A 56,324-nucleotide genomic window follows, 5' to 3' on the forward strand; every position below is an offset into this window, starting at 1 on the left:
ATGCCATCGCCTACGCCCACAACGGCTACAAGATTCCGCTCGGCCAGCAGGCCATCGTGCGCAATCTTTCCGACCTGACCGCCGCCTGATCGCTTGCGAGGAGAATCGAACATGAGCGACAAACAGCAAAGCATCATCGGTGCGGGTGTGCCGCGTATCGACGGCCCGGACAAGCTCTCCGGCCGCGCCAACTATGCAGCCGACAACCTGCCGCCCAATCTGGCCTACGGCTACGGCGTCTTCAGCACCATCGCCAGTGGCAAGGTTTCGCAGTTGAGCGTCGACGAAGCCCGCAAGATGCCCGGCGTCGTCGATATCTTCCACCACAGCCACTTCCCGACGCTGTACCACACGCCATCGAGCTTCGCCCAGGGCAACAAGGTCGAGGAGACCCGGCTGCCGTTCGAGGACGAACGCGTCTACTACGAAGGGCAGTTCGTGGCACTGGTGATCGCAGACACCTTCGAGAATGCGCGAGCGGCGGCGCGGCGGGTCAAGGTGACTTACTCGACCGACCAGGCCGTGGCCAATCTCGACCAGGGCGTCGAGGCCAACGGCACCCAGGCCGGCAGCGGCAATCATGATCGCGGAGACGCGGCCTCGGCGTTCGATAGCGCGGCGGCCACCATCGATGTGACCTACCGCACGCCGGTGGAGACCCACAATCCGATGGAGATGCACGCTTCCACCGCCTGGTGGGACGACGAGCATCTGACGATCTTCGATGCCTCCCAGGGCGTGGTGGTGGCGCGCAACGCGCTCTCCAAGATCTTCGCCATGCCGCCGGAGCGGATCACCGTGCACGCGCCCTACATCGGCTCCGGTTTCGGCAGCAAGCTGTGGACCTGGCCGCACGCCATCGCCACGGCGGCGGTGTCCCGGGAACTCGGGCGTCCGGTACAGCTCGTCGTGCCGCGTCAGCAAATGTTCACCACCACCGGGCATCGGCCGGAAACGCGTCAGCGCCTGCGCCTGGCGACGGACGGGAACGGCAAGCTGGTGTCGCTGCGTCATGAAGCGATCAACACCACGTCCTATACCGATCAGTACGTCGAGACCTGCGGCAGCGTGACCAAGAGTCTCTACCGCTGTCCTAACCTTACGGTCAGCCACGAAACCACCCAGGTGAATCGCGGCACGCCGACCTCGATGCGCGCACCGGGCGCCGCGCCGGGGCTGTTCGCACTGGAATCGGCGATCGACGAGATGGCTGACGCTGCCGGTGTCGACCCGGTGCAGTTCCGGCTCGACAACTACGCCGAGCGCGACGAGAGCCAGGATCTGGATTTCTCCAGCAACCATATCGTCGAAGCGACGAACCGGGCGGCGGAGAAGTTTGGCTGGGCCGACCGCAATCCCGAGATCGGCAGCATGCGCAAGGGGCGTGAGATCGTCGGCTACGGCATGGCCGCGTGCAACTGGGAAGCGCTGAAGCGTCCATGCGACGCGCGGGTCTCGATCCGTGCCGACGGTACGGCGTTTGCCTCCTGCGCCACCCAGGATATCGGCACCGGCACTTACACCATCGTCGCCCAGGCGGTCAGCGACGTGACCGGCATCCCCATCGATCGCATCACCGTCAAGCTGGGGGACTCCTCCTATCCGGACGGGCCGGTTTCCGGCGGCTCCTGGGCGACGGCGACCACGCTGCCGGCCATCGCCGGGGCGGCGCGCAAGGCGCTCGACGAGATCAAGCGCTATGCCACCGGCAGCAATGGCGTCTTCGCCGGGGCGTCCGGCGACGATCTGGAAGTCGCGGACGGCGGCCTGCGCAGCGCCGACGGCAAGCTGGTGAGCTTTGCCGACATTCTGGAAGCCGGTCGCTACGGCAGCGCCGATGGGGAAGCGCATACCGAGGCGGCCGATTCGAAATACTCCTACCGCTCCTTCGGCGCCCACTTCGTCGAGGTGCGCTGGGATCCGGGTATCTCGCATCTGCGGGTGGCGCGGGTGGTCAGCGCCATCGACGTGGGCCGCGTGATCAACGAAACCACCGCGCGCAATCAGGTCGAAGGCGCCGTGGTGATGGGCATCGGCATGGGCCTGTTCGAAGCGACCGAATATGACCAGCGCAACGCCCGCCCGGTCAACAACGACTACGCCGAATACGTGGTGCCGGTGCACGCCGACCAGCCGGAAATCGACGTGATCCTGCTCGATCACCCGGATCTGGCGTTCAATGAGTACGGCGCCCGCGGCATCGGCGAGATCGGCGTCACCGGCTTGGCGGCCGCCATCGCCAACGCGGTCCATCACGCCACCGGCAAGCGTATCCGCGAACTGCCGATCACCCTCGACAAGCTGATGGACGACGTGCCCCAGGCACGAAGTGCTTAGTAGATGGAGGCGCGTAATAGATGGATCCGGAGTGCGTAATGAATAAAAAGTTGCGAAGCGTGTAGTAGTAGACAGACAGATAGACCGACGCGAAGCGCTTGGTGTCCAGCGGCAAACGAAAGCCGCCGCCCTTTGAACATGACAACCGGAGGGCGGCGGCTTTTTCAGTCGCGCTGCGACTTCGGGTGCGACACTACTGCTGCAATGTCGCTTCGACGAGCTTCCGCATCTCCTGCTGCAACGGTTTGACCGCCGGGCAGTCGGCGGCGCCATGGCGTTCGGCGATCCAGGCGGGGTCGTTGTAGCCGAGCCAGGTCTGGTTGTCGTCGTCCTGCCAGATCAGCGCTTTCATCGGCAGGTCGATGCCGGCACTCGGCGCGCACTGGATCAGCGGTGTACCGCTCTTGGGATCGCCGAAGATGATGACCTCGTTGGGCAGCAGCGCCATGCTGCGAGACATCGCGCTCTGACGATGATCGACACGGGCGAACACGGTCATGCCGCTGGTGCGCACCTGTTCGGCGAACCGGGTGGCGGTGTCGTGAACGCTGGCGTCGCTCCTGGCGACGATCAGCCCCGGCACCGAGGGCGCTGTGTCTCCCGAAGCTGTCGACTCGGGCGCTTGGGCCGATGCGGAATTGGCCAACCCCAATAGCGCGGCGGCGAACAACGCGGCACGTGCCGAGTGGGCGAGGAATCGAGGCATGCGAAGTCTCCAGGTATTGATATCTGTCGGCGTGTTGAAGGTATCGGTCAGTGATGCGATCAGTGATGTGCCGCGCCCTGGTCGCCGGTCAGCGCGGCCTCGGCGAGATCGACCTCGCGGACCAGTTTACGCAGGACGTTGTCGTTGATGCGATCGCGCTGTCGCAGCTTGTAGTACTGGCGGCGTTCGGCGCGCAATGCTTCCAGACGGGTGTCGCGCTCCAGCTGGCGTGAGGTGGCGAGCTGAGGCGTTGCCGTATCGGCCGAGTGCAGCGTCAGGCGTTCGCGATAGTAGTTCATCAACTGAGAGCTGATCTCGTTGAAGGCGAGGATCGTCTCGTCGTTGGTCTGGCTGCGCGCAAACTCGCCCGTGCGATCGTGATGGTAGCGTTCGATGCGATAGATCGCCGCCTCGGCCCCGGCGATGCGCGCCTTGCGCTCTTCCTCGAACTCATGGGTGTCATTGGGGATCTTCAGATTCCGCAGCACCAGCGGCAGCCCGATACTGCCGGTGATCAGCGTGAACAGGATCACCCCGGTGGCCAGGAAAATCATCAGCTCGCGGGCTGGGAAGTCGCTGCCGTCGTTCATCAGATGCGGCAGCGACAAGGCCGCGGCCAGGGTGATCGTGCCGCGGATGCCGGCGAGTGTCGCCGCCAGCATCAGCTTCAGCGGAACGTGCCCGGTCCGATCCGGCGAGGGCAGACGCGGCTGGCGCTTGAGGATGGCCATCAATCGCGACAGCTCTCTACCCGTGGCGCTGGCGAGCCAGATCCAGACGAAGCGGGAGGCGAGCAGGGCGATCGAGATCGCCGCCACGTAACCCAGTAGGCGCAGAAACTCGTAGTCACCGATATCGTGCAGCGAATGATCCAGCGCGCCGCTGATGATCGCCGGCAGTTGGAAACCCAGCAGCAGAAAGACCAGTGCGTTGAGCACGAACTCGAGCATCTCCCACACCGCCTGGGTCTGCATGCGGGTATGCAGCTGGCCGACGCGCTTGATGTCGGCGCGGTTCATCACCATGCCGGCGGCCACGGCGGAGAGAATGCCGGACATGCCCAGGTGCTCCGCCAGCAGGTAGGCCGCGAAGGGAAGCAGCAGCACCAGCAGAATGACCTGCACCGTGGTGGCCTCGCCGAGATGTCGCTCGATCAGCCGCGTGCGCAGAACGTTGAAACCGAAAGCCAGCAGCCCGCCCACGACCAGGCCGCCGATCGAGATCAGCAGGAAGCTCCCGGCGGCATCGGTCAGCGAGAAGGTGCCGGTCAGTGCCGCCGCGACGGCGAACTTGAACGCTACCAGGCCGGAGGCGTCGTTCATCAACGACTCGCCCTCGAGAATTCTCATCAGTCGCGGCGGCACCGGCAGGCGTCCGGAGATCGACGATACCGCTACGGCATCGGTGGGCGAAAGAATCGCTGCCAATGCGAAGCAGATCGCCAGCGACAGCGTCGGAAACAGGACATGAATGAAAAAGCCGACGCCGACCACCGTGAACAGCACCAGCCCCAGGGCCAGGGCCAGGATCGGCCCGCGCAGAATCATGAATTCTCGTTGAGGGAATCGCCTGGCATCGGAGAACAGCAGCGGGGCAATGAACAGCAACAGGAAGATTTCCGGCTCGAGCTCGACATGCAGCCCCGAGGCCGGCCAGGCCAGTACCGCGCCGAGGGCGATCTGGATCAGCGGTGTGGGCAGGGCGGGGACAAAGCGTGTAATGACCCCGGTCGCCGAGGCGACCAACAGCAAAATCAGAACCAGCAGCAGCGTATTCATCGACCCGTTCAACCGGTAGACATTCGTTGGCCGACGAGCTTAACGGAAGTCGAACGCGCTGGGGCACGGTGCGACAAAATTTCTCGGCGCCGGGCCGGGCGAGATCCGGGCGGGGTGTCTATGCTGTTGTCGATGGATCGCCCCGGTGTCCTGACAACACCGGCTATCCGATGATTCTCGAGATGAACAACCGATCCGTCGGCCAGGCCTGCGGACTGTCATCGAACATCGTCACCCAGGATCTGAACAAAAGATCTGAGCAAAAGAACTGAGCTCGAGACGGTATCCAAGGATCTGAGCCAAAGACCGTAACCCGAGATCGTCGCCCCGCGTATCGCTGTCGATAACCCCATTGACGACAACGGTGCTGGATAACGACGCCTGACAACGAACCGTGGCATGGCGCAGTGACGCGCCTCGCTGCCGCGGTTTTCGATTCCTGATGAGGAGCCGGCATGATGGATGATTCCGTGCATTCCCGGACCGCGTTTTCCGAGACGCTGTCACTCAATCTGACGCTCAACGGCGAGCCGCTGACCCTGCAGGTCGCCCCCAACGCCGTGTTGCTGGACGTGTTGCGCGAACAGCTCGGGCTAGGTGGTACCAAGAAAGGCTGTGATCATGGCCAGTGCGGCGCCTGCACCGTGCAGGTCGATGGTCAGGCAATGAATTCCTGCCTGCGGCTGGCGGTGATGTGCGAAGGACAGCATGTCACCACCGTCGAAGGGCTGGCGCGAGACGGTGAGCTGCATCCGGTGCAGCAGAGCTTCCTCGAGTGCGACGCCTTCCAGTGCGGTTATTGCACGCCGGGTCAGATGATGTCGGCCTCGGCGCTGCTCGAGGATGATCGCATCGGCACAGACGATGCATCGGTCAAGGAAGCCATGAGCGGCAATATCTGCCGTTGCGGCGCCTACAAGAACATTCTCGAAGCGATCCAGCAGGCCCGAGTGCAGTTGGCTCACGATGCGACCGCTCCCCGCAAGGAGGGCGTCGCATGAGAACTTTTGCCTATTCCCGTGCCGACAGCGTCGAACACGCCGCGCATCAGACGACGCCCACCGCGGCTTTCGTGGCAGGCGGCACCACGCTGCTGGATCTGGTCAAGCTCGATGTCATGCGCCCCAGCGAACTGGTCGATATCAATACGCTGCCGCTCAAGAACGTCGAATGGCTCGATGATGGCCGCCTCCAGATCGGCGCGTTGGTGACCAACACCGATCTGGCCCACCATCCCGAGGTCAAGCAGCACTATCCGGTGCTGTCGCAGGCGCTGCTGGCCGGCGCCTCGACCCAGTTGCGCAACATGGCGACCACGGCCGGCAACGTGATGCAGCGGACCCGTTGCCCTTACTATCGCGATCCCGCCGCGGCCTGCAATCGGCGTGAACCGGGCAGCGGTTGCGATGCCCGGCACGGTCTCAATCGGTTGAACGCCGTGCTGGGCGGCAGCGACGCATGCGTCGCGGTGCACCCTTCCGACATGTGTGTCGCGATGGCCGCCATCGGTGCGACGCTGACCCTGAGCGGGCCACAGGGTGAGCGCGAAGTGGCGTTCCAGGATTTCCATCGTTTGCCCGGCGATACCCCGCACATCGAACATGATCTGGCCGATGGCGAGCTGATCACCGCCATCACGCTGGATCCGCCGCTGGCGCCGGCAGGGTCGTACTACCTCAAGCTTCGGGATCGGGCGTCGTACGAGTTCGCCCTGGCCTCGACGGCGGCGCAGCTGTCGCTGGATGGCGAGATGATCGGCGAGGCCCGGGTGGCGCTCGGCGGCGTCGGGACCAAGCCGTGGCGCTGCCCCGAGGCCGAAGCGGCGCTGGTCGGCCAACCCGCCGAGATGGCGACTTTCGAGCGTGCGGCGGACATTGCCCTGGGTGGGGCCACGCCGCTCGAGCACAACGCGTTCAAGATTCCGCTGGCGCGACAATCCATCATTCGTGCGCTGCGCGAGGCGACGCGTCTCGCCCGTCAGGGCGGAAAACAGGAGGGCCTGGCATGAACGATTTGACCCAATCCGCATTTGCCAAGCCGCGCGTGGTCGGCCAGCGAACGCCGCGGATCGACGGCGAATACAAACTGACCGGCCGGGCCGGCTACACCGGCGAACTGCTGGCCGAGGGCATGCGCTACGGCTATCCGGTGCCGGCGACGATCGCCAACGGTGTGCTCGAATCGCTCGAACTCGATGACGCCCTGGCAATGCCGGGCGTGGTCGATATCCTCCACCACGGCCATTTCGAAAGCTTGCACCGTTCGCCCAACTCCATGGCCCACGGCGACATGGTCAGCGAGGTGCGCCTGCCGTTCGAGGACGAGCGCATCTATTATCACGGCCAGTACGTGGCGCTCGTCGTGGCGGAAACCTTCGAACAGGCGCGGGCCGCCGCCCAGCGCGTCGTCGCTCGCTACCGGGAAGACGATGGGGCCGTGGTCGGGCTTCTGCACACCGACACCCAGGGTGAACTGCAGGAGAGCGCGGGCACGTCCCGAGGAGACCCCGAGGCGGCGTTCGGGGGTGCCGAGGTGAAAATCGACTCGACCTACCAGATCGCGGCCGAAAGTCATCTGCAGATGGAGATGCACGCGACGCTTGCCGAGTGGCGCGACGACGGCAAGCGCCTGGTGGTGCACGAATCGACCCAGGGCGTCTTCTTCCAGCGCAATGCGATGGCGCGCATCTTCGGTATCGCCCAGGAAAACCTCGAGGTCATCTCGCACTACATCGGTTCGGGCTTCGGCAACAAACTGTTCATGTGGCCCCATGCCGTAGCGACCGCCGTGGCGGCGCGTATGGTCGGCCGGCCGGTCAAGGTGGTGCTGCCACGCCAGCAGGACATGACCGGCGGCGGCAATCGCCCGGCTTCGCGTCAGCGCGTTCGCCTGGGCGCCGATCGCAGCGGCAAACTGACCTCGGTGATACACGACAGCACCACCGAGACATCATGGGTGCACCAATACGTCGATGCCTGCGGCAGCGCCACCCCGAGCTTCTATGCCTGCGACAACGTCTCGACCAGCCAGCGCGTGCTCGAAGTGAATCACGGCACGCCTTGCCCGATGCGCGCACCCGGTGAAGTCTCGGGTATCTTCGCGCTGGAAACGGCGATGGACGAACTGGCGGTCGAGCTGGGCATGGACCCGGTCGCGCTGCGCCAGAAGAACAACGCCGAGCAGGACCCGGCCAGCGGTCTGCCGTGGTCGAGCAAGCATCTCGACGAGTGCCTTACCAGTGCGGCCCGCCGGTTCGGCTGGGACAAGCGCGACCCGGCCATCGGCTCGATGCGCGACGGTGACGAGATCATCGGCTACGGCATGGCATCGTGCACCTGGTCCGCCGGGCGCCAGCCCTGCGAGGCGCGGGTCGAACTGCGCGCCGATGGCTCGCTGTTCGCCGCCTGCGGCACCCAGGATATCGGCACCGGCACCTACACCATCGTGGCGCAGGCCGTCGCCGAGCTGACCGGTACGGATCTTTCGCGTATCGAGGTCAAGCTGGGCGAGACCAGCCTGCCGGCCGGGCCGCTCTCGGGCGGCTCCATGGCGACAGCCACGGTGCTACCGGCCGTGGCCGCCGCGGTGCGCGACGCGCTGGATGCGATCAAGGAAGTGGCGGTTGGCAGCGGCGGCGCGTTCGAAGGCAGCGATGCCGACTCGCTTTCTGCCGAAGCGGGCGGCCTGACCGATGGCAAGCGTCGGGTGAGCTTCGCGGAGATTCTCGAGACCAGCAAGCTCTCGAGCGTCAATGGCAAGGGGAGCGCCGCGCCGGGCGACGAGCGAAGCGAGTACAGTTTCCGCTCGTTCGGCGCGCACTTCGTCGAGATCCGTATCGATCCCGAGATATCGCGCGTACGCGTGGCCCGGGTGGTGTCCACGATCGACATCGGCCGGGCGATCAATCCACCGACGGCGCGCAATCAGGTCGAAGGCGGCATCGTCATGGGGCTCGGCATGGGGCTTCTCGAAAAGCTCGACTACGACCCGCGTGACGCGCGGCTGATCAATGCCAACGTGGCCGACTACATCGTGCCGACGCATGCCGATGCGCCGGAGATCGACGTCGAACTGCTCGACTATCCGGACTTCAAGCACAATGAATTCGGGGGCCGTGGCGTCGGCGAGATCGGTCTCACCGGGGTGGCGCCAGCGATCGCCAACGCGATCTATCACGCCACCGGCAAGCGCTATCGGGACCTGCCGATCACGATAGAAGCGCTACTGGCTTCGTCCTGACGAAAGGTCTTCAGTGCCGTGCAGGAACAGCGTGACGCAGCGCGCAACACGCGCTTCAATCGCCGCCCGAGAGGGCGGCGATTCCAGTTGCAGCACGCGAATGAGGTGCCACTCGCCGAGCAGCATGCCGAGAAAGATCCCGGCGAGTTCGACGCTGCCGCCTGTCGGCATCAGCCGCCGCCTTGCCCGGCGATCGAAATAATCCGCCAGTGCGCGACGGACACGCCCCGGGCCACCATCGAAGAACAGCCGGGCCAACTGGGGCTGGCGTGGGCTCTCGGCCACGACTTCGCGGTAGATGCCCAGGGTTTCCTCGTCCATGACCTTGATCAGCAGATCGATCCCGAGCCGTTGAAGAGCGGCTTCGATGGGCAGTTCATCGACGCCTTCTGCGGTCAGCGTGTCGTAGATATGATGAGACCGACGTTCGATCATGGCCTGAAACAGACCTTCCTTGTTGCCGAAGTGGCGATAAAGGGTCGACAACGAGCCGCCGGCCTGGGCGACGATATCGTTGACGCTGACCTGGCCGTAGCCGCGCTCGAGAAATAGCCGCTGTGCCGCATCGAGCAGCGCATCCCGGCGCTGTCGGCCGCGCTCGGTCGTTGGCGGTGAATCCTTGGGAGAGATCGGTGGCATGGCGTTTCCTCGTGCCGACATGGCGCGATTCTTGTTGCGCGAGATGGCGTTTTTCAAAAGATAGTGTAGTCTACACTACACATTGAGTGGGCGTACGTCCCTGACTCGAAAAAGGCTCGGCATGAAGATCAAGAAAAAACTCTATTCGGCGGCAGTCGTTCTGGTAGTGCTGGCAGTCGCGCTGGTCCTCGTGTGGCGCTGGTGGCACACCGGGCGTTACTTCGTCGAGACGGACAACGCCTACGTGCATACCGACAGCGTCGCCGTACGCGCCGAGCTCAGCGCGCGAGTCATCGACGTGGCGGTGGACGACAATCAGCGCGTCAAGCAGGGCGACCTGCTGGTGCAGCTCGACGATCGGGATACTCGCAGCCAGTTGGCCCAGTCCCGAGCGCAACTGGCTGTCAGCACCGCCAACGTGATCCAGGCAGAGCGGCAGGTCGATCTCGACCAGGCCAGCATCGACGAAGCGCAGGCGCAGGTGACGGCGGCACAGTCGGACGTATCCCAGGCGCGCCAGCATCTCGAACGGTCCCAGTCGCTGGCCGCGAACAACTACGCCTCGCGCCAGCAGCTGCAGGACGATCAGGCCACGCTTCGCGTTGCCCAGGCGACGTTGGCGGCGCGCCAGGCCAGCGTCGAATCGGCCAAGCGGCGGCTGTCGGCCGATCGGGCCTCGATCGATAGCGCCAAGGCAAACCGCGATGCGGCCCAGGCCGATATCGATTATGCCCAGAGCCAGCTCGCCAAGACCCGTATCGTCGCCAGGCGCGATGGCGTGATCGGAAACCTGAGCGTCGAACCGGGCGATCTGGCCCAGCCGTCGCTCACCCTGATGCAGCTGGTGCCGGTCTCGAGCGCTTACGTGGTCGGCAACTACAAGGAGACCCAGATCGAACGGATGCGAGTTGGCCAGCCGGTGTCGCTGGAGGTGGATGCCTATCCCGATATCGAGTTCACCGGCAAGATCGACAGCGTGGCGCCTGCCACCGGCACCCAGTTCAGCCTGCTGCCGCAGGATAACGCCACCGGCAACTTCAACAAGATCGTGCAGCGCGTGCCGGTCAAGATTCGTGTCACCGGTCCCGAGGATCAATTGTGGCGGCTGCAGGCCGGCCTCTCGGTCGTGCCTTCGGTCGACACTCGGGAAGTCGATGGTCAGGCGATCTACTTCGATCCAGGCCCGCATCTGGAAGACGGCCCCGGCTCATGATGACAGACGGAGAGTCATCGGCACGCCGTGAGCCTCGATCATGAGTGAGGTGGCAGCGCCCACGGGGGCCGGCCCGCAGGAGATGCCCTCGTGGCATTACCGCTTCGGCTTCATCGCGGCGGTGTTCGGCATGTTCATGGCGATTCTGGACATCCAGATCGTCGCCAGCTCGCTGAACGAGATCCAGGCCGGGGTGGCGGCGAGCAGCGACGAGATCTCCTGGATCCAGACCTCCTATCTGGTTGCGGAGATCATCATGATCCCGCTTTCCGGCGTGTTGATGCGCTGGCTCTCCACCCGTGTCGCGTTCGTCATCTCGTGTGCCGGTTTCACCCTGGCGAGCCTGGGATGTGCGCTTGCCACCAGCATCGAACAGCTGATCGTGCTGCGTGCCATTCAGGGCTTCATGGGTGGCGCGATGATCCCGATCACCCAGGCGATCAGTTTTTCGCTGTTTCCGCGTCGCGCCATGGGCGCGGTGCAGGGCGTGATCGGCATGGTGGTGACCATGGCGCCATCGATCGGCCCCACCGTGGGCGGCTATGTCACCGAAATTTTCAGCTGGCACTGGCTGTTTCTGGCCAACGTGATTCCCGGGATCCTCGTCACGCTGGCGGCCTGGCGCTTCCTCGATATCGACGAGGGCGATGCCAGCGTCGCCAAGCGCCTCGATTTCCGCGGCCTGATCCTGATCGCGCTGTTCCTCGGCAGCCTCGAGTTCGTGCTCGAGGAGGGCCCCGGCGACGACTGGTTCGCGAGCGGGTTGATCGTGGGGATGACACTGCTGTGTGCCGTCTCCTGCATCGGATTCTTCTGGCGCGTGTTCACCTACCACTCGCCGATCGTCGACCTGCACGCTTTCCGCAATCTCAACTTTTCGATCGGCACCGGGCTGGTGTTCGTGGTCGGGATCGCGATGTACGGTCTGGTCTATCTGATGCCGCTGTTTCTGGGCGGGGTGAGAGGCTACTCGAGTCTGCAGATCGGCGAGGTGATGTTCGTCACCGGGGTGGCGATGTTCTTCACCGCGCCGATCGTGGGGCGGCTGACCAACTCGGTCGATCTGCGCGTGCTGCTGTTCTTCGGCCTGATGCTGATCGGCATCGGCACGCTGATGAACAACAATCTGACCAGCGAATCCGGCTTCTGGCAGTTCTTCTGGCCGCAGATCGTGCGCGGTATCGGCATGATCATGTGTATCATCCCGGCATCGCGAATTGCGCTGGGCACGCTGCCGCCCCAGGAGCTGGGCAACGCCGCCGGACTTTTCAGCGTGATGAGAAATCTGGGCGGCGCGGTCGGCCTGGCGATGCTCGACACCGTGCGCGACTGGCGGGTGGATTATCACTGGAATCAGCTGATCCCGGCGCTCGATCAAGGGCGTGTCGTGGTGCAGCAGCAGATCGCCAACTATCAGTCGATGCTGATCGGGCACGTCGCCGACCCCTACCACAGCGCGGTGGCCCTGCTCGGGCAGCGCTTCGGCGTTCAGGCCCAGGTGCTGGCCTATAACGATATCTTCCTGTGGCTTGGCTACATCTATCTGCTGAGCGTGCCGCTGGTGTTCCTGCTCAAGAAGATCGAACACTAGGCAAACACGTGATGAATGTCCGCGCTGCAAGGCGCGGCGTCGTTCGCCTTGAGCATCGCCTCGCTCGCCGATCCCTTCTGTGCTTACCCTCGAGATCCCTCGGCTGGCAAGGCCCGGGCGCCAATGATTCAATAGCGCCAATCTCTCGACCGACGACTGGCAGGATTCTCACCATGACTTCACCGCAACGACCCAAACCCGGCGCCGACGAACCGACTCGCACCGTGCTGCGTCTGATCGGCAGCTTTGCCGCGCCGGTGGTGGTCTATCTGGTCGGGTGGGAACTGGTGGCGCAGCTGATTCTACCGGGTGTGGCGGCCGGCGGGCGCGAATTCGTGATCAATCTGTTCAGCGTGCTGATCCCTTTCGTCGGCGTGCTGTTGAGCGTCTATCTGGCAGGGATCAAGGCCGGGCGCCTGATGGGCGGCGGCGTGATGGCGATATTCTTTCTCTATCTGTATACGTCGTCCGGTGTCGTTTTCAGCTGGCTGCCGGTGGCGTTGACGCTGGGCGGCATTGCGCTGGCGGTTCTCGCCGCGCGCTACTGTCCGACCCTGAAACCCGATCTCGGCGGTGCGTTCGGCTAGGGCCTGCCCATGACCACGCCCGACACGGATCCTTCACTTTCCGCCTGGCTGACCGAGCAAGGCGATGTCCTCCGGCGGCGGCGCTGGCGTGGTGTGCTGTGGATTGCCGACGACGCCTCGAACGCGATCCGGAAAGCGCGAACCTGGATCGCCGCGGGGCACTGGCAGTCGCCGCTGTGGATCGGCCCCGAGCTGTCGTCCCCCGACGGTGCTGTGACCTGGCCGTCCGGGGTGAAACGCCTGAGCGCATCCCGCGTCCGCAGTCGGTTAGGTAGCGAGCACGATCTGGTAGTGTTCGACGCGGTCTCCGCCGGGGCCGGCTTCGATCCGGATGCCTTCGGTGCCATCAGCGGTACGGTGCTGGCCGGTGGCTGGCTCGTGCTGCTGACGCCGGAGCACTGGCGAGAGCCGGCCAGCCCGGACTGGCGTGCGGATGCCGATTATCGGCGCCTCGCGCATTGGCCCCACGCGGTGGAAACCCTGTCGACGCGCTACCTGCGCCGCCTCGCCACCCAACTGCGCCGCGGCAACGAACTGGCCGCGTGGCCGGCAGACGCTGCGCTGCCGATCGCGCCCGCCTGGGCGGATGCCGGCGCGCCCACGCCATCCGATGCAAACCGCACCGAGTCCGAAGCCGCTGGTGAGACAGAAGCCGAAGCCGCCGGTGATTGTCTCACTTCGGATCAGGCCGTGGCGGTATCGCGACTGACCCGGATGCGGCGCCGACGCCCCGTGGTGCTGGTGGCCGATCGCGGGCGTGGCAAGAGTGCCGCGATGGGCATTGCCGCGGCGCGGCGTCTGCGGCAGGGTGAGCAGCGGCTCTGGATCACGGCGTCGAGTCTGGTCGCGGTCGACGCCGTGTTCGATCGCCTCGAGCAGCTGCTGCCCGGCGGTCGGCGCGAGGCCAATCGCTTCGAGGTCGTCGTGGACGGCCGCGATTGCCGGTGCGAGTGGTTGACCCCGGAGCAGGTGGTGCCGGCGCTGGCGGCGACCGGCATCGACGCTCGATCGCCGCCGACGCTGTTCGTTGACGAGGCGGCATCGATTCCCGCGGCGCGGTTGATGAGCTGGCTACGGCACTTTCCGCGCATTGCCTTCGCCACCACCGTGCACGGCTACGAAGGCACCGGGCGCGGGTTCGAAGTGCGCCTGCGTGACGCGTTGGACCGATTGACGCCGGACTGGCGGCGGCTGCAGCTCGAAACACCGATTCGCTGGGGCACCGAAGACCCGCTGGAGTCGCTGACACGAGATCTCCTGTGTCTGGATGCCGATATCGCCGCTCCCGAGTTGATTGCCGAATCGGTCTTCGGAGCAGCCTGCGAAGTGCCGGTCAGGTATGTCTGGCTGGATCGGGAGGCACTCGCCCGGGACGATGCCCTGCTGAGATCGATTTTCGGTCTGCTGGTACAGGCCCACTATCGCACCTCGCCGAGCGATCTGCGCCAGCTGCTGGATGGCCCCGATCTTCACCTGCTGGCGGCTTTCGTCGGCGACGCCGTGGGCAAGCCGCAAGCGATCGGCATCTGCGTGGTGCAGCAGGAGGGCGGCTTCGACGCCACGCTGGCCAACGCCATCTACCGCGGGCAGCGGCGCCCGCGTGGCCATCTGCTGGCACAGTCTCTGGCGACCCACGGCGGCTTTGAGGCGGCCGCGCTGGCTCGCTGGTGGCGGGTCACGCGGATTGCCGTTCATCCGGCGGCCCGGTGTCGGGGCGTGGGCGCGTCGATGATCGAACGGGTCGCGGCGGCGGCGCTGGCTCGCGGCCTGGACCGCCTGGGGGTGAGCTTCGGTGCCGAACCGTCGTTGATTCGATTCTGGCGGCGGCTGGGGTTCTGCTCGCTGCGTGTCGGGCTGACGCGGGAGGCCTCCAGCGGCGAGCCGGCGCAGATGATGGGGCGCGGGTTGACGCCGGAGGCCGGGCAGGCGCTGGCTCGCATGAACGACGATTTCGTCCGTTATCTGCCGGACCTGCTGGCAAGCGAGCTCAAGGACATCGAGCCGTGCGTCGTGGTGGGCTGGCTGCAAGAGGGTGCGCCGCCGCAGATTCCCGCCGATCTATGCGAGCGGCTTGGCTGGTTTGCCGCGGGCGGCGGGGAACTGGCGCTGATTCGGCCCTGGCTGCGCACGGCCTGGCTCGCCTGGTGGCGACGACAACCATCGGCCACCGTTGTGCCGGCACTCGATTCCGGTTGGGCAGAAGACGCGCCGGAGGCGGGGATGTCGGAAGCGGCTAGGGAGAACCTCGACCTGACGGCGGCGTCTCATGTCGCCGCTGTCGTGGCGGCGCTGTTCCAGTATCGGGATGAGGCGCTCTCGACACTGGGGCGGCGAGAAGGGCTGGCGGTGGCGCGAAGACTGGCATCGGCGTTGCTGGCCTGGCACCAAAACCATCGCGACCCGCGCACTCCTTGAGCTCCCGCCGCGCCTCATCGCATATGGTCAAGCTGGGATCAGGCGAGTAAGGTATTGGCACCTCAGGGGAAACGCTGCATACATGTCTGCGCAGGCGAATCGCTTCGTGGCGCGGGGCTGGAGCGCCAGCCCGGTCGGAATCCTCACCTATGACCCATGGGTTCCGGTTCCTGCGCTCCGGGCGCCTTGCCCTTCATCCTGCTCGCCGATTTATGCAGCGTTTTCCGAAACGGGCCGCGGCGCGCTGCCGGCCCAGACTGCATTCATCACTCTTTCTTTCGACACCCGTGGCGGTGGCACGCTCGCCGCACGACGAGGCTGGAATCGACCATGAACGATCATCTGCTGCAACTCTCCCCCGAGCCCGTGTGGCGTCATTTTCGTACGCTCTGCAATACGCCGCGCTCCTCTGGCCACGAAGCGAAGCTGATCGACATTCTCGAGCGCTGGGCCGACGACAACGGTCTGGCCCACGATCGTGACAGCTACGGCAACCTGCGGATCCGCCGGGCGGCGAGCCCGGGCTGCGAGACCGTGCCCGGCGTGATCCTGCAGGGGCATCTCGACATGGTCACCCAGGCCAACAGCGATCATCCCCACGATTTCCTTACCGATCCGCTCGATACCTACGTCGAGAATGGCTGGCTCCACGCCCGCGGCACCACCCTCGGTGCCGACAATGGCCTCGGCGTCGCGGCGGCGCTGGCGATTCTGGAAGCGGACGATATCGATCACGGCCCGATCGAGGCGCTGTTCACGCTGGAGGAGGAGACATCGCTGCAGGGCGCGCTGTCGCTTGACGAAGGCTGGCTGGAAGGCCGTTATCTGCTCAATCTCGACTCCGAGGACCGGGGCGAGGTCTATATCGGCTGCGCCGGCGGTGCCGACGTCGTCGTCGACGCCGACCTGCCGATGCGCGGTTGTGACGAAGAGGAGGTGATGCGGCGAGTCTCCCTGACCGGTCTGGTCGGTGGGCACTCGGGTGCCGATATTCACAAGGAGCTCGGCAACGCCAACCAGTTGTTGGTCAGGGCGCTGCGTAGGCTGGGCGAGTTCGAGATTCGGCTGGTGGACTATCAGGGCGGTACGCTGCGCAATGCGCTGCCGCGCGAAGCGTTCGCGACGATCGTGGTCGATGAACATCATCTGCCTGCGGTGGAAGACGCGCTTGCCGGCTTGCAGAGGCTCTATCGCGAAGAGCTGGCGGGTGTCGACGACGACGTGACGTTGACGCTGTCACCGGCGGCGGTCTCCTGCGAGGACGTGGAAGCGCTGACCGATACCGCCACCGAGCTGCTGGTATCCGCGCTCCACGCCGCCCCCTACGGCGTCGAGCGCATGAGCGTCGAAGTCCCGGGCGTGGTCGAGACTTCCAACAACCTCGGCGTGGTCTCGCTGGAGAACGGGCGTTTTCATCTCTGCGCGCTGGTGCGTTCGCTGCGCGATAGCGCGACACGCAATCTGGCGGACCGCTTCACTGCGCTGTTCGGCCTGATCGGCGCCCAGACGCGGGTCGAGAACGTCTACCCGGGCTGGACTCCGAGCGCGGACAGCACGCTGCTGACCCGTTTTCGCCGCCTTCACCGAGAACAGCTGGGCGAAGATCCAGCGGTCAAGGTGATCCACGCCGGGCTTGAGTGCGGCATCATCGGCGGCAAGTACCCGCAGCTGGAAATGATCTCGTTCGGCCCGGTGATTCGCGGTGCGCATTCACCGACCGAGCGCACCGAGCTTTCATCCGTCGAAGAGTTCTGGCGCGTGCTCAAGGCGCTGGTCGCCGATATCGCCTCCGGCAGGGCCGCCTGAAACCGACCTGAAGCTGAACATGGCGAGCGGTTCTCTCGAATCGATGCTCGCCATGTAACGACCAGTTGGGTTTCGATACTTGTTATCTACAGAATTGTCGGGTCCGACAAAAACCGTCAGCACTCGAATCCTGCATGACGCGCCGAATCACTCTGAGTCTGACCTGAAATCAATGGGTTAAGTGAGAAATGGCGCGCTGGATAAGTTATTGAACGTGCGTGCTCGTTCAAGTGGGAAAACGAGCGCGCTATCTAATACTTGTCATGCAGGTCGTGTAGTGACCCTTGCGCGCCTTCAATTTCGCTGAGCTAATCGGAGTTAGATAGCGGCTACTGGACCCCTCCAGCGAAGGATGCGATGGTGATATGACTGACGGTAACAGGGGCAAAGAATGGTTTGCCCCTGTTACCTGGCATTACGCGTCAGCGCCGCCTAGTACCTTGTCTAGTTGCATTTCTTTCAACACACGGTCCTGGATGGGTTGTTTGGCAGCGTTGATTTCATCGACCCCCCAAACCATGCCGACAGCTGTACGTGTAGGGCGTTTGCCAGCAGGCATATCGGCTAACGCCAAGTAGGCATCTACAACCATCTGTGGATCAGGCGCTTGATCACTCTGCATGAATTTTCCGAATTCCTCGAACATGGCGGCGGGAATCCTTGCCAGTTCACCGTAGCTGACCAGTATGTCTGTGCGTCTAGGTTGTTGCCCTGCTGCAGTAAGGCCTGTCGGGAACGGGCCTGGCTGCACGATGGCAATATCAATACCGAAGGGTGCCACTTCGTAGCGTAAGCCTTGAAGGTAGCCTTCCAAAGCATGTTTGGTGGCGGCGTAGGTAGAGAAATACGGTGCTGAAATCTGACCAACCATGGATGAGGTATTGATGATCAGTCCGGACTCGGCCTCACGCATAGCCGGTAAAACAGCCTGTATAGTGCGCATGGCACCATAGTAGTTGGTTTCCATCTGTTCTCTGGCTTGGGCAATGCTAAAAGCTTCCGTAATGCCGAGATACATCACGCCTGCATTGTTAAGCAAAATATCAATCTTATCCACTTTAGCCAGCACACCTGCAATGGCCGTCTCGACGGATTCGTCACTCGTGACATCCATATCAACGACATGGATGGAATCGCTATACGCTTCCAGCTCGGCCTTCACTGCAGCATTCTTGCCTTCTGGGCCACGCATGGTAGCGAACACCCGATAGCCTTTATCTGCAAAGTCTTTTACTGACTTCTGGCCGAACCCACTACTGCTTCCCGTGATAACTATGTTTGCTTTTGTGTCGCTCATTTTTCATGCCTGCCAGGTTGCCAATTAAATACCAGGTGGTACAATAATGCCGCAGGCACCACATGTCAAATTAAAATACCGAGCGGTATAAAAATGAGTTCAGACCCAACGAAGCTTTCAAGGGGGCGACCCAAGACCCTGGATCGAGACCACGTTTTGGATGTGGCAATGGAAGCCTATTGGAAAGGGGACATCGGCAGCTTATCCCTGAATGAGATTTGCAGGAGATCCGGTGTCTCGAAGCCAGGGCTTTATCGTGAATTTTCGAATGAAGATGGCTTGATGAAAGCCGTCATTGTCAGGTATCAGGAACAAGTACTAAACCCTGTGCAGCAGATGTTGCAAAGTGAAAATTCGTTTCGAGAGACCCTTGATAGCCTGGTATCATTTGCCACTTCAACGGGTTGTCAACATGATTCCCCAATGGGGTGCCTTTTTACTAAAATGCGTGAATCACGTACGCAGTTGGGTGAAGCAACGCGAGCACAAGTTTATCTCCTTGAAGAGCAAGCGTTGGCTGCTTTCAGGCAATGGGTGGAGCGTTCAAAGGCCAAAGGCGAGTTTGCTGCAGACATGTCATCAGAGTTTGCAGCAACCTATATCGATGCACAGATCAGCTCTGCTTCGTCACAGCTTGCTCGTGGCGAGGACCCGAAAATTGTGAAGAAGATACTGTCAGTCGCTTTTTCTATGCTGGGATGAAAATGCCGTTCAGTTCGGTATTTTTGCAACAAGCACGCCTTCGCTCATTTCAGGTGAAAGAAAGCTTTTTCAATTTTGTTTGATAGGCACAGCGCAATGCAAAGCAAACCACGACAAACTGAAATCCTACTCGCTTCGTTCGCACAATTCCGGTGAGTGGGGCGTGGCCCACGTCAAGCCATTTCCATTGATCTGAACGCCCAAGGTTGGTGCCTCTCTCATGCCAGCGGCGACAATGCACGAAGCAAAAGGGCGGTAAACAACGGCTTACTGCCGCTGCTGCTCGTGCGTATCCTCGCGTACCGCTTGGCAACTTTCCTCGGAAATATACCCTTTCGACAGCGCGTGCTCCGCCATGCTGACGCTGTCGTGGGCGAGAATCAGTTCGCAGCCGGCAAGGCGAACCTCGTTGGCCAAGGCTTCGATCGCGACGTCTCGCTCCGGGTCGTTATCCACCTTGCGGATGTAGATGGCGCGAACGCGATCCGGATGCGCCTTGACGATCTCGGTGTAGACCTCGGGGTCGCGCTGGCCGCTGTCGCCGATGAGAATGAACGGTAGCGAGTCGTAGAGCGACAGCATGTTGTTGATGACATCGGACTTGTGATCCTCGGCCTTGCGTGGCCAGGGGCGTTTTATGGTCATGCCCCATTCGCGCAGGAACAGGATCGGCCCAACCGGAATATGGTTGAGGTTGAAGAACGCCTCGAGCACCTCGTAGATGCTCCAAGGGCCTCGCGAGACGTAAAGCATGGGGCGCTGACGATTGCCTTCCGCGCCGCCGTAGAGAGCGCGATACAGCGCGGCGACGCCCGGAAAGGCGGTGCGTCGATCGGCTTTCTCCATGAAAAGCCGGTAGAGCATCTTCAACTTGTTGGCGACACCGGTGTACATCACCGTGTCGTCGATATCGCTGATCACGATCAGATCGGTACTCGCCGGCGGAATGTAAATTTCGGTTTCAGTGCTGATGGCGTCGTCTTCCGAGACGACCTGTAGCTTGACCGAATGCCAGATCGCCTCGGCGGGCAGGGTGTGGGTAATGTCGATATGTGCGTGGAAGTAGCCGTCGCGATCGGTGGTGACGGTCGCGTGGGTCGCGCCCAGCCGGATATCCACCCGGGCATCTCTGACCCCGTGCCTCACCACGCGGCGGGCGACATCGACCAGGTCACTGGCGACGCCACCTTGCTTCCAGCCCGCCAATCGGCCGGGCTGGCGAAACACGCGCCCCATGATGAAGGCTTCCGAATGCGAGCCGTAGCCGCGATACGGATGAACGATGACCCCGCCTTCGCCCCGGTCTCCGCGCATCGGGCGGGTGAAGATCCGGACCAGTTTCTTGGTAAAATGAATGAGCTTGGTCACGAACAGCCGAGGTAGAGAACCCGAAGCGGAAGTGTCGGCATGGGTATCGCGAAAGTGGGGCACGGTGGCAGGCAATCCTAGGTTTGGTTAACAGTGAGTATGGGAACTCGCGGACCATCGTGCAAAGTCTGGACGGATAAAGTCTGGACGGGCTTAGACCGGCCTGACACAAAAACGCCCACCGATCGGTGGGCGTTCGTTTCGACGTCGAGAACGACGATCAGGCGTGCTGATGGCTATGACGGCCTTCCGCCACTTCTTCCAGCAGCTTGCTGTTGAAGTCGTCGAGATCCTTCGGCGTGCGGCTGGTGACCAGGCCGGCATCGACCACGACCGATTCGTCGAACCACTTGGCACCTGCGTTCTTCAGATCCTGGGCGACGGACGGGACGGATGTCATCTTGCGCCCTTCGACGACACCAGCGTTGATCAGGATCCAGGGGGCGTGGCAGATCGCAGCGACCGGCTTGCCCGCTTCGAAGAAGTGTCTGACGAACGTCAGTGCGTCCTCGTTGAGGCGCAGTGTGTCCGGGTTGAACAGACCGCCGGGCAGGAGCAGCGCGTGATAGTCGGCGGCGCTGGCGTCGCTGAGACTCTTGTCCGCTTCGTAGGTGTCGCCCCAATCCGTTTCGGCCCAGGCGCGAATGCCCTTGCCGTCCGGCGTGATGACATGCGTTTCGACGCCCTGGCCTTGCAGCGCAGCGCGGGGAGACGCCAGTTCGGACTCCTCGAAGCCATCGGCGGCGAGGATTGCGACACGTTTGCCGTTGAGTTGCTGAGCCATCTTGACCTCCCAGTCTTGATAAATCGGCTTGATAAATCGGCTTGATGTTTCGATGAATGGCAAGCCCATGGGCCTTCCCGGTCCATGTCTCGGCTTACCCAAGGAGTTTGGGATAGGCTGGGCAAAGTTCAAGGGAAACCGGTACTTTCGGTGCCTCGGCTTTGCGCTGAGTCAATAACCCATGGGTGGTAGCCTCTCGATGGCAGCGAGGTCACAAGGAAGCAGACGATGGATGGGGTATCAGCGGGATGGCTGCAGTCGGGTACCGGCCTTGCCGCAGCCATGGCGATCGGATTGGTGGCGGTGGTGCTGTGTCTGGCGCTGCTGTGGCAGCGCCGGCACGACTCGCGCCAGCGGGAAGTCCTTGAGTCACGACTGCAGGCCAGCGAGACACGCTGCCTGCGGCTGGAGCAGGAACTGGCGCAGAGCGACGCTCAGCAGGACGACCTGCGCGAGCGTCAGGCACAACTGGAGCAGCAGCTCGGCACCCGCGAACAGCAGATTGAGGCGCTCAACGAGCGCCTGGCGACACTACGCGAGCAGTATGGCCGGTTGGAGACCCGCCACGAGCAGCAGCAGAATCAGCATGCGGAACAGCTCCAGCTGCTGGAGCAGGCGAAGACGCGGATGGGACACGAATTCGAGTCCCTCGCCGGGCGCATTTTCGACGAGCGCCAGCGCGCCTACAGCGCACAGAGCCGGGACAGTCTGGAAGCGCTGCTGAAACCGTTTCGCGAACAGGTCAGCGGTTTTCGTCAGCGTCTCGAGGAGATCCACGGTCAGGAAGTGCGCGAGCGCACCACGCTCAAGGTGCAGATCGATCAACTGGCCCTGCTCAATCGCCAGATCACCGAGGAGGCCGCCAGTCTCACCCGTGCGCTCAAGGGCGACAAGAAGATGCAGGGCAACTGGGGCGAGATGATGCTCGAGTCGGTGCTGGAGCGCTCCGGTCTGCGTCGGGATATCGAGTATCGCCGCGAAGTCTCGATCGACGGCGAGCACGGGCGTCAGCGTCCGGATGCGATCATCTATCTGCCCGACGACAAGCACCTGATCGTCGATGCCAAGGTCTCGCTCAACGCCTACGTGCGCTACGTCAACGCGGAGGAGGATAGCGAGCGCGAACAGGCGTTGCGCGCCCACGTGCAGGCGGTGAGAAGCCATATCGATGCGCTGTCCGGGCGCGACTATCCGCACTTGCCCGGGCTACGCTCGCCGGATTTCGTGTTCCTGTTCATGCCGGTGGAGCCGGCGTTCGCCGTTGCCTTCCAGCACGACGAGACGCTGTTTCAGGATGCCTTCTCGCGCGACATCATCGTGGTGACGCCAACCACGCTGCTGGCCAGCCTGCGCACGGTGGCGAGCCTGTGGAATCTGGAGCGTCAGAACGAGAACGCCAGGCACATCGCCGAGCGCGCCGGCAAGCTGCTCGACAAGTTCCAGGGTTTCGTCTCCAGTCTAGAGGACGTGGGTCGGCATCTGGGGCGGGCCCAGGTCAGCTACGAGCAGGCCATGGGGCGACTGTCGACCGGGCAGGGCAGCCTGGTCGGCCAGGCGCTGGCGCTCAACAAGCTGGGCGTGCGGATGAAGCGCGATCTGCCTTCGCACCTGACTCGGGATGTGGATGCCGATGTTGAAAACGAACAGGGCGAAAACGAACAGGGCGAAAACGAGCCGGGCGAACCGCAAGGCGACGAAGAATCGCAAAAGAGCAGTGACGCCGCCCGCGATGACGATTCTGCCCCGTGAACGCAAACCGCCGCCCGGTTGGGCGGCGGTCATCAACAGCGATCGGTTCGCGCGGAAGACGATCAACCCAGATAGGCGTTGAGCATCCACACGGTCTTTTCCTGCTCGCGGATGTAGTCGCTGGCCAGTGACGCGGTGCCTTCGTCGTCGGCATCGCTGGCCTGGGACAGCAGTTCGCGCTGGAGCTCGACCAGGACCTGAAAACCTTTCACCAGACCCTGCACGCACTGCTTGCCGTCGGAGACTTTCTTGTGTTCCTGGATCTGGGAAATCTTGGCGTAATCGCTGTAGGCGTGCAGCGGCTGATAGCCCAGCGTCAGAATGCGCTCGGCGACCTCGTCGACCTTGGTCAGCAGGTCGGTGTAGATCTCCTCGAACTTGGCATGGAGCTCGAAGAACTGCTCGCCCTTGACGTTCCAGTGGTAGCCGCGCGTGTTCATGTAGAACACCTGGTAGTTGGCCAGCAACCCGTTGAGTTTTTCCGCGAGTTGTTCCGCACTGGATGGATGCAGGCCGATAGCGTTGGTGTCACCGCTGTCGGCAGCACCGGTATTGGAAACGGAGGCGTTGGACATGAAATCTCTCCCTGAATGTGCTGATGGGTAGTCTAACCGGGCGCCGCATCGAGACCCATCCAAGTGTCGGTATGGGGTGGATAGTATCGTTCTATCATGTCGCGAGATGCCGCCCTGTCACTGGGATATCAGGGCGGCGAGCGGGAAAAGCAAGAGAAGCGGGCAAACGGGATGCCGCGCGGCTAGCGGGTGCCCACCTCCCACAGCCTGGCCAGCGTCCGCGCGCGATCGCTCAGCAATTCGGCGCAGCGCGCCAGAGCATCGTCCAGCGTGATCGGACCGTCCGCCAGCGCGAAGGCCGCGGTGACGCCGTGCTCGAACGCGGCCTGCCATTGCTCCCCCAGGCGTCCCGCCAGCACGACGGTGGGAACGCCGAAACGCTCGGCGCGGCGGGCGATGCCGATCGGCGTCTTGCCCGACAGGCTTTGACCATCGAGCTGTCCCTCACCGGTAATCACCCAGTCGGCCTCGGCGAGCAGATCGTCGAAGCCGACCTGGTCCATTACCAGCTCGATGCCGGGACGCAGCGTGGCGCCGAGAAAGGCCCGGGCCGCAAAACCCATGCCGCCCGCGGCACCGGCGCCGGGCAGTTCGCGAAAATCCTCGCCCAGAGCGTCGGCCGCGTGATCGGCGAAATGCGACAGCGCCCGGTCGAGGCGTTCGACATCGGCCGCGGTGGCGCCTTTCTGCGGGCCGAAGACGGCGCTGGCGCCGTGTGATCCCAGCAGCGGATTGTCGACGTCGACGGCGGTCCGCACTTCCAGCGAGGCCAGGCGAGGATCCAGGCCCTCGAGATCGAGGGTTGCCAGATCGCAAAGCGCGGCGCCACCCGGCGGGAGCGGCTGGCCTCGACTGTCGAGCAGTCGGGCCCCGAGCGCCGCCAGCATGCCGGCACCGGCATCGTTGGTGGCACTGCCGCCCAGCGTCAGTACCAGCGAGCGAGCGCCGGCATCCAGCGCCGCCGTGATCAACTGACCGACACCGAAGGTGGTGCTGTAGAGCGCAGTACGCTCGTCACGCTTGAGCTGTTGCAAGCCACTCGCCTCGGCCAGCTCGACGAACGCGGTGTGCGATGCCTCGTGCCAACCCCACGCCGCCGTGGCTTCGCGCCCCAACGCATCCTGGACACTTGCCGTGCGGCGTTCGGCCCCGGTCGCTGCCAGCAGTGCATCGAGCGTGCCCTCGCCGCCATCGCCCATCGGACATTGATGCAGAATCGCGTCGGGCAGCTCCCGCTTCAGGCCGGCGGCGATGGCAGCGGCGGCGTCGCGGGCGGAGAGCGCATCCTTGAAGCTATCGGGGGCGATGACGATATTCATGGCATTCTCGGCTGGGAGTGAATCGGAGCTCAGGGGTGACAGCGGTCAGCATAACGTCGTTCGCGGTTGGCGGCGACGGCTGGTCACGGCGCGGCGGTCGCGCGCTGACCGCCAGAGTATCGCTAACGTCGCCCGCCGGAAGTCGTGGCGATGAGCGTGGATCGAAGGGCGGGAAAATGCCATGCTGAACACTGTTCGCAATCCCCCGCGAGGATGCAGTCATGAACGATCGACGATGCCGGTTTGGACGCTGGATAACGGTGTGTCTCGGGCTCGGTGTTCTGAGCGGTTGCCAGTCGATGGGGGCACCGGCTCCCACTTCGATGGCCGGTGGCAATGCCCTGCCGGCCGCCTGCCGCTGGCCTGCCAGCGGCGACTCGCTCGAGCGCCTGCGGGCGACACGGGACGCCCTCGAAAGCCAGGGTTACGCCATTCTCGATACCGACGCCACGCTGGGCCTGGTCAGCGCCGAGCGCAAGACGGCGCAGCCGGGTCTGGGGGCCGTGAACAGCCCGTTCGGGCGCACCGGCTTCTGGGGCGGTTTCGGTCTGGGTGGCCGCAATGGCTATTCACTGGGCGTGTTTCAGAATTTCGGCGGTGGCTACAACACCGATCCGGTACAGATCGAGCGCGTATCGGTGGTGACGCCGGATACGACCACCTTGGTCGATCGTGATTCGGTGGTGGTCGATTACAATGGTTATCTGATCGACGCGCGCAGCTATAACCAGCCTTCGTTCTGCCAGCAGCTGCACGACGATATCCAGTCTCGCCTGCAACGGCCTGCCCAGGGAGTCACGCCATGACGCCTCGTGAACCGGCAACGCATCGCGACGCCACCTCCCGGCGATCCGGACTCCGGCAGGTCGCCGGGCTGAGCGTGCTGATCGGGTGTCTGCTGTTGAGCGCCTGCGCGGTATCGCCTCAGGCGCAACCCAGGAGCATCTCGGTGCAGGCCACGGCGCAAGAGACCCTCAAGGCGACGCTTTCGATGCTGGCCGAACGCGGGTTCGTGATTCGCCACGGTGACGGGAACCTGGGGCAGATCGATGCGGTGCTGGCGTCGCGCTCCGGCTACGAAGTTCATGCGCAGGTCACCAGTGGCGGCGAACGCCCTGCAGGCTTGGTGATGCAGAACGGTGATACCTATCTCACCTTGAGCGGTCGACGCGGCGGCCAACCGCTGGAGGCCGTGGAGCTCGATCCATTGTTCATCGATGTCCAGAATCGGTTGGGATTGTTGCCTTGAAAAAACGTTTGATGTTGCGTTGCTACGGCTTGTTGGGATTGGGAATCGGCTTGTGTCTGGGAATGTCTTCGGCGGCGCAGGCGCATCCGCATGGCTGGGTCGACATGAGCGTCGAGGGGATCTTCGACGATCAGGGAAGCCTGACCGGGTTACGCCAGCGCTGGCGCATGGATCCGTTCTATAGCCAGGTAGTGATGGAGGAGATGGCGAACGTCGACGACGGTACCAGCATGGCGCAACGCCTCGATGCGCTGGGCGTCGAGATTCGCAACAATCTCGCCACCCAGGACAATCTGACCCACATTGCGCTCGACGGACAGCCCGTGGCGCAGGGTGATGTCACCGATACCAATACCGACTATCGCGATGACCGGCTGATCTTCGAGTTCGTGCTGCCGCTGGCGGCACCGCAGGCGTTGGCCGGCCACACCCTGAGTTACCGGATCTTCGATCCCACCTATTACATCGAGATGGTTCACGAGGCCACTGAAGATGGTTCCCAGCCGCGGCCGGAGGCGTTGACGCTCGATCATCCGCCCGCCGGCTGCACCACCCATATCGCCAAGCCGAAACCGGATCCCCAGAAGGTGATGGAAGCGTCGATGCTGGACAAGAGCGAGTCGGGCGAACCGAACCTGGGTCGCTTCTTCGCCGAAACCGGAGAGATCACGTGCCCGGCCTGAACGCGACGCTGAGATTTCTGATCCCGCTGGCACTGCTGGGCGCGATCGCCGCCGCGGGATATTCGCTGGGCTGGTGGCAACACGTTGCGGTGCAGATCGTCTACTGGCAGGGCAAGTTCTACCACGCCCTGATCGAAGCGGTCACCGCGCTGAATCGCGCACCGAGCGCCACGACCTGGAGCGTTCTGCTCGGGGTGAGCTTCGGCTACGGCGTCTTTCACGCGGCGGGGCCGGGGCATGGCAAGGTGGTGTTGAGTACCTATCTGGCGTCTCAGGGCGGAGCCTGGCGGCGTGCGCTGGGCCTCTCCGTGCTGGCGGCCTTGCTGCAGGGCGTGATGGCGATCGCGATCATCGGCGTGCTGGTGTTCGGTCTGGGGTGGCTGACCCGACAGGCGATGGGCAGTATCGATCAGGCGGAGTTGGCGAGTTTCGTGATCGTCGCGCTGGTGGGGTTGTGGCTCTGCGTGCGCTCGCTACGGCGACTGTGGCGCGCCCGTCATGCTGTCGCAGCTCACGCGCCGACAGCCACCGAACCCCGCGTGACGCCGAACTTCTCGTCGGTGTCGGCGTGGTCCGCAGCGCCGACACCGAGCCAGGGCGCGCTGGATGGAGCGTCGCCCGCGCAGCGACACTCTCCCGGCGCCTCTCCCGGTGCACACTGCGGCTGCGGCCATGATCATCATATCGACCCGCGTGAGGTCGGTGACTGGCGGGTCGCGCTGTTGACGGTGCTGTCGATCGGTATTCGCCCCTGTAGTGGCGCGGTGCTGCTGCTGGGGGCGGCGGCGCTGCTCGATCAGTTCGGCAAAGGCGTCGTCGCGGTGCTGGCGATGTCGCTGGGAACGGCGCTGACCGTCTCCTCGCTGGCACTGCTCAGCGTGCTGGCGCGGGACTGGGTCCAGCGCCATCTCAAGCCCGCCACGGGCGGCGGACAGTGGCAGGCGTGGGTCGGGCTCGCGGGTGGGGCGCTGATACTGATGTTGGGGCTATCGTTGACGCTGGCCCAGTGGCAGCGTGGCCCGGCCGCCGCGCCACCCATGCTCGGTGCACCTGCCGCGCAGCAGGCGCAATCCCCGCGTGGACCGTTCGGATCCGTGCCCATCCAATCGGCCACGTCCAAACCGACGCGAGGCCGAGAGATTCCCTAGGTTCCGTCTGAAAAATCGACGAGCGACGGCCAGACCGGGGCCCGTAGCCAAGGCAAAAATCGATGAAGGCGGACCGGGCTGGCGTACCAGCCGATTTTCAACACCGTATGGGCGAGCGCAGGCAGTTTTCAGCCGGTGCCTAGCGTACGACGCCGGCGTCGCTCGCCAATCGAGCGATCTCCTCGCGGCGCTGCTCGAGCGCTTCAGCGTCATAGGTCTCCGCGCTGCCCTGGCCCCAGACCGGCCCGGGCCAGGCGGCATCATCCTGGAAGCGCACGATCAGGTGAACATGGAGCTGCGGCACCTGATTGCCGAGCGTGGCGATGTTCAGCTTGTCGCCGCCGTAGTGGCGCATCATCGCCTGCCCCAGTTGGCTCGCTTCCTGCCATAGCGTCGCCTGTTCGTCGGTGCCAAGTTCATAGACTTCGACGACCCGCTCGCGCTGCGGAATCAGAATCACCCAGGGGTAGCGGGCATCCCGACTCAGGCGGACCTGGCACAACGCTAGATCGATGATGTGGACGCTGTCCTGCTGCAGGCGCGAGTCGAGGGTGAAGTTGGGCATGCGGCCTCCGGGTGAGAACGATGAATGACGGGAAAATGTCAGGTCCAGAATCGCTGACGGCGAGTCGGCGAACGGTAGCAGTTTAGACGCCAAATCCGGCAGTTAGACAAGTTGTCGTACGCCTTTTCGCGACTCTCTGCTACCTTGATGACAGGCCGATAACAAAACGGCCCGGATGAGCCACGCATTCATCCGCCCAAACCGTTAAGGAGGACGACACCATGAAACGCCTGATTGCTTTCTCTCTGTTCGCACTGTTCAGTGCCGGTATCCTGGCGGGCTGCAACACCGTCGATGGCGCTGGCAAGGACATCGAGAGCGGTGGCGAAGCCGTACAAGACGCCGCTAGCTGAGTTCGCGACGCCCGATCCCCAGGATCGGGCGTTTCGGCCGTTTCGTCAGACTGATCGTTTCGTCAGCACGACCCTCTCGCCAGAAACCCCGCGTCGTCAACCTCACACGTGATATGGTTTCACTGCTTCCCGACGCCCGTCGACGGAATGGAGTGACCCATGACAGCGCCGCTATCCTCTCGCACCGAAAGTCCCTCGCAGGATCCCCGGCGCGAACTCGAGCCGTTGGCGGCTTTCGAGGATGCCTGCGGCCTGGCGCTCGATACGCTGCCCGGTCCGCAGGAATCGCCCGTTTCCATCGTTTTCAACGATACGGCTTACGCCACGGTGCTGGCGACGCCGGATCAACTCGCGGCGCTGGCCGTGGGTTTCGCGTTCAGCGAAGGGGTGATCGATCGCTATGCCGATGTCGAAGCGCTCGATATCGAAACCAGTCGGCATGGCTTCCGGGTCCGCCTGCGGGTCGCCGAGCGGATTGCCAGGCGTGCCGGGAGTCAGGCGAGGGCGACGCTATCGACCAGCGGCTGCGGGGCCTGCGGCGTGCAGGAAGAGTCCCAGCTGCTGTTCGGTTTGACCCGCCTGCCGGCCACGGTTTTGCCGGAAACGGCGACGCTCGCCACCGGGCTGGAGGCACTGCGAAACGAGTCCGCCCCCGGCATGCATCTGGCGTTGGGGATTTCCAGAGCCGGCGAGGTCGTCACCCTCGGCCGCGATATCGGTCGCCACAACGCGCTGGACAAGGTGATCGGCGCCAGCCTGATGGCCGGCAGCATGCCTGCGCTGGTGATGACCTCCAGCCGCTGCAGTCTGGAGCTGGTGCAGAAGAGCGTCCGTGCGCGAATTGCTGCGCTGGCGACGCTCTCCTATCCTTCTCGGCTGGCGGTCGAGGTGGCACGCAGCTGCCATCTGACGCTGATCAACTGCCACCGTGGCAGACGGCTCGAACTGTTGAGCCGCGGCGACGACTGAACGTCTTCTATCGTCCCAGCCGTCCCATCGTCCTCAAGCGTCGCGCGTATCGGCCGATACGCTATTCCGTTTGGTGCGCAGGCACTCGCCACCCCGCATATCGACAGCAAAAACGTTAGCGGCGTAATATACTTTGGTATTACGACCAACGTTGACAGCCAGTTCGTTGCCCGCCAATCGGCGAATGTCTTTCGCCGCGATAGCGACTACCGGTTGCCGAGGCAGCCGTGCCGATCGTCGCGGTTGGCCGAGCAAGCGTGCCAGTCGTTTCCTGTCATCATTTTCGCTCGTCCTGGTCGCCCTCTCGAGCGTGTAAGGAGAAGCATGTCCCAGTCCTATCGTGAGTCCCAGCGAGAGTCTGCAGGAGGGTCCGGCCCGGAGGCTCCGAGCGCCGTTGCGGCCAAAACCCCCAAGATATTCGACTATCACAACCCGGCCGGCGGCTGGGGCGCGCTGAAGTCGGTGGGCAAGCATCTGCTGCACAGTCGCTCGCCGGCGCTCAATGCGCGCTCGCTGTTCAAACTCAACCAGCCTGACGGGTTCGATTGCCCGGGCTGTGCCTGGGGCGATCCGGAGCACGCCTCCTCGTTCGAGTTCTGCGAGAACGGCGTCAAGGCGGTGACCTGGGAAGCGACAGCCAAGCGCGTTACGCGACAGTTCTTCGCCAGGCACAGTGTCAGCGAGTTGAAGACATGGGACGACTACCGTCTCGAGGATCAGGGGCGGCTGGTCGAGCCGATGCGCTATAACGCCGAGACCGATCACTACGAGCCGATCGAGTGGGAAGCGGCGCTGGATCTGATCGCCGCGGAACTCAAGGCACTGCCCACGCCGGACGATGCGCTTTTCTACACCTCCGGCAAGGCGTGCAACGAGTCCGCCTACGTGTTTCAGCTGCTGGCGCGCCTTTACGGCACCAACAACTTGCCGGACTGCTCCAACATGTGCCACGAAGCCAGCGGCGTGGCGCTCAACGCTGCGCTCGGCACCGGCAAGGGCAGTGCGCGTCTGGAAGATTTCGAGAAGGCCGAGGCGATCTTCGTCTTCGGCCAGAATCCCGGTACCAATCATCCCCGCATGCTGGGCGTGCTGCGCGAAGCTGCCGAGCGTGGTGCGACCATCGTCACTTTCAACACGCTGAAGGAGCGGGGACTCGAGAAATTCGCCGATCCCCAGAAGCCGCTGGAAATGCTGCACAACGGCAGCCACCGCATCAGCTCGCACTACTTCCGACCCAAGCTGGGCGGCGACATGGCCGTGGTCCGAGGGATGGCCAAGGCGCTGCTGGCCCGCGATGCCGCCGGTGAAACGGTGCTCGATCACGACTTTCTGGCGGCCCATACCGTCCATTTCGAGGCCTACCGCTCGCGGGTCGAAGCGACCGGATGGGCAACCCTGGAAGCGCAGTCCGGCCTGACGCAGCTGGAGATGGAAGAGGCTGCCGAGCTTTACGCGCGCTCCAAGGCCACCATCGCCTGCTGGGCCATGGGTATCACCCAGCACGTGCATTCCGTCGCGACCGTGCGGGAGATCGTCAATCTGCTGATGTTGCGCGGCAACCTGGGCAAGCCCGGCGCAGGCACCTCACCGGTGCGCGGCCACTCCAATGTTCAGGGCGACCGCACCATGGGCATTTTCGAGAAGCCCTCCAGGGCGCTGCTCGATGCGTTGGAAGCGCAGTATGGCCGGCCGATGCCGCGTGAAAATGGTGTCGATTCCGTCGCTGCCGTCGAGGCGATGCGCGATCAGCCGGGCAAGGTGTTCATCGGTCTGGCCGGGAACTTCACCCGCGCGATTTCCGATAGCGTCGTCACCGAGAAGGCGATGGCCAACTGCCGCCTGACCGCCTTCATCAGCACCAAGCTCAATCGCAGCCACCTGATCACCGGCGACCAGGCCCTGATTCTGCCGTGTATCGGTCGCAGCGAGATCGATCGCAACACGGCCGGTAAGTCGCAGCTGATCACGGTGGAAGACTCGATGAGCATGGTGCACGGCTCCGCCGGCATCAATAAGCCGGCGGACAACGCGCTGCGCTCCGAGATCGCCATCTTGACCGGCATCGCCGAGCGGCTGTTCGCCAATGACGGGATCGACGATGAAGAGTCCGTCAGCGAGATCGTCGACTGGGCCGCGATGCGCGACGATTACGACGTCATCCGCGAGCATATCGCCGCAGTGATTCCGGGCTTCCACGATTTCAATACCCGCGTGCGCGTGCCGCGCGGATTCTGGCTCGCCAACCCGGTGGCCCGGCTCGAATTCGGCACCGCAACCGGCAAGGCCGAGTTTTCCGATGACGCGTTGCCAAGTGCGGTGATGCACCAGCAGCTGGCGACGCGCGAGGGCTGGCTGACGCTGCAGACGATGCGCTCCCACGATCAGTACAACACCACCGTCTACGGCTACGACGACCGCTATCGCGGCATCGAGGGCGGCCGCCAGGTGATCTTCCTCAACCGTGACGACATCGCGCGGCTCGGTTTCGAAGCCGGCCAGTGGGTCGATCTGATCGGCGAGTCCGATGACGGCGTGACGCGACGCGTCGACGGTTTCAAGATCGTCGCCTACGACACGCCGCAGGGCTGTGCCGCTGCCTACTACCCGGAGACCAACCCGTTGATTCCGCTCTCCCACAAGGGCGATTTCAGCCATACCCCGGCCTCCAAGTCGATTGCCGTCAAGCTCGAGGCGAGCACGCGACTTGCCTGATCGACCCGCCTTGACCGATCTGCAGCGTCATTGGGAAGCGCTGCAGATCGAGCATCCCCAGCTCGATCCGGTCGCTGCACTGGTATTGCTGGCGCTTCGCCAGTCCGACGCGCCGGGTGACGGCAGCGTCTCCACGGCACTGATGTCGCGCCGCCTGGGCCTCGAACACGCGCTGATTCGTCGTGCGGCTGCCGAACTCGAAACCGGCGGCTGGGTTTCGGCGCAGCCGGTCGGCGGTGCCAGCCCTGCCTTGCGGTTGATTTTGACGCCCACTTGCTGACTCAATGCCGGTATCGATGAATGTTTCGATCACCGGGGAGAGGAAGCAAGACATGCCAGACGAGCCATTGAAGGGACGAGTCGCCGTGGTCACCGGCGGCGGTGTAGGCATCGGCTACGCTATCGCCAGGGCGCTGGCGGCCGCCGGCGCACGGGTGGTGATTACCTATCGCTCTCATCAACCCGATTCACACACGCTGGCAGCGTTGACCGCCAGCGGCGGTGAAACGGCGTTGGCCCGATCGCTGGACGTTACCGACGAAGCTGCGGTCGAGAGCTTCGCGCGCTGGCTGAAAGAAGAGGTCGGCGGTATCGATATCCTGATCAACAATGCCGGTGGCCTGATTCAGCGTTCGACCATCGAGGAGATGCCGTTCTCGCTGTGGCGCCAGGTTCAGGCGCTCAACGTCGACTCGGTCTTTCTTGTCACCCATCATCTGCTGCCGCTATTCCGCGAAAACAGCGGGCGCATCGTCACGGTCTCCTCGCTGGCCGGGCGCAATGGCGGCCATCCCGGTGCCACGGCCTACGCCACCGCCAAGGCGGCGCTGTTCGGCTTCACCCGCGGGTTGGCGAAGGAAGTGGCGGGGCGGGGGATTACGGTCAACGCGCTGGCGCCGGGTTTCATCGAAGCGACACCGTTCCATGCGACCTTTACCACCGATGAATCGAAACGCGCCACCATCGACACGATCCCCGCCGGACGCGCCGGCCTGCCCGAAGACGTTGCCTCGGCAGCGCTGTGGCTCGCCAGCGACGGCGCCGCTTTCGTCTCCGGTACCATCGTCGATATCAACGGCGGCCAGTACTTTGGTTAAGGGCTCTGGCCGATCGGTTAAGGGCTCTGGCTGATCGGTTAAGGGCTCTGGCTGAGATCAACCCCCGAACGAATATCGCCGCTCCAGTCGCTCGAACAGCAGGTCGGTGACGATCGCCAGCAAACCGACCAGCAGCGCGCCCTGGATCACGTAGGCCAGGTTGTTGCCGACCAGGCCGGCGATCAGCGGCGTGCCCAGGCTCTTGGCGCCGACGGTGGAGCCGATGGTGGCGGTGCCGATGTTGATGATCACCGAGACCCGGATCCCGGCGATGATCACCCGCATTGCCAGGGGCAGTTCGACTCGACGCAGAATCTGCCAGCGGCTCATGCCGTTGCCGCGGGCGGCTTCGAGGGTGGTTTGCGGCACCGTACCCAGGCCGGCGATGGTGTTCTGGATGACCGGCAGCAGGCCGTAGAGCGACAGCGCGATGATGGTCGGGGCGAAGCCGAAGCCGGCCAGCGGCACGGCGATGGCGAGTACCGCGGCGGGCGGAAAGGTCTGGCCGATCGCGGCCAGCGACGACACCATCGGTTCGAACTCGCGCCCGACCGGACGGGTCACGAACAGCCCGGCGGCGATGCCGATCGTGACCGAGATCAGCGACGACACCAGCACCAGGCCGATGTGGGCGAGCATCAGGTTGAGGAAGCTGTCGCGCGAGTAGAGCGGGGTACCGAGATCGGGAAACAGCGCCCGGAACAGCGGCTCAAGCTGGCCCATGCCCAGCGTCAGCCCGATCAGCAGTAGCACCAGCACGCCCAGAACGCCGTTGCCGGCCGAGGCAGCGCGAAGCCGCCCGACGCCGAGAGTCGACCCCTTCATGAGGCGTGCACCCGCTGTTCGGCCTGGATGCCCATGACGCCCTGCATGCCGATTTCGCCGATCAGCTTGCCCGCCTCATCGATCACCGGCAGCACCATCACGCGATACCACACCATGCGCGAAAGCGCCTCCTTCAGGCTCATGTCGGGCGTGGCCGTCCACTCAGACTTGACCGGAGTCACGCCACCGTCGTCCAGCCTGGCGCCTTCGAGGGCGACGGGCCGGCCGGCGTCGTCGAGCTGCCAGCAATGATCGAGGCCGGGCAGCGTGGCATGGTGCGCGAGACTCGGGGGCCGCTGATACTGATGCACCCAGCGGCGCGAGAGCAGCTTGAGACCGAGATCCGCCTGGCCGATGAACTCGCGCACGAAATCATCCGCCGGCGTCACCATCATTTCGATCGGTCGGTCGTACTGTACCAGCCGGCCGCCATTGAGTAGCGCGATGCGGGTCGCCAGCTGCAGCGCCTCGTCCATGTCGTGGGTGACGAACACGATGGTCTTGCCGGTCTGTTGATGAACGCGCTTCATCTCGGCCTGCAGCACTTCGCGGGTGATCGGATCGACCGCGCCGAAGGGCTCGTCCATCAGCAGCACTTCGGGATCGGCGGCCAGCGCGCGGGCCACGCCGACGCGCTGGGCCTGGCCGCCGGAGAGCTGGTGCGGGTACTTGTGGCGAAATTCGCTCGGGTCGAGATGGAACATGGCCATCAGCTCGTCGACCCGATCGTCGATCCGCGACTTCGGCCATTTCAACAGTTGCGGCACGGTGGCGATGTTCTGGGCCACGCTCCAGTGGGGGAACAGTCCGGTCGACTGGATGGCATAGCCGATCCGTCTTCTGAGCTGCTCGGTCGGTAGCGTATTGACGTCGTCGCCGTTGAGAATGATACGGCCACCGCTCAGTGGTATCAGGCGATTGATCATTTTCAGGGTGGTCGACTTGCCACAGCCGGAGGGCCCGATCAATACGCCGAACTCGCCGGTCTCCAGTGTCAGCGACACATCGTCGACGACGTGCTTGCCCGCGTAGGTCTTGGTCAACCCTTGCAATTCAATCATGAGGATCGTTCCTGATCGGATCCTGAAACGGGGGTCAGCGAGTGCCGGCCGGGCGACTCAAACTGACCAGAATCTGCAGCGCGAAGTCGGCGATTACCGCCAGCACGATGGTCGGAATGGCGCCCAGCAGGACCAGATCGATGGCGTACTGGCCCAGCCCCTGAAAAATGAAGGCGCCGAAGCCACCGGCACCGATCAGCGCCGCGACCACGACCAGGCCGATCGCCTGAACGGTGACGATGCGCAGTCCCGAGAGAATCACCGGCAGCGCCAGCGGGATTTCCACCTGCCACAGAATCTGGCGTGGGGTCATGCCCATCCCGCGGGCCGCCTCCAGTGCGCCGCTGGAGACGCCGGCAAGGCCCGAGTAGGTGTTGCGCACGATCGGCAGCAGCGAATAGAGCACCAGCGCGATGATCGCCGGTGCCACCCCGATACCGCTGACGCCGAGATCACCCAGCCAGGGAACGGCGCGGCCAAGCGCGGAAAGCGGCGCGATGAGCAGGCCGAACACGGCGATCGAGGGTAGCGTCTGGAAAACGTTGAGAACGCTGAACAGGCCGTTGCGCAGCCGGGCGCGGCGATTCGCCATCAGTCCCAACGGCAGGCCGACCAGCAGCGCCGGCACCAGAGCGCCCCCCACCAGCAGTAGATGACGGATGAGCTGATCGACGAAGTTATCCCGCTGGTTGGCGAATTCGCGCATGATCGACAGCGGTGCCAGCAGGTCGCCGCAAAAGCACGCAGCGATCACGGCCAGCGCCGCCATGCCGTACAGGGCGCGTCCGGCCATGCCGAGACGCAGTCGCTGTAACGCATCGATGGCGATCAGCACGCAGACGAACAGCAGGATCCAGAAGGTCGCGCCTTGCGACACCCGGGCGGCCGGCGAGGCATCGACCAGCGCGCGGTGGGCGTAGCCCCCCAGTGCCTGGAAATCGAGCGCCAGCAGCGGCAGGGTGGCGATCAGCGAAAGCCAAAGGGCAGTGCGCACGCTCAAAGGCCTGGCCAGCGCCGCGAGCAGCAGGGCCAGCCCGATCAGGGCGAAAGCGGCGAGCTGCCAGCTCGCCGACGCCTCCCACAGCATCACCGACTGACCCGAGGCCAGCCGGTTGGGAGAGAGACTCGCGAAGGGCAGCAGCCCGACACTGGCGACGGCGGCAACCAGCAGCGTCATCAGTACCCGGTTGCCGACCCATTGCCGGCTTCGTGTCGACGCCATCAGCGAAATCAGTCCAGCAGACCCTGTTCGACGAGATAGTCATGCGCGACCTGGTCCGCCGGTAGCCCGTCGACCTGAATCTTGCCGTTCAATCGCTGCAACGTTTCCCGGTCTAGCGATTCGAACACCGGCTTCAGCAGTTCCTCGATTTGAGGATAAGCGTCGAGCACCGACTGACGCACCACCGGGGCGGGCTCGTAGACCATCTGCACGCCCTGGGGATCGTCCATCACCTTGAGACTGGCGGCGGCAATCGCGCCATCGGTGCCGTAGACCATCGCCGCGTTGGTACCGCTGGTGCCTTCGGCGGCAGCGCGAATGGTGGCAGCCGTGTTGCCGCCGGAGAGAACCAGTAGCTGGTCTTCGCTGAGCGTGAAGTCATAGGCGCGCTGGAAGCTCGGCAGAGCGGCGTCGCTCTCGACGAATTCCGCCGAGGCGGCCAGCTTGATCTCGCCACCGTCGCCGACCCACTGACCGAAGTCGGCCATGGTGGAAAGGTCGTTGTCATCGGCCACGTCCTGGCGCAGGGCGATGGCCCAGGTGTTGTTGGCGGGCGCCGGCGTCAGCCATGCCAACTGGTGTGCTTTGCTGTCGGCGGCCTTGATCTTGTCGTATCCCGCCTGCTCGTCTTTCCACGCCGGATCGTCGGTGGTATCGGTGAAGAATGCGCCGTTGCCGGTGTATTCGGGGTAGAGATCGATGTCGCCGGCCACCAGCGCCTGGCGCACGATATTGGTCGGGCCTAGCTGCAGACGGCTGTCGACCGGCAGATCGGCGTTCTCCAGCACGTCGACGATCATGTTGCCGAGCAGGGAGCCTTCGGTATCGATCTTGGATGCAACGCGAATCGGTTGCTGATCGTCCTGCGCCAGGGCTTGGCTCAAGCCGACGCTGGCGATGATCGCGGCGGCGGCGACGGAGGTGATGAGACGAGTGGAGAGCGACGGGCGCATGGCGGCGTTCCTTTGCGATCGGTGAGCGTGAAGGCTCGTGTGAGGAGCCTGAAGACTCGATGATTATCGGTCGTCCGTCCGGGACGGCTGTTGTCGACGGCCGGGGGACGAACCTGTCCAGGCCAAGGCTTGAGTCTAGCGGTAGTGCGCCCGGTCGACCAGCCGATGCCGAGCCGCCCGCTAGCTGCTAGGATTGAGCGATCCGAAGTCCATTCGATCAGGAATAGGACACCAAGACAGAAAGGAGTAGGACATGAAGATTACCGGCGCGGCGTTGATCGTGAGCGGCTTTCTACTGGCCGGTTGCAGTACCGCCCCCAAGCCCGACGAGGCGCCCCGGCCCCCTGACGTCAAGCCGGTTCCCGCGGACGCCTGCGGCGCGCAGACCGTAGGCAGTCTGGTCGGCACGATGCTGGACGACGATGTGCGGGCACGAATCGCGGATCGTTCGCGCGCCGCCGACATTCGAGTGATCGAACCCGGCCAAGCCTACACGATGGATTATCGCTCGGAGCGGCTCAACATCAAGGTCGATGATCAGCGCAAGATCACGGACATTTCCTGCGGCTGAACGAGGGGAGGCAGGCTGGGACATGCGAAGAGGGCCGGCTGACCACCGGCTCTTTCTGTTTGAGTTTCATCTGTTCGAGTTTCATCTGTCTCAGGTCTATCTGTCTCAGGTCTATCCGTTTGAGCCTCATCTGTTTCAATAGCGTCTGTTTCAATACCGTCTGTTTCAATGCCACGCCATCGCGGCAGCCGGCAGGCCCCATCGGCCTGCAGAGCGCCCGCAAGAGTCGATCAGGAGTTTCCCCATGCTACGCACCGAGGTCATCACCGAGGGCACGCTTAACTGCTTCCCGCCCGGGCTGAAGTACGACAATGGTTCGCTGGTCAACGTCGAGGTGTCGGCAGTGGTCTTCGACGGATCGCGTCTGATCCTGGCCAGCGACAAGCCGATCCCTGGCGAGCAGCGTTCCGCGGCGTTCGCCTTCGATCTGGTCGATGGCCTGCCCGATCCGGAGAGCCTCGAGTACCTGACGGCTGAGACCATCCGGCGGGCGGTCAAATACGAGGACTTCGCCCTGACCGTGGACGGTCGCTACATCCTGGCGACCACCGGCTTCGACCGTATCGACGACGAGAGTCATGCGCTCAACGCCTACAATCACCTGCTGATCTGGCCGGTGGGCGAGCCGGACCGCGTGCAGGTCGTGGATCCCGACCCCCGCGACGGCGTGGAGGGGTCACTGGAGCTGCGTCGCAAGCTCGATGACGCCATTGGGTTGCCCTATTACAAGATCGAAGGACTGGCGGCGGTTCCGGCGCGTCCCGATCTGGACCGCGAGAGCGACGGCCTGCTGCTGTTCGGGGTACGCGAGCAGGGTCGGAGCTATGATGATTTCGACTATGTGGCGCGAGTGGTGGGCGTTCACTATCGCATGACGGCCGACGGTAACCTCGAGTTCGTCGATGAACTCTGCGAGCGCTATCGCTTCGAGCCCTCCGAATATGCCGGTGTCCGTCACATCTGCGGCCTGTCGAGTCTCGAATACGACCCCCACAACGATCGTCTCTATCTGATGGCCAGTTTCGAGGTCGAGGATGCGCATGGCGAGCAGACCGGTGGCTATCTGTGGTCGATGCCGCTGGCCGAACTGATCGAGGGCGGCAGTCCGTCGATCGTCGAAGACGTCCACGGCGAGGTGCTGGAGTTCGAGCACAAGGCCGAGGGCCTGGCCGTGCTCGATAACGCGCGGTTGTTCGTGGCTTACGACAATGACCGTGACATGACCTTGGGTCGGATCGACGAGCGCGACGAACGGGAAGCCTGCGAAGCGCCCTACACCGTGCTGCGGATCCTCGGCTGACGCCGTCGCGTCCACGCCGTTCAGAGAGAGAAAATGATGCTGAAGGATTCCCCGCGACGTTATGGGTCGGTCACGCGAGCGCTGCACTGGCTGATCGCCTTGCTGGTCATCGCACAGCTGGCCAGCGTGTTTCTCGGTTTTATCTGGAAGAACAACGTCTTCAGCCAGTTGATTCTGCCCTGGCACACGACGATCGGGGTCAGTGTCCTGACCGTGATGGCGATACGCACGCTGTGGGCACTGTCGCAGCTGTCGCGGCGGCCCGCCCATGAAGGGAAGCTGCAGCGCCTGGCCATTGCCGGGCACGTCGCCATGTATGCCCTGCTGATATTGATGCCGCTGTCAGGTGCGCTGATGACCTGGGGAATGGGTTACGGCGTCCACGTATTCGGCACCGCCTGGTTCGAGGGCGCGGATGCGCCCTGGGCCGCTGGCTTCGGCAAGCTTCACGGCACCTTTGCCTGGCTACTGACGTTCATGATCGTCGGTCACGTCTGCATGGCGATGTTCCACCACTTCCGACTGAGGGATGGCACGTTGCACCGGATGCTCGGTCGCAGAGGCGACGACCGAGACACCCGGTCGGGCTGATCTGTCTCGAGCGGACCGTTCTGTATCGGTCACACCGTTCTGTCTCGATCAGACCGATGCATCGCGGCCGGGGCGATGATCATTGACGGTCTGCGGTGCGCTGAATTCGCTCTTCCAGCGCTTGACCGCGACCTGCTCCTTGAGCAGTTCCAGCATGTCGATCAGCACCTGCTGGGTGACTCGATCCGCCTTGTCGTCGACGTGCAGCCAGGCGTCGATGCCGCTGCCCACGAGGTCGGTCAACATCGAATGGAAATGCGGTGAGCGCAGGCCGTCGATCGCCTCGTGGACGACACGACTGGCGATATCGCTGAGACTGCGCTCGATACTCTCGGCTACGGCATCGCCCATGGGCAGCCGGCGCAGACGGCGTAGCTCGTCGTTCTCCTCCACCGTTCTGGCGACCAGGGCGGCGACGTAACGATGAACCTGCTGATGATTTTCGGCATAGCCCTTGTTGATCGTGCGCTCCAGGCGGGCTGCGATCTCCTCGACCAGCGCCGCCTTGCGCGGCTGGATCACCTCGGTCGAAATACGCTGGGCCAGATGCTCGCTGTCGCGGATTTCGTTTTGCATGTCGCCAAGCAGATTGAGCGCGACGCGATCGGAAATCTCTTCCATCAGCACGCCGTAGTAAGTGCGATAGAAGCGGTAGAGACGCCAGCCGGTGACATCGATCACGCCCAGGCGCTGTAGACGTATCAGCAGCGAGACGACGCGCAGGATACGTAGCAGGCGGAACCCGGCCAGCGGAATGCAGCCGAGCACGTCATACCAGTGCACGAACGGATAGAAAAACCAGCGGGCGTAGCGTCGTTGGGCGATGGCGATTATCCATCCCAGCAGCACGTCGAGAATGAAGATGGCGACGAAACAGAGATCGATCTCGAAGAAATTGGCCCGGATGTTCTCGGCGTAGGCATCGTGAAGACCCGGCGCTACGGCATCGAAAGCAGCGTTGAGCGGCGGGATCAGATACAGGCTGTCGAACAGCAGCAGCATCAGGTTGATCGCCACCAATACGACGACGGCGAGATCCCAGATCAGCAGCAGCCGCTCGCCGAACGGGCTGAGCCGTCTTGTGGCACGAGGTTGACGAGGGTCGGTTTCAGACATCGAACGTCCTTGTCCGTATAAGCGGCTTGATTGGCGAGTACCTTGCGAGGGGGACGGTTTCAATGACCGGCCGGATAGGCCTTGAGATGAGCGGCCACGGCGCTGCGCTCCTCCTCGGCTTCCTGCTTGCGCAACTTCTTGCGCAACGCCGCCTTTTCGAAGCGCAGCTTCTGCAGCGGGGTCTTCAGATCCAGCGCCGGTACGGGAACCGGATTGCCTTCACTGTCGACGGCGACCATGGTCAGGTAGCAACTGTTGGTGTGGCGTATTACCCGCTCCTGGATCGATTCGGCCAGCACCTTGATGCCGACCTCCATCGACGAGCGACCGACGTGATTGATCATCGCCAGGAAAGTGACCAGCTCGCCGACATGGATCGGCTGCTTGAACAGCACCTGATCGACGGACAGCGTTACCACGTAGCTCCCGGCGTAGCGGCTGGCACAGGCGTAGGCGACTTCGTCGAGCTTCTTGAGAATGGCCCCGCCATGCACCTTGCCGCTGAAGTTGGCCATGTCGGGGGTCATGAGTACGGTCATCGACAGCTCGTGCTGTCGAGGCAGGTCATCTGGCGTCACGGTGTCCTCGGAATGGATGCAAGACGTTATTGTGCGCCAGATGTAACACGTTTCACCACGACTGCCCATCGATCGGCTCATCGATCAGCCCCCGGGCGGCGTCCGCCAGGCCACGGGAGGACGTTATCGTACCGAAGCTAGTGTGGCGTCTCGCAAGTAACGCGAAGAAATATCGGGTGCATGGCGTTGCCAGGCAAGGCGCGAGGAGGCGTCATAGTGGGGTCTATGGCAACGACGAGCAACGCCGCATGGCGGCGCCAGGGACCGATATTATTGGATGGTATTTGTGAGACACCACACTAGAACAGGGTCAGCCCCAGCCCGATCACCACGCCCGTCACCACCAGCTGGATCAGACAGAAGCCCATGATGTCCTTGGCGTTGAGGCCGGCGATGGCGAGCACCGGCAGCGCCCAGAACGGTTGCAGCAGATTGGTCCAGGCATCGCCCCAGGCAACGCCCATGGCGACGCGCGCGACATCGGCACCGAGCGCTTCGGCGGCCGGCAGCATGACCGGGGCCTGCACCGCCCACTGGCCGCCGCCGGAAGGGATGAACAGATTGACCACGCCGGCACTGATGAATGACCAGAACGGCAGGGTATCGGCGTTGGCGATGGCGACGAACACCTCGGAGAGCGACTGCGCCAGACCGGACTGCATCATGATGCCCATGATCCCGGCGTAGAACGGGAACTGGATGACGATGCCGGCCCCGCCCCGGATCGCCTCGTTGAGGCTCGCGAGCAGACTGCGCGGCGTGCGGTGGAGGACGATGGCGAGCGACAGGAACAGGAAATTGACGCTGTTGAGGTTGAGCCCACCGCCGGCGAACACGAAGTAGTGCACCAGATAGAGCAGCCCCGGGATACCCACCAGCATCGACAGCAGCGTACTGTTCTCGAGCCGGTCCGCCGGACGCGTGACGGCGTTCGGATCCAGGCTCGCGGGCTCGGCGAGCTGCTCGCGACTGACGAAGACGCTCTCGTCTTCCGGCGGCAGCATCCAGCGGTTGACCAGCGGCATGATGATGAACAGCGCAACGAGGATGATCAGGTTGTAGCCGGCGAAGATCGTCTGAGAGGTGGGAATGATTCCGATCTGATCCTCGCTGAAATGGCCCGGCGTGGCGATGGTCAACGGAATCGAACCGGCCAGACCGCCGTGCCAGACTACGAAGCCGGAATAGGCACTGGCGATCAGCAGGCGATAGTCCACCCGCACCTGGCGGGCCAGCGCCTTGGCGAACAGTGCTCCGACGACCAGACCGAAGCCCCAGTTGATCCAGCTGGCGGCGAGCGAAACCAGCGTCACCAGAATGATCGCGCGAGCAGGCGTTCTGGCGGTGGCGGCGAGCCTGTCCAGCATCCGCTTGATCGGCGGCGAGCTGGCGAGCATGAAGCCGGTGACCAGTACCAGCAGCATCTGCATCGAGAACGACAGCAGACCCCAGAAGCCGTCGCCCCAGTACTGCATCACCGCCAGCGGGGAGCGCTGTTCGAACAGCATCGCGGCCAACGCGGCGATGAGTGTCAGCAACAGCACGAAGATATAGGGGTCGGGCAGATAGCGCTCGACCAGCTTGACCGCCGGACGGGAGACGCGCTGCAGCATGGTGGAGACTCGTGTCAGGGAGAGATTAGCGGCAGGCTACCCCATCCATCGCGACCCCATCAGTCAACCTTGGTCGAGTATCGCCATCCGATTGACGCGCCGAATCAACGAGCCGCGGCCGAAGACCACTTGCTGCGGCGATACCGGAGGTAGTACGCGCCCAACGAGGCCGAGCGCACCAGCGTGAAAAACAGGAACGAGAACCACAAGCCATGGTTATCGTAGCTCTGGGTCAGCCACCACATCGGCAGATAGCAGGCGATTGCCAGCCAGATGGTGTCGCGCATGGCGCGGCTTTCGGTCGCGCCGATGAAGACGCCGTCGAGCAGGTAGCTCCAGACCGCCAATGCCGGCATCGCGATCATCCACGGCAGATAGTCGGCGGCGGTGGCGCGGACTTCCGGCAGATCGGTGAGCAGCGAGATCAGACCGTCGCCGGCGACCGCGAACAGCAGCATCGAAACGCCGGCCACCAGCAGCGACAGCTTGCCGGCGGCACGCACGGCGTCGCCGAAGTCGTCCCAGTCGCGTCGGCCGACGGAACGTCCGGTGAGGGCCTCGGCGGCGTTGGCGAAGCCGTCCAGGGCAAAGGAGGTGAGCATGATGAACTGCAGCAACACCGCATTGGCGGCGAGCACGGTATCGCCAAAGTTGGCACCCTGGGCGATGAAGAACGCCTGGGCGAACAGCAGCCCCAACGTCCGCACGAACAGGTGCTGATTGACACGGATCAGCGCCGAATAGCGCTCCCACACCCACAGCGCCTCGCGTGACAGCGACCCGCCCAGCTCGCGGCAGTGGACGGCGACCCGCCACAGGCCGAAGGCCAGCGCGCTGTAGTCGGCAATCAGCGATGCCCAGGCCACGCCATCGCTGGACAGGCCGAAGCCAACCACGAACAGCAGGTCGAGCACGATATTGACGCCGTTGGTGAGCAGCAAAATCGCCAGTGTGATCCGAGTCTTCTGCTGCCCGATGAACCAGCCCAGAATGGCGTAGTTGGCGAGGACGGCCGGCGCCGAGAAGATCCGGATATGCGCGTAGCTGGCGGCGAGCGACATCGCCGCTTCGCTGCCATCGAGCAGCCACAGGCCGATATCGATCAGCGGTTTTGACAACACGATCAGCGCCAGTCCGATCACTGCCGCCATGACCAGCGACTGGGCCAGCAGCAGTCTCACGCCGCTGTCGTCCTCACGTCCAACGGCCTGGGAGGTCAGCCCGGTGGTACCCATGCGCAGGAAGCCGAAGCCCCAGTAGAGAAAGCTGAACAGCGTCGCGCCCAGCGTCACCGCGGCCAGGTAGCGCGAATCCGGCAGGTGGCCGACGACGGCCGTATCCACCAGGCCGAGCAGTGGCACGGTGATATTGGAGAGAATGATCGGCCAGGCCAGCTTCCAGATATGCCCGGTGGTGTAGCGCCTGGTGTGGTTTCCGGGTTCAGGCGAAAACGTGTCGGTGCGGCCCACGGCGCTATTTGCCTCTCATCATTCTGTTTGGCGCATTCATCTGTTCAGGCGCTAGACCGTCAGATATCAGATAGATGAATGGGCGGTTATCGCCACTGCGCGAGGAAGCTGTACGGCATAAGGACGAGCGCCGCCGGAGAAGGTGGGGATCCAATGTCTTGACATCCCAGGTGAAATATCAAGCCGCCGTGATGATCCTGTACTTCTCCATCAACTGATCCTTGCTCTCTTCGCGCTCCGGGTCGAGCGGTATACAGTCCACCGGACACACCTGCTGGCACTGCGGCTCGTCGAAGTGGCCGACGCATTCGGTGCAGCGGCTTGGGTCGATGACGTAGATCTCTTCGCCGGGCGAAATCGCATCGTTGGGACATTCCGGCTCGCAGACATCGCAGTTGATGCATTCATCGGTAATCATCAGAGCCATATCAATGTCCTCCTGACGGACGGTCGCCGTCTGCCGCGAATCGCCGCCGCAGGGCCTCGGCCACGCATGGCGATACATGTTGGGAAACGTCCCCGCCGAGGCGCGCGATCTCGCGCACGATCGTCGAGGAGATATAGGAGTTCTCGATCTCCGGCGTCAGAAACAGGGTCTCGACGTCCGGCGCCTGGGCGCGATTCATGTTGGCCAGCTGCATCTCGTACTCGAAGTCCGATACCGCCCGCAGCCCGCGCAGAATGATGCGTGCCCGCTGCTGGACCAGCAGCTCGGTGAGCAAGCCACTGAAGCCGATCACCTCGACGTTGGTCCATTCGGCAACGACCTCTCGGGCCAGTGCCTCGCGCTCCTCGAGCGACAGCGTCGGCTGCTTGCGAGGGCTCTGTGCGACGGCGATCACGACCTTGTCGAAGATCCGCGCGGCCCGGTGAATCAGATCGCGATGACCATTGGTGATCGGATCGAAGGTACCGGGGTAGACGACGATATTGTGCATTCAAAGCACTCCGTGCTCGAATTCAGTCCAGTGTACCGAAAGGATTGTCGACCTTCAGTGACACCGGGTTGGCGTAACCGGGGATGCGGATCGAATCGCGGCCGACTTCCAGCTCCGGCCCTTCCAGAACGCCCTCGCCGAAGCGATAGATGACCTCGAACCGGCCGGCATCGGCGGCAGCTTCATAGCGTGCCGCCGCGGCGAGCGTCTGTTCGCGACGATGGCGCCAGTCGTCGAGCGCACGCTGGCCGTGGCGCTTGGCCAGCAGACGCTCGGTCACCTGCGGCGACAGCAGCAGTCCGGTGGCGTTGTTGCCGCCAAAGCCCTTGGCATTGATGAAGCTGCAGTCGGTCTCGAGCGCAAGCGGTTGCTGGAAGAAGCGCAGCCGCTCGGCATGTACATCGTCGGCGACCGCATCGAGTGTCGGAATGCCCGGCACCCAGCCGTGAGCAAAGGTGCCCAGGGCGCTGGCGATCTGATCGCCGGCGGCGCTGCCTTGGGAGTGGCCGATGAACGCCTTGATCGCGGCGACCGGCCAGTTCTCGATGCCGTTGGCCCGAGCGACCTGATCGAAGATATGCGACTCGGTCGTGCGGTTCTTCGGCGTGCTGGTGCCATGGGCATGAAGATAGCTGCGATGACGTACGCTCTGCTCGCCGAGAATCGAGGTGGCCAGCGCGACGGACTTGCCCAGCGTCAGGTAGTTGCCGATGCCGGGGGCGGAGATCGAGCGCTTCCAGCCATCGGCGTTGACGTTGACCTCCGGCACGGCGCCGAGAATCTGCGCGCCGGTCTCGAGCACCAGCGAGTCATCCATCAGCAGGATGAACTGCGAGGCTTCGGCGATGGTGAAACCGCAGTTGCGCGCGAACGGGCGGCAGGCGCGCTGATAGTCCTCATCGGTCAGCAGCTCGAGGGCATCCAGCGCCATCAGGCTCTGATCGTCGGCCAGTGCGCTCATGGCGCGGAAGCCTTCGATGATCTCCGGCGTCACCGGCGCGTCGCTGGTACCGACCATGACCACGCGCCGGCGACCCTGGCGGATGTCGTCGATGCCCAGACGCAGGTTGTAGAGGAAGGTGGCACAGGCGCCCTGGATCGCCCCCGTTCCTCCGACGCTTCCCAGCACATAGGCGTTGAGGAAGTCCGCCGGCATCTGGCCATAGCCCAGCGGCATCTGCTTGGAGGTCGTGCGCTGGCCGGTGACGAAGCTCTTGAGCATGCCGCCCCAGCCTGCGTCGTCGAGCTGGCCGATGGAGTTGCCGGCATAGACGGCGATAGCGTCGGGATCCACTCGATCGCGCAGTGACTCCCAGTCGAGTCCGCTCTGACCGAGACAGTCGCTGACCCCGAAGATCGCCATCGACAGGCCGCGGGGGTGATGAACGCTCCGATAGAAGGTATCGGGCGCGAAACCTTGCGGCAGTCGACCGGCAGCACGCACCAGGGCCTGGCGCCGTTCGGGCAGCAGCGCATCGAGCGTGCCGGCGGGAACGTTGACCTCGACCGTCTGCTTGTCGAGCTCGCGAACTTCCCAGCCCCCGGGCAGGGGCTGTGGCAGCTGGCGTCGAGAGGTGGTGAAGCGCAGCGGTTCGCCGAGCGTCATCCGAACTTCGCGGTTGCCGGGAATACCGGCTTCCTGGAAGGCGTCGTCCTCGATGCGCCGGATCAGCGTGTGCTTGAGAATATGCTCGCGGTAGCGGCTGGCGACCGCCTGCTCGCTCAGTGTTTCGCCATCGGCGCTTTGCCACTGGCCGCTCTCGTCCGAGGTGACCAGTTGCATCATGGCTGCCAGTGCGACGAGTGTCTGAGTCTGTTCGGCCGATGGCAGAGCGTCGAAAATCGTACGGCGGTAGGCTTGGTGCCCGGAGGTTCTACCCGCGGCGTTGACGCCGCCCATGCCGACGATGACCGGTAAATGTGACAAGCCACGTCCCTCGTGAATATTGGGGGCAATCGGTAAACGATTGGCATGGGGATGACGAAACGGCGATGAAAGGGCATTCCCGGCCGAGGCTGGCGCTATCGGCGGCGGAGCCATTGGAAAACAGCCCTGAACCAGTGAAAAACCGTCATCGTGCAAGCCATCGAAGGCCGTATTGCCAGGATTGGCTGAATGTGGGCAGGGATGATACACCTGCGCGCGTGCGCCGTCATGCCGCGCCAATGGATAGGTTGGTGCCCGATTCCTTTGCGCTCCTTCTGCGTCTACCGCTGCAATGGCTGCGACGAGGCCGGCCGGGTCGCTGCGGGAATATCGTGGCAGTGGCCGCGAGAACGACGGCACCGTCGCTGTTAGAATGGGCGACTGTCTAGAATGCGCGACTGTCTAGAGTGCGCGACTGTCATCAGCCCGTAAACGGTATTCATCATTTAGTGGTATTCATCATTCAACGGGACTTGTCATGCAAGCGTCTTCGCGCGCCATCATCTCCAGTCAGCAGGGGCCGCATCAGGATCTGGTCCGCCGCGTTCAGCGTGCCCGCGACAGCGAGTGGCAGCGCCCACCCGCCGAGCACACGCGTGATGCCTTCGACGGGGCGGCCCGCTGGCTGGCGGCTCAGGATCGGCCGCTGATTCTGGATGCCGGCTGTGGAGTCGGCCTTTCCACGCGTCGACTGGCCGAGCACCATCCGGACCATGCCGTGATCGGGGTGGATCGTAGCGAGCAGCGGCTGTCCCGTGATCACGGCGCGCTGCCGGACAACGCGCTGCTGGTACGCGCCGATCTGGTCGACTTCTGGCGTCTGGCGAGAGACGCCGACTGGCGACCGGCGCGGCATTATCTGCTCTATCCCAATCCTTACCCCAAGAGCACGCAGCTCAAGAAGCGCTGGCAGGGTCATCCGGTCTTCCCGGCGATACTCGCCCTCGGTGGTACGCTCGAATTGCGCTCCAACTGGGAGATCTACGTGCAGGAGTTCGCGCTGGGGGTGAAAACGCTCTGTGGCGTCGATGGCGAGATCGCGCCCTTCGTACCGGGGGGGGCATCCACGACGCCGCGCGAGCAGACTTTTCTGACGCCGTTCGAACAGAAGTACTTCGAGAGTGGCCAGGCGCTGTGGTGCTATCGTGTCGAGCTCCCAGCCATCGTTACCAGCCGATTCAGGATGCCGATCTCATGAGCTATCTTCTGCTCGCCCTGGCGATCATCGCCGAAGTGGTGGCGACCAGTTCGCTGAAGGCCTCCGCCGGCTTTTCACGGCTGTTGCCGAGCATCATCGTGGTGGCGGGATACGGTTTCTCGTTCTATGCGCTGTCGCTGGTGCTCAAATCGCTGCCCATCGGCATCACCTACGCGATCTGGGCGGGTCTCGGTATCGTGCTGGTGACGCTGATCGGGATCGTGGTCTATGGCGAGAGACCGGATCTGCCCGCCTATCTGGGAATGGCGCTGATCATCGCCGGCGTCGCCGTCATCCAGATCTTCTCTCGACTCTCGTCGCACTGACGTCCGGTAGCGCTGTCATCTTTTCGCGCTTTTGTCTTCTGGTACTTTAACATGGCACCAGCCATCGCTTCCGGGGGCCGTTAGTTGGTACGCTCTGGATCAGATAGGCCCCCATTTTTCTTTGGAGCGAGCACCCCATTATGCGGCGATGGCTAGGTCGGAGTTCTCTGTTTGTCGGTGCGTTATCCCTTTCCGTTGTCTCCATCGCTGTGCAAGCGGCCGGGTTCGACCATGTCGGCCGGCTGGCCGACAAAGGTTTCGTGGTCAGCGCCCAGGCGCAACTGCTCGATAGCGGCGAAGTGCTGGGTGCCATCAATCCGGCCCAGGCATTGTCGCCAGCTTCGGTCACCAAGCTTTACACCGCTGCCGCCTCGCTGGATCGATGGGGCCCGCAGCATCGCTTTACCACGCGTTTCGTGTCCACCGGTTCGCTCGATGCCAACGGCGTGCTGCACGGCGATCTGGTGCTCGAAGGCGGCGGAGATCCCGCGCTGACTTCGGAAGAACTCTGGCGCCTGATCCAGAAGCTGCGGGAGCTCGGCGTTTCCAGCGTCGACGGCCAACTGGTTGTCAGCCAGTGGCGCTTCGGGCCGGTGGCCTGTGCCACCACCGATCGCTGCCAGACGCAGACGGAAGGCACCAACGCCTACGCCTCGCTACTCTCTTCCGCCGCGATCAACTACGGCAGCTGGTGCGCTACGGTGATGCCGGGCGTGGTCGGTCAGCCGGCACGCATTACCAGTTGCGACACGGTGGCGCCGACCATTCGCATCGAGAACGACGTGACCACGGTGGCGGCAGGGGGTTCGGCCAGTCTCGATGCCAAGCGGATCACCGATAGTCAGGGCGATACGCTGCGCGTCAGCGGTCAGATCCCCGCCGGCAGCTATCCGCGTCCGGTCTACAAGGCGAGCTCGGACCCTGCCGATCAGACTGGCCAGACGCTGCTGTCGTTGCTGCGTCAGGCTGGCATTCCGATCAGCGGTGGCTACGCGATCAGTCGTCAGGCGCCGCCGCCTTCTGCGCAGTCGCTGGCGGCGGTGGAGGGCAAGCCGCTGCAGGAGCTGCTGCTGCGCACGCTCAACTACTCCAACAATTTCATGGCCGATACGCTGGCGCTGGATCTGACCGCCGGCACCCAGCAGAATCTGCCGGATGCCGGCCGGGCGCTGGAGCGCTTCGCCGCCGGTCTGCCAGGGCATGGCGCGGTCACGCTGCGCAGCGGCAGTGGCCTGACCCCGGAAAACCGCGTTTCCGCGCAAAGCGTCAATGCGCTGCTCGGTGCCATGTATGGACGCGCATCGCTGTTTCCCACTTTCGTGGCGGGCATGCAGGTTCCCACCAACGGGCCGATGCACTTCATCCGGCGCGGTAGCCAGACGTTCCAGGATCACGTGATGCTCAAGACGGGTACGCTCAACGAGCCGGTGACCGTGCGGGCCATTGCTGGTTATTTTCGAACCGAGAGTGGTCGCTGGGGCAGTTTTGCGGTACTCGTCAACGGCACCGGGTCGACGCCGTACCTCTCCTGGCGGGAGACGCTGCCGATGATTTCGGACGATCTGACCGCGATGATCGAACGCCACTAGGCGCTGTCTGAAAAGTCGACGAGCGACGGCAAGACCGGGGCGCGTAGCCAAGGCAAGAATCGATGAAGACGGACCGGGCTGGCGTACCCGTTTACGCGGTGTCAATGAGCATCTTGACCGGGCTGGCGCACCAGCCGATTTTTAACGCCGTATGGGCGAGCGCAGGCAGTTTTCAGACAGTGCCTAGCGCATCCATCGACGCCCGTCGGGCAATCCGCATTGCCGGCGTGATTGCCCGCCGAGAGGCGCTTTTCATCCGCTTACACAAGAGGACGCCACCGTGCTGACACGTTTTTCTCTGCTGACCGTCGCTGCCGCTCTGGCCGCCGGCGTGGCCGTTTCCGGCTGTACCACGAATCCTGGCGCCAGCGATGCCAATACCGTTCCCGACACTCGGGCCGACAGCGACACTCGGGCCGCCAGCGAGGCGCTGGTCGGTACCTACTGGAAGTTGATGACGCTCGACGGCAAACCGGTAACCGTCGCGGACAATATGCGTGAAGCGCATCTGGTTCTCGACGCCCAGGGGCGTGTGACTGGTTCGACCGGCTGCAATCGACTGATGGGCAGTTATACCCTGCAGGACGATACGCTGACCTTCTCCCAGCTTGCCTCGACTCGCATGGCGTGCCCGGGTGAGGTGGCGGCGCTCGAACAGGCTTGGCTGGCGACGCTGTCGGAGACGGCGCACTATTCGATCGAGGGTCAGTCTCTGGTTCTCGAAGATGCCGGCGATCACGCGCTGGCCGAACTCAAGGCCAATGCGCTCTATTGAACTGCACGGCGAACACCGACCCGACGACGAGAATCGAACCCTTGACCCTGATCGAATGCGAGTTCGACCGCCACGGTGATGCCGTGCTGGCGATCTTCAACGATGCCATTCTCAACACGACAGCGCTCTACGAATATCAGCCGCGGACCGCGGCGTTCGTCGAGGGCTGGTTTCAGGCCAAACGCGATGGCGATTTGCCGGTCATCGGCATGCTCGACGACGCCAGCGGCCGATTGATGGGCTTCGCCAGCTACGGCCCGTTCCGTCCCCACGCCGCCTATCGCTACAGCGTCGAGCACTCGGTCTACGTGGATCGGGATTTCCGCCAGCGCGGCGTCGCCCGCCGGCTGATGAAGGCGCTGATCGAGCGCGCCGAGGCCCAGCAGTATCACACCCTGATCGGCGGCATCGACGCCTCCAATGCAGCGAGTATCGCGCTGCATCAACAGCTGGGCTTCCGCCATGCGGGAACCGTTAGTCAGGCCGCCTACAAGTTCGATCGTTGGCTCGATCTGGCGTTCTATCAGCGGGTGTTGTCGACGCCGGCAGAGCCTCTCGGGGGCTGATCAGGGCGTATCGCCACTCGGCGCCGAGGGGGGCTGGTCGCTCTCTTTGGACTCGGCATCGTCACTGATGGCGTCTGTCGGGGTACTGGGTAGGGCATCGGAGCCGATTGCCAGCTTGTCGGCGTCGGCAATGAAGACCTCCTGACTGCTGCGCAGGAACAGGCAGAGTTCCTGCCCGGCCTGACCGTTCATCTGTTTCTGTGGATAGTGACCCTGGATCAGCAGTGCCGTCATCCCCGCCTCATCGTCGAACAGCACGGGGTCGCCCGCCGGCGCGGCGTCCGGAAACTGGCTGGCCTGCTGGCACTGTTCGATGACCGCACGGTCGTGCTCTTGCCATGCGGCATCGCTGGAGGCACTGGCGGAACCGGCCAGCGTCAGTAGCGCCGCGGCCAGGAAAAGAGGATTGGGCTTCAATTCAGAACGACGCATCGGGAGCGTTCCCTGTTCCGGTGTGTGAAGTGCCGATGAGCATGGCACGCCTGTCAGCCTGGCGGATTCATCATCGGACGTGAATCTTTTCATGGGCCGCCGAGGCCCGTCATTGGAGTATAGAACCCGTATGGCGTTCCCCGTTGCGTTGCTGTTTCTGGCCGTGGTGTTCTCGACGTCGGTGCTGTCCGGCGTGTTCGGCATGGCCGGCGGATTGGTGCTGCTGGGCTTTCTGCTGGCCTGGCTGCCGGCGGCCACGGCGATCGCGGTACACGGGGTGATCCAGCTCACCGCCAACGCCTCGCGGGCCTGGTTATCGCGACGATTCATCGAGTGGCGAATCGTCGGCATGATCGCCTGCGGGGTATTGATCGCGGCGGCGCTGCTGACACTGGTGCGCTATTCGCCCAGCGAGACGGTGGTGCTGATCGTGCTGGGGTTGATGCCAGTGATGGTGTGGATTCCCAAGCGCTGGTTCCACTTCGATGTCTCGCGGCCCGGACATGCCGTCATGTGTGGCCTCGTCTCCGGCGGCCTGACCATCGCCGTCGGGGTTTCCGGTCCGACCATCGACATCGGATTCATCCGCACCCAGCTCGACCGGCGCACCGTGGTCGCCACCAAGGCCACCATTCAGGTGATCGCGCACAGCCTCAAGATCCTCTTCTACTGGCAGGCAGCCATGGCCATGGACAGCGGCGAGTGGGGTTGGGTGGCGCTGGCGATTCCCTTCGCCTTCCTGGGCACGCGTACCGGCAATCTGGTGCTGTCGCGACTGACGGATGACGGGTTCCGCTACTGGACGCGCTGGATCGTCACGGTCGTCGGTGCCTATTACCTGATACGTGGGCTGATGGGGCTTTTCGGCTAGTGCCGGAATTCGCCTTGTGCCTAGCCCCGCGACGGGCTGACGCCGAAATAGCGCTTGTACTCGCGACTGAACTGCGAGGTGCTGCGATAGCCGACGTCGGCGGCGGCACGCGCGACGTTGACGCGCTGCTGACCCAGCAGAACCCGGGCCCGGAGCAGCCGCAGGCGTTTGAGGTACTGCACCGGTGAAAGCTGGGTCACTCGCTTGAAATGATGATGAAAGTGCGAGGCGCTCATGTTGGCGCGTTCGGCGAGCGTTTCCACCGTCAAGGGCAGGGCGAAATGGCGGTGAAGGTAGTTCAGCGATTCGGCGATGCGGGCGTAGTGTCCGTGCTGCTGGACGAGCTGGCGTAGCGAGTGACCCTGCGGCCCGTTGAGTGCGGCAAACAGCACCTCGCGCACCCGCCCCTCGCCCAGCGCGCGACTGGAATACTCGTCCTGCAGGCAGTCGGCCAGGCGCTGCACCGCTTCTGCCATGGGCGCATCGAGTGCCACTGCCGCCATGGGTTCCGGACTGCCGCGCTCGGCTCTGGCGGGCGCAGGTAGATGGTGCACCAGCTCGCTCAGGGTCAATGGATCCACGCCGATGGATAGACCCAGCAGCGGGGTATCGGGATCGGCGAGCGTCTCGCACTCGAACGGCAGCGGCATCGCCTGCACGAGGTAGTTGCCGGGGCCATAGTGAATCACTCGATCCCCCAGATAGCCGATCTTGTCTCCCTGCGCGATCACGAACAGCCCCGGCTCGTAGATCAGTGGCGTCCGCGGATGGCTGCATCCCGAGGCGATCAGCTTGACGCCGTCGATGGCCGTATCGGAAAAGCCGTCGGTCGTGGCCAGCGGAGCCAGCGTGCGCGCCAGCCGCGACGCCCGGGCGTCGCACATGGGCGATGGTCCGATTGCGGCGTCCCGGGGCGCGCGATCCAGACGAGAGGGTTCGGGAAGACGATCCAGCATGGCGACCTCGCACTGACGATGATAATCAAGGTCAGCGTATTGTGCATGAGTCCGGCCCGCCAGGGGTAGCAGTCTGCCGGGTTCAGGAGGATCGAGCAGATGTTGCAGAGGAAACGGCATGGCTACCAGGCCAGTTGTCGACCACACTGTGCGCACGATCCCGTTCATTCACCCATCGTTATGGGGAGCCAGAATCATGGCACAAGCTACCAAAACACCCGCCAAGGGTTACGCCGCACATTCCGCCACTTCGCCGCTGGAAGCCTGGGAATTCGAGCGCCGCGCCCCGCGCCCGGACGACGTCTCCATCGACATTCTCTACTGCGGCGTCTGCCATAGCGATCTGCACTTCGCCCGAGATGATTGGGGCATGGCCTCTTATCCGGTCGTACCGGGCCACGAAATTGTCGGTCGCGTGACGTCCGTCGGCGACCAGGTGTCCCAGTACCAGGTCGGGGATCTGGTCGGCGTCGGCTGCATGGTCGACTCGTGCCGCCAGTGCAAGGCCTGCAACGATGGCCTCGAGAACTACTGTGCCGAAGGCTTCGTGATGACCTACGGTAGCCCCGACAAGCATGACGGCACGCTGACCCAGGGCGGCTATTCCGACAAGGTCGTGGTCAGCGAGCGCTTCGTCGTGCGCATGCCCGACGGTATCGATCTCAAATCCGCCGCGCCGATCCTGTGCGCCGGTATCACCACCTATTCGCCGCTGAAGCACTACGGCGTCAAGCCTGGCGACAAGGTCGGCATCATCGGCATGGGCGGTCTGGGTCATATGGGCGTCAAGCTGGCCAAGGCACTGGGTGCCGAGGTCACGCTGTTCACCCGTTCCGAATCCAAGAAGGCCGAGGCCAAGCAGCAGGGCGCCGATCACGTGGTGATCTCGACCAGCGAAGACGAGATGGGCGCAATCACCGAGACGTTCGACTTCATGCTCGATACGGTACCGGTGCAGCACGACATCAACCCGTATCTCAATGCCCTGAAGCCGGATGGCACCCATATTCTGGTCGGCCTGCTCGAGCCGCTCGACCCGGCGGTTTCCGGCGCCAACCTGGTATTCCGTCGCCGCGTGCTGGCGGGTTCGCTGATCGGCGGCATGCCGGAAACCCAGGAAGTGCTCGATTTCTGTGCCGAGAATGGCATTACCTGCGACGTCGAGATGATCAGCATCGATCAGATCAACGAAGCCTGGGAGCGCATGCAGAAGGGTGACGTGAAGTATCGCTTCGTGATCGACATGGCGTCGATCAAGGAGAGCTAAGCGCTTTGAATGAAAACCGCCAGCAACGATGTCGCTGGCGGTTTTCGCTCGACAGATTACTGAAGATCTCGCCGGCTTCGGTGGGTCGTTGTCTTCAGGATGACACACCTTTATATATCTTCGGCACAACCCGCCTTCACGATATCAGACGAGCGGCATCGCTCTGGCGTAGGAGAGGGTTCGCAGGTACGGCGCCCCAAGCGTGACCATCTCGAGTCCATGCTGGCAAGAATGCTAGCCATGCCAGCTCACTAAAAACGAGCTGCCAATCGAACCCTATCGGTCTTGCCTGGGCGTCG

At 63.7% G+C, this 56,324-nt stretch carries 53 protein-coding genes (1 of these 53 only partly in view); 31 read left to right on the forward strand and 22 right to left on the reverse strand.

Going from position 1 to position 56,324, the window contains the following annotated elements:
* Nucleotides 1-89, forward strand: partial view of an FAD binding domain-containing protein gene (locus tag BTW07_RS05860; RefSeq protein ID WP_075569233.1) — the 3' portion only. It extends 898 nt beyond the left edge of the window; only the last 89 of its 987 coding nucleotides appear in the window; the start codon falls outside the window, past its left edge; the stop codon is at nt 87-89.
* 22 nt (nt 90-111) lie between these two features.
* Nucleotides 112-2,337, forward strand: a complete 2,226-nt coding sequence (locus BTW07_RS05865; RefSeq protein WP_075569234.1) for a xanthine dehydrogenase family protein molybdopterin-binding subunit — start codon at nt 112-114, stop codon at nt 2,335-2,337.
* Between the two features lie 193 nt (nt 2,338-2,530).
* Here the strand turns inward: BTW07_RS05865 and BTW07_RS19585 are convergent, their stop codons facing one another.
* Both BTW07_RS19585 and BTW07_RS05875 read right to left on the reverse strand, forming a co-directional pair.
* A complete protein-coding gene (locus tag BTW07_RS19585; protein ID WP_110640789.1) occupies nt 2,531-3,043 on the reverse strand; it encodes a DUF302 domain-containing protein in 513 nt (170 codons plus the stop codon).
* 59 nt (nt 3,044-3,102) lie between these two features.
* Complete coding sequence (locus BTW07_RS05875; protein WP_075569235.1) at nt 3,103-4,821, reverse strand: Na+/H+ antiporter; 1,719 nt, start codon at nt 4,819-4,821, stop codon at nt 3,103-3,105.
* 455 nt (nt 4,822-5,276) lie between these two features.
* Between BTW07_RS05875 and BTW07_RS05880 the strand changes: the two genes are divergently transcribed.
* From BTW07_RS05880 to BTW07_RS05890, 3 genes are read left to right on the forward strand one after another with little or no spacing between them, the layout of a single operon-like run.
* Complete coding sequence (locus BTW07_RS05880; protein WP_075569236.1) at nt 5,277-5,822, forward strand: (2Fe-2S)-binding protein; 546 nt, start codon at nt 5,277-5,279, stop codon at nt 5,820-5,822.
* Nucleotides 5,819-6,829 (forward strand): FAD binding domain-containing protein, encoded by a 1,011-nt coding sequence (locus tag BTW07_RS05885; RefSeq protein ID WP_075569237.1) that lies wholly within the window; start codon nt 5,819-5,821, stop codon nt 6,827-6,829. Before BTW07_RS05880 ends, BTW07_RS05885 begins: the two co-directional genes overlap by 4 nt.
* Nucleotides 6,826-9,060 (forward strand): xanthine dehydrogenase family protein molybdopterin-binding subunit, encoded by a 2,235-nt coding sequence (locus tag BTW07_RS05890; RefSeq protein WP_075569238.1) that lies wholly within the window; start codon nt 6,826-6,828, stop codon nt 9,058-9,060. Before BTW07_RS05885 ends, BTW07_RS05890 begins: the two co-directional genes overlap by 4 nt.
* On the opposite strand, the gene BTW07_RS05895 is transcribed toward BTW07_RS05890, so the two are convergent.
* Nucleotides 9,043-9,699, reverse strand: coding sequence for a TetR/AcrR family transcriptional regulator (locus tag BTW07_RS05895; protein ID WP_075569239.1), 657 nt, complete (start codon nt 9,697-9,699; stop codon nt 9,043-9,045). The genes BTW07_RS05890 and BTW07_RS05895 overlap by 18 nt on opposite strands.
* Before the next feature lie 121 nt (nt 9,700-9,820).
* Here BTW07_RS05895 and BTW07_RS05900 point away from each other — a divergent pair, with 121 nt between their 5' ends.
* The 5 genes from BTW07_RS05900 to BTW07_RS05920 all read left to right on the forward strand — a co-directional run bounded on the left by BTW07_RS05900 (nt 9,821) and on the right by BTW07_RS05920 (nt 17,311).
* A complete protein-coding gene (locus tag BTW07_RS05900) occupies nt 9,821-10,912 on the forward strand; it encodes an HlyD family secretion protein (protein ID WP_075569240.1) in 1,092 nt (363 codons plus the stop codon).
* 40 nt (nt 10,913-10,952) lie between these two features.
* Nucleotides 10,953-12,503, forward strand: coding sequence for a DHA2 family efflux MFS transporter permease subunit (locus BTW07_RS05905; RefSeq protein WP_075569241.1), 1,551 nt, complete (start codon nt 10,953-10,955; stop codon nt 12,501-12,503).
* 173 nt (nt 12,504-12,676) lie between these two features.
* The gene (locus BTW07_RS05910) at nt 12,677-13,090 is read left to right on the forward strand and encodes a hypothetical protein (RefSeq protein WP_075569242.1); all 414 of its coding nucleotides are present in this window, start codon (nt 12,677-12,679) and stop codon (nt 13,088-13,090) included.
* A 9-nt stretch (nt 13,091-13,099) separates the two neighbouring features.
* Nucleotides 13,100-15,505 carry a GNAT family N-acetyltransferase gene (locus BTW07_RS05915; protein ID WP_075569243.1) on the forward strand — a complete coding sequence of 802 codons (2,406 nt, stop codon included), beginning with the start codon at nt 13,100-13,102 and terminating at the stop codon, nt 15,503-15,505.
* 330 nt (nt 15,506-15,835) lie between these two features.
* A complete protein-coding gene (locus tag BTW07_RS05920; RefSeq protein WP_075569244.1) occupies nt 15,836-17,311 on the forward strand; it encodes an aminoacyl-histidine dipeptidase in 1,476 nt (491 codons plus the stop codon).
* A gap of 415 nt (nt 17,312-17,726) precedes the next feature.
* Here BTW07_RS05920 and BTW07_RS05925 read toward each other — a convergent pair whose 3' ends face one another.
* Entirely contained in the window at nt 17,727-18,608 is an 882-nt protein-coding gene (locus tag BTW07_RS05925; protein WP_075569245.1) for an SDR family oxidoreductase, read from the reverse strand.
* A 168-nt stretch (nt 18,609-18,776) separates the two neighbouring features.
* Between BTW07_RS05925 and BTW07_RS05930 the strand changes: the two genes are divergently transcribed.
* Complete coding sequence (locus BTW07_RS05930; protein WP_158025862.1) at nt 18,777-19,310, forward strand: TetR/AcrR family transcriptional regulator; 534 nt, start codon at nt 18,777-18,779, stop codon at nt 19,308-19,310.
* A gap of 267 nt (nt 19,311-19,577) precedes the next feature.
* Here the strand turns inward: BTW07_RS05930 and BTW07_RS05935 are convergent, their stop codons facing one another.
* Both BTW07_RS05935 and BTW07_RS05940 read right to left on the reverse strand, forming a co-directional pair.
* Nucleotides 19,578-20,741, reverse strand: a complete 1,164-nt coding sequence (locus BTW07_RS05935; protein ID WP_341864694.1) for an App1 family protein — start codon at nt 20,739-20,741, stop codon at nt 19,578-19,580.
* A gap of 157 nt (nt 20,742-20,898) precedes the next feature.
* On the reverse strand, nt 20,899-21,462 hold the full coding sequence (locus tag BTW07_RS05940; RefSeq protein WP_075569306.1) for a type 1 glutamine amidotransferase domain-containing protein: 564 nt from the start codon (nt 21,460-21,462) through the stop codon (nt 20,899-20,901).
* 228 nt (nt 21,463-21,690) lie between these two features.
* Between BTW07_RS05940 and BTW07_RS05945 the strand changes: the two genes are divergently transcribed.
* Entirely contained in the window at nt 21,691-23,211 is a 1,521-nt protein-coding gene (locus BTW07_RS05945; protein WP_075569247.1) for a DNA recombination protein RmuC, read from the forward strand.
* Between the two features lie 62 nt (nt 23,212-23,273).
* On the opposite strand, the gene BTW07_RS05950 is transcribed toward BTW07_RS05945, so the two are convergent.
* Together BTW07_RS05950 and BTW07_RS05955 are read right to left on the reverse strand one after the other, a co-directional pair.
* On the reverse strand, nt 23,274-23,786 hold the full coding sequence (locus BTW07_RS05950) for a Dps family protein (protein ID WP_075569248.1): 513 nt from the start codon (nt 23,784-23,786) through the stop codon (nt 23,274-23,276).
* Nucleotides 23,787-23,968: 182 nt separating this feature from the next.
* Entirely contained in the window at nt 23,969-25,105 is a 1,137-nt protein-coding gene (locus tag BTW07_RS05955) for a glycerate kinase (RefSeq protein ID WP_075569249.1), read from the reverse strand.
* Nucleotides 25,106-25,326: 221 nt separating this feature from the next.
* On the opposite strand from BTW07_RS05955, the gene BTW07_RS05960 reads away from it, so the two are divergent.
* From BTW07_RS05960 to BTW07_RS05975, 4 genes are read left to right on the forward strand one after another with little or no spacing between them, the layout of a single operon-like run.
* Nucleotides 25,327-25,911 carry a hypothetical protein gene (locus BTW07_RS05960; protein ID WP_144076842.1) on the forward strand — a complete coding sequence of 195 codons (585 nt, stop codon included), beginning with the start codon at nt 25,327-25,329 and terminating at the stop codon, nt 25,909-25,911.
* On the forward strand, nt 25,908-26,354 hold the full coding sequence (locus BTW07_RS05965; protein ID WP_075569251.1) for a hypothetical protein: 447 nt from the start codon (nt 25,908-25,910) through the stop codon (nt 26,352-26,354). The genes BTW07_RS05960 and BTW07_RS05965 overlap by 4 nt, the downstream gene beginning before the upstream one ends.
* Nucleotides 26,351-27,037, forward strand: a complete 687-nt coding sequence (locus tag BTW07_RS05970) for a DUF1007 family protein (RefSeq protein WP_232823691.1) — start codon at nt 26,351-26,353, stop codon at nt 27,035-27,037. The genes BTW07_RS05965 and BTW07_RS05970 overlap by 4 nt, the downstream gene beginning before the upstream one ends.
* The gene (locus BTW07_RS05975; RefSeq protein ID WP_075569253.1) at nt 27,025-28,185 is read left to right on the forward strand and encodes a nickel/cobalt transporter; all 1,161 of its coding nucleotides are present in this window, start codon (nt 27,025-27,027) and stop codon (nt 28,183-28,185) included. Before BTW07_RS05970 ends, BTW07_RS05975 begins: the two co-directional genes overlap by 13 nt.
* 139 nt (nt 28,186-28,324) lie before the next feature.
* Here the strand turns inward: BTW07_RS05975 and BTW07_RS05980 are convergent, their stop codons facing one another.
* The gene (locus BTW07_RS05980; RefSeq protein WP_075569254.1) at nt 28,325-28,750 is read right to left on the reverse strand and encodes an HIT domain-containing protein; all 426 of its coding nucleotides are present in this window, start codon (nt 28,748-28,750) and stop codon (nt 28,325-28,327) included.
* A gap of 221 nt (nt 28,751-28,971) precedes the next feature.
* On the opposite strand from BTW07_RS05980, the gene BTW07_RS05985 reads away from it, so the two are divergent.
* The 5 genes from BTW07_RS05985 to BTW07_RS06005 all read left to right on the forward strand — a co-directional run bounded on the left by BTW07_RS05985 (nt 28,972) and on the right by BTW07_RS06005 (nt 33,881).
* Nucleotides 28,972-29,103 carry an entericidin A/B family lipoprotein gene (locus tag BTW07_RS05985; protein WP_075562204.1) on the forward strand — a complete coding sequence of 44 codons (132 nt, stop codon included), beginning with the start codon at nt 28,972-28,974 and terminating at the stop codon, nt 29,101-29,103.
* 159 nt (nt 29,104-29,262) lie between these two features.
* Nucleotides 29,263-30,072: a formate dehydrogenase accessory sulfurtransferase FdhD gene (locus tag BTW07_RS05990; protein ID WP_083941567.1), complete on the forward strand. Its 810-nt coding sequence runs from the start codon at nt 29,263-29,265 to the stop codon at nt 30,070-30,072.
* Nucleotides 30,073-30,396: 324 nt separating this feature from the next.
* Entirely contained in the window at nt 30,397-32,784 is a 2,388-nt protein-coding gene (locus BTW07_RS05995) for an FdhF/YdeP family oxidoreductase (RefSeq protein ID WP_083941569.1), read from the forward strand.
* On the forward strand, nt 32,777-33,064 hold the full coding sequence (locus tag BTW07_RS06000) for a hypothetical protein (protein ID WP_144076844.1): 288 nt from the start codon (nt 32,777-32,779) through the stop codon (nt 33,062-33,064). Before BTW07_RS05995 ends, BTW07_RS06000 begins: the two co-directional genes overlap by 8 nt.
* Before the next feature lie 52 nt (nt 33,065-33,116).
* On the forward strand, nt 33,117-33,881 hold the full coding sequence (locus tag BTW07_RS06005) for an SDR family NAD(P)-dependent oxidoreductase (protein ID WP_075569256.1): 765 nt from the start codon (nt 33,117-33,119) through the stop codon (nt 33,879-33,881).
* A gap of 57 nt (nt 33,882-33,938) precedes the next feature.
* Here the strand turns inward: BTW07_RS06005 and BTW07_RS06010 are convergent, their stop codons facing one another.
* The 4 genes from BTW07_RS06010 to osmF are packed head-to-tail and all read right to left on the reverse strand — an operon-like array spanning nt 33,939 to nt 37,942.
* Nucleotides 33,939-34,706 carry an ABC transporter permease gene (locus BTW07_RS06010; RefSeq protein ID WP_083941571.1) on the reverse strand — a complete coding sequence of 256 codons (768 nt, stop codon included), beginning with the start codon at nt 34,704-34,706 and terminating at the stop codon, nt 33,939-33,941.
* Nucleotides 34,703-35,767, reverse strand: coding sequence for an ABC transporter ATP-binding protein (locus BTW07_RS06015; protein ID WP_075569257.1), 1,065 nt, complete (start codon nt 35,765-35,767; stop codon nt 34,703-34,705). The genes BTW07_RS06010 and BTW07_RS06015 overlap by 4 nt, the downstream gene beginning before the upstream one ends.
* A 34-nt stretch (nt 35,768-35,801) precedes the next feature.
* Nucleotides 35,802-36,989: an ABC transporter permease gene (locus tag BTW07_RS06020; protein WP_075569258.1), complete on the reverse strand. Its 1,188-nt coding sequence runs from the start codon at nt 36,987-36,989 to the stop codon at nt 35,802-35,804.
* Nucleotides 36,990-36,997: 8 nt separating this feature from the next.
* Entirely contained in the window at nt 36,998-37,942 is a 945-nt protein-coding gene (gene osmF / locus BTW07_RS06025) for a glycine betaine ABC transporter substrate-binding protein OsmF (RefSeq protein WP_075569259.1), read from the reverse strand.
* A 253-nt stretch (nt 37,943-38,195) separates the two neighbouring features.
* On the opposite strand from osmF, the gene BTW07_RS06030 reads away from it, so the two are divergent.
* The 3 genes from BTW07_RS06030 (at nt 38,196) to BTW07_RS06040 (ending at nt 40,404) form a co-directional block, all read left to right on the forward strand.
* Complete coding sequence (locus BTW07_RS06030; RefSeq protein ID WP_075569260.1) at nt 38,196-38,513, forward strand: I78 family peptidase inhibitor; 318 nt, start codon at nt 38,196-38,198, stop codon at nt 38,511-38,513.
* Between the two features lie 244 nt (nt 38,514-38,757).
* On the forward strand, nt 38,758-39,813 hold the full coding sequence (locus BTW07_RS06035; RefSeq protein WP_075569261.1) for a hypothetical protein: 1,056 nt from the start codon (nt 38,758-38,760) through the stop codon (nt 39,811-39,813).
* A gap of 36 nt (nt 39,814-39,849) precedes the next feature.
* The gene (locus BTW07_RS06040) at nt 39,850-40,404 is read left to right on the forward strand and encodes a cytochrome b (RefSeq protein ID WP_157958521.1); all 555 of its coding nucleotides are present in this window, start codon (nt 39,850-39,852) and stop codon (nt 40,402-40,404) included.
* Nucleotides 40,405-40,452: 48 nt separating this feature from the next.
* Here BTW07_RS06040 and BTW07_RS06045 read toward each other — a convergent pair whose 3' ends face one another.
* The 7 genes from BTW07_RS06045 to BTW07_RS06075 form a co-directional block, all read right to left on the reverse strand.
* On the reverse strand, nt 40,453-41,520 hold the full coding sequence (locus BTW07_RS06045) for an ion transporter (protein ID WP_075569262.1): 1,068 nt from the start codon (nt 41,518-41,520) through the stop codon (nt 40,453-40,455).
* A gap of 59 nt (nt 41,521-41,579) precedes the next feature.
* Nucleotides 41,580-42,059 carry an acyl-CoA thioesterase gene (locus tag BTW07_RS06050; protein WP_232823690.1) on the reverse strand — a complete coding sequence of 160 codons (480 nt, stop codon included), beginning with the start codon at nt 42,057-42,059 and terminating at the stop codon, nt 41,580-41,582.
* A gap of 338 nt (nt 42,060-42,397) precedes the next feature.
* On the reverse strand, nt 42,398-43,711 hold the full coding sequence (locus tag BTW07_RS06055; protein WP_075569264.1) for a short-chain fatty acid transporter: 1,314 nt from the start codon (nt 43,709-43,711) through the stop codon (nt 42,398-42,400).
* Between the two features lie 104 nt (nt 43,712-43,815).
* Nucleotides 43,816-45,114 carry an MATE family efflux transporter gene (locus tag BTW07_RS06060; protein ID WP_075569311.1) on the reverse strand — a complete coding sequence of 433 codons (1,299 nt, stop codon included), beginning with the start codon at nt 45,112-45,114 and terminating at the stop codon, nt 43,816-43,818.
* 244 nt (nt 45,115-45,358) lie between these two features.
* Nucleotides 45,359-45,607 (reverse strand): YfhL family 4Fe-4S dicluster ferredoxin, encoded by a 249-nt coding sequence (locus tag BTW07_RS06065; protein ID WP_075569265.1) that lies wholly within the window; start codon nt 45,605-45,607, stop codon nt 45,359-45,361.
* 1 nt (nt 45,608) lies between these two features.
* Nucleotides 45,609-46,118, reverse strand: coding sequence for a pantetheine-phosphate adenylyltransferase (gene coaD / locus BTW07_RS06070; protein WP_075569266.1), 510 nt, complete (start codon nt 46,116-46,118; stop codon nt 45,609-45,611).
* A gap of 22 nt (nt 46,119-46,140) precedes the next feature.
* Entirely contained in the window at nt 46,141-48,018 is a 1,878-nt protein-coding gene (locus BTW07_RS06075; RefSeq protein WP_075569312.1) for a beta-ketoacyl synthase, read from the reverse strand.
* A gap of 505 nt (nt 48,019-48,523) precedes the next feature.
* On the opposite strand from BTW07_RS06075, the gene trmB reads away from it, so the two are divergent.
* The 5 genes from trmB to BTW07_RS06105 all read left to right on the forward strand — a co-directional run bounded on the left by trmB (nt 48,524) and on the right by BTW07_RS06105 (nt 52,499).
* Entirely contained in the window at nt 48,524-49,243 is a 720-nt protein-coding gene (trmB, locus tag BTW07_RS06080) for a tRNA (guanine(46)-N(7))-methyltransferase TrmB (RefSeq protein WP_075569267.1), read from the forward strand.
* A complete protein-coding gene (locus BTW07_RS06085) occupies nt 49,240-49,569 on the forward strand; it encodes a DMT family transporter (RefSeq protein ID WP_075569268.1) in 330 nt (109 codons plus the stop codon). The genes trmB and BTW07_RS06085 overlap by 4 nt, the downstream gene beginning before the upstream one ends.
* 140 nt (nt 49,570-49,709) lie before the next feature.
* The gene (dacB, locus tag BTW07_RS06090) at nt 49,710-51,158 is read left to right on the forward strand and encodes a D-alanyl-D-alanine carboxypeptidase/D-alanyl-D-alanine endopeptidase (protein WP_075569269.1); all 1,449 of its coding nucleotides are present in this window, start codon (nt 49,710-49,712) and stop codon (nt 51,156-51,158) included.
* Nucleotides 51,159-51,438: 280 nt separating this feature from the next.
* Nucleotides 51,439-51,933: an META domain-containing protein gene (locus BTW07_RS20020; protein ID WP_083941577.1), complete on the forward strand. Its 495-nt coding sequence runs from the start codon at nt 51,439-51,441 to the stop codon at nt 51,931-51,933.
* Between the two features lie 41 nt (nt 51,934-51,974).
* Entirely contained in the window at nt 51,975-52,499 is a 525-nt protein-coding gene (locus BTW07_RS06105; RefSeq protein ID WP_075569271.1) for a GNAT family N-acetyltransferase, read from the forward strand.
* Here the strand turns inward: BTW07_RS06105 and BTW07_RS06110 are convergent, their stop codons facing one another.
* Nucleotides 52,500-52,931 carry a hypothetical protein gene (locus tag BTW07_RS06110; protein ID WP_075569272.1) on the reverse strand — a complete coding sequence of 144 codons (432 nt, stop codon included), beginning with the start codon at nt 52,929-52,931 and terminating at the stop codon, nt 52,500-52,502. It lies immediately after the preceding gene.
* A gap of 130 nt (nt 52,932-53,061) precedes the next feature.
* Between BTW07_RS06110 and BTW07_RS06115 the strand changes: the two genes are divergently transcribed.
* Nucleotides 53,062-53,802 carry a TSUP family transporter gene (locus BTW07_RS06115; RefSeq protein ID WP_075569273.1) on the forward strand — a complete coding sequence of 247 codons (741 nt, stop codon included), beginning with the start codon at nt 53,062-53,064 and terminating at the stop codon, nt 53,800-53,802.
* A gap of 20 nt (nt 53,803-53,822) precedes the next feature.
* On the opposite strand, the gene BTW07_RS06120 is transcribed toward BTW07_RS06115, so the two are convergent.
* Nucleotides 53,823-54,758 carry an AraC family transcriptional regulator gene (locus BTW07_RS06120; protein ID WP_341864695.1) on the reverse strand — a complete coding sequence of 312 codons (936 nt, stop codon included), beginning with the start codon at nt 54,756-54,758 and terminating at the stop codon, nt 53,823-53,825.
* Between the two features lie 196 nt (nt 54,759-54,954).
* Here BTW07_RS06120 and BTW07_RS06125 point away from each other — a divergent pair, with 196 nt between their 5' ends.
* The gene (locus BTW07_RS06125) at nt 54,955-56,025 is read left to right on the forward strand and encodes an NAD(P)-dependent alcohol dehydrogenase (RefSeq protein WP_075569274.1); all 1,071 of its coding nucleotides are present in this window, start codon (nt 54,955-54,957) and stop codon (nt 56,023-56,025) included.
* The last annotated feature ends 299 nt before the right edge of the window (nt 56,026-56,324 follow it).

It is taken from the genome of Salinicola socius (assembly GCF_001937195.1).
Lineage (GTDB): Bacteria > Pseudomonadota > Gammaproteobacteria > Pseudomonadales > Halomonadaceae > Salinicola > Salinicola socius.

Excerpts from the sequence above, each read along its gene's own strand:
- BTW07_RS05950 (WP_075569248.1), bottom strand. The coding sequence starts at position 23,786 with ATGTCCAACGCCTCCGTTTCCAATACCGGTGCTGCCGACAGCGGTGAC.
- BTW07_RS05920 (WP_075569244.1), top strand. The coding sequence starts at position 15,836 with ATGAACGATCATCTGCTGCAACTCTCCCCCGAGCCCGTGTGGCGTCAT.
- BTW07_RS05910 (WP_075569242.1), top strand. The coding sequence starts at position 12,677 with ATGACTTCACCGCAACGACCCAAACCCGGCGCCGACGAACCGACTCGC.
- BTW07_RS06125 (WP_075569274.1), top strand. The coding sequence starts at position 54,955 with ATGGCACAAGCTACCAAAACACCCGCCAAGGGTTACGCCGCACATTCC.
- coaD (WP_075569266.1), bottom strand. The coding sequence starts at position 46,118 with ATGCACAATATCGTCGTCTACCCCGGTACCTTCGATCCGATCACCAAT.
- BTW07_RS05905 (WP_075569241.1), top strand. The coding sequence starts at position 10,953 with ATGAGTGAGGTGGCAGCGCCCACGGGGGCCGGCCCGCAGGAGATGCCC.
- BTW07_RS05915 (WP_075569243.1), top strand. The coding sequence starts at position 13,100 with ATGACCACGCCCGACACGGATCCTTCACTTTCCGCCTGGCTGACCGAG.
- BTW07_RS06015 (WP_075569257.1), bottom strand. The coding sequence starts at position 35,767 with ATGATTGAATTGCAAGGGTTGACCAAGACCTACGCGGGCAAGCACGTC.
- BTW07_RS05985 (WP_075562204.1), top strand. The coding sequence starts at position 28,972 with ATGAAACGCCTGATTGCTTTCTCTCTGTTCGCACTGTTCAGTGCCGGT.
- BTW07_RS06045 (WP_075569262.1), bottom strand. The coding sequence starts at position 41,520 with ATGTCTGAAACCGACCCTCGTCAACCTCGTGCCACAAGACGGCTCAGC.
- BTW07_RS06085 (WP_075569268.1), top strand. The coding sequence starts at position 49,240 with ATGAGCTATCTTCTGCTCGCCCTGGCGATCATCGCCGAAGTGGTGGCG.
- osmF (WP_075569259.1), bottom strand. The coding sequence starts at position 37,942 with ATGCGCCCGTCGCTCTCCACTCGTCTCATCACCTCCGTCGCCGCCGCC.
- BTW07_RS05945 (WP_075569247.1), top strand. The coding sequence starts at position 21,691 with ATGGATGGGGTATCAGCGGGATGGCTGCAGTCGGGTACCGGCCTTGCC.
- BTW07_RS05865 (WP_075569234.1), top strand. The coding sequence starts at position 112 with ATGAGCGACAAACAGCAAAGCATCATCGGTGCGGGTGTGCCGCGTATC.
- BTW07_RS06065 (WP_075569265.1), bottom strand. The coding sequence starts at position 45,607 with ATGGCTCTGATGATTACCGATGAATGCATCAACTGCGATGTCTGCGAG.
- BTW07_RS06110 (WP_075569272.1), bottom strand. The coding sequence starts at position 52,931 with ATGCGTCGTTCTGAATTGAAGCCCAATCCTCTTTTCCTGGCCGCGGCG.
- BTW07_RS06020 (WP_075569258.1), bottom strand. The coding sequence starts at position 36,989 with ATGGCGTCGACACGAAGCCGGCAATGGGTCGGCAACCGGGTACTGATG.
- BTW07_RS06120 (WP_341864695.1), bottom strand. The coding sequence starts at position 54,758 with ATGCTGGATCGTCTTCCCGAACCCTCTCGTCTGGATCGCGCGCCCCGG.
- BTW07_RS05925 (WP_075569245.1), bottom strand. The coding sequence starts at position 18,608 with ATGAGCGACACAAAAGCAAACATAGTTATCACGGGAAGCAGTAGTGGG.
- BTW07_RS05960 (WP_144076842.1), top strand. The coding sequence starts at position 25,327 with ATGAACGATCGACGATGCCGGTTTGGACGCTGGATAACGGTGTGTCTC.
- BTW07_RS05885 (WP_075569237.1), top strand. The coding sequence starts at position 5,819 with ATGAGAACTTTTGCCTATTCCCGTGCCGACAGCGTCGAACACGCCGCG.
- BTW07_RS05940 (WP_075569306.1), bottom strand. The coding sequence starts at position 21,462 with ATGGCTCAGCAACTCAACGGCAAACGTGTCGCAATCCTCGCCGCCGAT.
- BTW07_RS06030 (WP_075569260.1), top strand. The coding sequence starts at position 38,196 with ATGAAGATTACCGGCGCGGCGTTGATCGTGAGCGGCTTTCTACTGGCC.
- BTW07_RS05875 (WP_075569235.1), bottom strand. The coding sequence starts at position 4,821 with ATGAATACGCTGCTGCTGGTTCTGATTTTGCTGTTGGTCGCCTCGGCG.
- BTW07_RS05990 (WP_083941567.1), top strand. The coding sequence starts at position 29,263 with ATGACAGCGCCGCTATCCTCTCGCACCGAAAGTCCCTCGCAGGATCCC.
- BTW07_RS06075 (WP_075569312.1), bottom strand. The coding sequence starts at position 48,018 with ATGGGCGGCGTCAACGCCGCGGGTAGAACCTCCGGGCACCAAGCCTAC.
- dacB (WP_075569269.1), top strand. The coding sequence starts at position 49,710 with ATGCGGCGATGGCTAGGTCGGAGTTCTCTGTTTGTCGGTGCGTTATCC.
- BTW07_RS06040 (WP_157958521.1), top strand. The coding sequence starts at position 39,850 with ATGCTGAAGGATTCCCCGCGACGTTATGGGTCGGTCACGCGAGCGCTG.
- BTW07_RS05890 (WP_075569238.1), top strand. The coding sequence starts at position 6,826 with ATGAACGATTTGACCCAATCCGCATTTGCCAAGCCGCGCGTGGTCGGC.
- BTW07_RS06010 (WP_083941571.1), bottom strand. The coding sequence starts at position 34,706 with ATGAAGGGGTCGACTCTCGGCGTCGGGCGGCTTCGCGCTGCCTCGGCC.
- BTW07_RS05980 (WP_075569254.1), bottom strand. The coding sequence starts at position 28,750 with ATGCCCAACTTCACCCTCGACTCGCGCCTGCAGCAGGACAGCGTCCAC.
- BTW07_RS05955 (WP_075569249.1), bottom strand. The coding sequence starts at position 25,105 with ATGAATATCGTCATCGCCCCCGATAGCTTCAAGGATGCGCTCTCCGCC.
- BTW07_RS06055 (WP_075569264.1), bottom strand. The coding sequence starts at position 43,711 with ATGCTGCAGCGCGTCTCCCGTCCGGCGGTCAAGCTGGTCGAGCGCTAT.
- BTW07_RS05930 (WP_158025862.1), top strand. The coding sequence starts at position 18,777 with ATGGAAGCCTATTGGAAAGGGGACATCGGCAGCTTATCCCTGAATGAG.
- BTW07_RS06005 (WP_075569256.1), top strand. The coding sequence starts at position 33,117 with ATGCCAGACGAGCCATTGAAGGGACGAGTCGCCGTGGTCACCGGCGGC.
- BTW07_RS05995 (WP_083941569.1), top strand. The coding sequence starts at position 30,397 with ATGTCCCAGTCCTATCGTGAGTCCCAGCGAGAGTCTGCAGGAGGGTCC.
- BTW07_RS06115 (WP_075569273.1), top strand. The coding sequence starts at position 53,062 with ATGGCGTTCCCCGTTGCGTTGCTGTTTCTGGCCGTGGTGTTCTCGACG.
- BTW07_RS05965 (WP_075569251.1), top strand. The coding sequence starts at position 25,908 with ATGACGCCTCGTGAACCGGCAACGCATCGCGACGCCACCTCCCGGCGA.
- BTW07_RS05880 (WP_075569236.1), top strand. The coding sequence starts at position 5,277 with ATGATGGATGATTCCGTGCATTCCCGGACCGCGTTTTCCGAGACGCTG.
- BTW07_RS06035 (WP_075569261.1), top strand. The coding sequence starts at position 38,758 with ATGCTACGCACCGAGGTCATCACCGAGGGCACGCTTAACTGCTTCCCG.
- trmB (WP_075569267.1), top strand. The coding sequence starts at position 48,524 with ATGCAAGCGTCTTCGCGCGCCATCATCTCCAGTCAGCAGGGGCCGCAT.
- BTW07_RS06050 (WP_232823690.1), bottom strand. The coding sequence starts at position 42,059 with ATGACCGTACTCATGACCCCCGACATGGCCAACTTCAGCGGCAAGGTG.
- BTW07_RS05900 (WP_075569240.1), top strand. The coding sequence starts at position 9,821 with ATGAAGATCAAGAAAAAACTCTATTCGGCGGCAGTCGTTCTGGTAGTG.
- BTW07_RS05895 (WP_075569239.1), bottom strand. The coding sequence starts at position 9,699 with ATGCCACCGATCTCTCCCAAGGATTCACCGCCAACGACCGAGCGCGGC.
- BTW07_RS19585 (WP_110640789.1), bottom strand. The coding sequence starts at position 3,043 with ATGCCTCGATTCCTCGCCCACTCGGCACGTGCCGCGTTGTTCGCCGCC.